This is a genomic window from Ruegeria sp. AWH4_226, from assembly GCF_056159225.1.
This window is the reverse complement of record NZ_JBSWUU010000001.1, coordinates 510,151-567,035: the sequence shown is the minus strand read 5'-3', so window position 1 is coordinate 567,035 and position 56,885 is coordinate 510,151. Positions and strand designations below refer to the sequence as shown.

General features: G+C 56.4%; 54 protein-coding genes and 2 tRNA genes (1 of these 56 running past the window's edge). 27 read left to right on the top strand and 29 right to left on the bottom strand.

Features of this window, described 5'->3' with window-relative positions:
- The 3 genes from ACXAET_RS02725 to ACXAET_RS02715 form a co-directional block, all read left to right on the top strand.
- Positions 1-287: the 3' end of a capsule biosynthesis protein gene (locus ACXAET_RS02725; RefSeq protein WP_475180732.1), read on the top strand. 1,012 nt of this gene lie to the left of the window's left edge; 287 of the gene's 1,299 nt are visible here — the last part of the coding sequence; its start codon lies beyond the left edge, outside the window; the stop codon is at positions 285-287.
- Positions 288-379: 92 nt separating this feature from the next.
- Positions 380-1,510, top strand: a complete 1,131-nt coding sequence (locus ACXAET_RS02720; RefSeq protein WP_475180729.1) for a polysaccharide biosynthesis/export family protein — start codon at positions 380-382, stop codon at positions 1,508-1,510.
- Complete coding sequence (locus ACXAET_RS02715; RefSeq protein WP_475180726.1) at positions 1,510-3,507, top strand: capsular polysaccharide biosynthesis protein; 1,998 nt, start codon at positions 1,510-1,512, stop codon at positions 3,505-3,507. The genes ACXAET_RS02720 and ACXAET_RS02715 overlap by 1 nt, the downstream gene beginning before the upstream one ends.
- Here ACXAET_RS02715 and ribD read toward each other — a convergent pair.
- From ribD to ACXAET_RS02695, 4 genes are all read right to left on the bottom strand, one after another.
- Positions 3,504-4,604: a bifunctional diaminohydroxyphosphoribosylaminopyrimidine deaminase/5-amino-6-(5-phosphoribosylamino)uracil reductase RibD gene (gene ribD, locus ACXAET_RS02710; protein WP_475180723.1), complete on the bottom strand. Its 1,101-nt coding sequence runs from the start codon at positions 4,602-4,604 to the stop codon at positions 3,504-3,506. The two genes, ACXAET_RS02715 and ribD, sit on opposite strands and share 4 nt — an antisense overlap.
- Complete coding sequence (nrdR, locus tag ACXAET_RS02705) at positions 4,601-5,071, bottom strand: transcriptional regulator NrdR (RefSeq protein WP_068334393.1); 471 nt, start codon at positions 5,069-5,071, stop codon at positions 4,601-4,603. Before nrdR ends, ribD begins: the two co-directional genes overlap by 4 nt.
- A gap of 119 nt (positions 5,072-5,190) precedes the next feature.
- Positions 5,191-5,604, bottom strand: a complete 414-nt coding sequence (locus tag ACXAET_RS02700; RefSeq protein ID WP_475187053.1) for a secondary thiamine-phosphate synthase enzyme YjbQ — start codon at positions 5,602-5,604, stop codon at positions 5,191-5,193.
- A gap of 17 nt (positions 5,605-5,621) precedes the next feature.
- Positions 5,622-6,023, bottom strand: coding sequence for a hypothetical protein (locus ACXAET_RS02695; protein ID WP_475180719.1), 402 nt, complete (start codon positions 6,021-6,023; stop codon positions 5,622-5,624).
- Positions 6,024-6,332: 309 nt separating this feature from the next.
- Between ACXAET_RS02695 and ACXAET_RS02690 the strand changes: the two genes are divergently transcribed.
- Positions 6,333-7,352, top strand: a complete 1,020-nt coding sequence (locus ACXAET_RS02690) for a helix-turn-helix domain-containing protein (RefSeq protein WP_475180716.1) — start codon at positions 6,333-6,335, stop codon at positions 7,350-7,352.
- Positions 7,353-7,534: 182 nt separating this feature from the next.
- Here ACXAET_RS02690 and rpoD read toward each other — a convergent pair whose 3' ends face one another.
- The 4 genes from rpoD to ACXAET_RS02670 all read right to left on the bottom strand — a co-directional run bounded on the left by rpoD (position 7,535) and on the right by ACXAET_RS02670 (position 13,482).
- On the bottom strand, positions 7,535-9,523 hold the full coding sequence (rpoD, locus tag ACXAET_RS02685) for an RNA polymerase sigma factor RpoD (protein WP_475180713.1): 1,989 nt from the start codon (positions 9,521-9,523) through the stop codon (positions 7,535-7,537).
- 113 nt (positions 9,524-9,636) lie between these two features.
- Positions 9,637-11,586, bottom strand: coding sequence for a DNA primase (gene dnaG, locus ACXAET_RS02680; RefSeq protein WP_475180710.1), 1,950 nt, complete (start codon positions 11,584-11,586; stop codon positions 9,637-9,639).
- Position 11,587: 1 nt separating this feature from the next.
- The gene (locus ACXAET_RS02675) at positions 11,588-11,923 is read right to left on the bottom strand and encodes a hypothetical protein (protein ID WP_475180707.1); all 336 of its coding nucleotides are present in this window, start codon (positions 11,921-11,923) and stop codon (positions 11,588-11,590) included.
- Positions 11,924-12,051: 128 nt separating this feature from the next.
- A complete protein-coding gene (locus ACXAET_RS02670; protein ID WP_475180705.1) occupies positions 12,052-13,482 on the bottom strand; it encodes a Glu/Leu/Phe/Val family dehydrogenase in 1,431 nt (476 codons plus the stop codon).
- Positions 13,483-13,809: 327 nt separating this feature from the next.
- On the opposite strand from ACXAET_RS02670, the gene ACXAET_RS02665 reads away from it, so the two are divergent.
- Genes ACXAET_RS02665 through ACXAET_RS02655 form a run of 3 tightly spaced genes read left to right on the top strand, consistent with a single transcriptional unit; the run spans position 13,810 to position 16,626 of the window.
- Positions 13,810-15,510 carry a TadE/TadG family type IV pilus assembly protein gene (locus tag ACXAET_RS02665; RefSeq protein ID WP_475180702.1) on the top strand — a complete coding sequence of 567 codons (1,701 nt, stop codon included), beginning with the start codon at positions 13,810-13,812 and terminating at the stop codon, positions 15,508-15,510.
- Positions 15,507-16,037 (top strand): TadE/TadG family type IV pilus assembly protein, encoded by a 531-nt coding sequence (locus ACXAET_RS02660; RefSeq protein ID WP_475180698.1) that lies wholly within the window; start codon positions 15,507-15,509, stop codon positions 16,035-16,037. Before ACXAET_RS02665 ends, ACXAET_RS02660 begins: the two co-directional genes overlap by 4 nt.
- A gap of 1 nt (position 16,038) precedes the next feature.
- Positions 16,039-16,626 carry a TadE/TadG family type IV pilus assembly protein gene (locus tag ACXAET_RS02655; RefSeq protein WP_475180695.1) on the top strand — a complete coding sequence of 196 codons (588 nt, stop codon included), beginning with the start codon at positions 16,039-16,041 and terminating at the stop codon, positions 16,624-16,626.
- On the opposite strand, the gene ACXAET_RS02650 is transcribed toward ACXAET_RS02655, so the two are convergent.
- Positions 16,586-17,080, bottom strand: a complete 495-nt coding sequence (locus tag ACXAET_RS02650; protein ID WP_475180692.1) for a hypothetical protein — start codon at positions 17,078-17,080, stop codon at positions 16,586-16,588. The two genes, ACXAET_RS02655 and ACXAET_RS02650, sit on opposite strands and share 41 nt — an antisense overlap.
- A gap of 147 nt (positions 17,081-17,227) precedes the next feature.
- Here ACXAET_RS02650 and ACXAET_RS02645 point away from each other — a divergent pair, with 147 nt between their 5' ends.
- Entirely contained in the window at positions 17,228-18,139 is a 912-nt protein-coding gene (locus ACXAET_RS02645) for a pirin family protein (RefSeq protein ID WP_475180689.1), read from the top strand.
- 5 nt (positions 18,140-18,144) lie between these two features.
- Here ACXAET_RS02645 and ACXAET_RS02640 read toward each other — a convergent pair whose 3' ends face one another.
- Positions 18,145-18,732 (bottom strand): TetR/AcrR family transcriptional regulator, encoded by a 588-nt coding sequence (locus ACXAET_RS02640; RefSeq protein ID WP_475180688.1) that lies wholly within the window; start codon positions 18,730-18,732, stop codon positions 18,145-18,147.
- A 99-nt stretch (positions 18,733-18,831) separates the two neighbouring features.
- Between ACXAET_RS02640 and ACXAET_RS02635 the strand changes: the two genes are divergently transcribed.
- The 6 genes from ACXAET_RS02635 to ACXAET_RS02610 all read left to right on the top strand — a co-directional run bounded on the left by ACXAET_RS02635 (position 18,832) and on the right by ACXAET_RS02610 (position 23,652).
- Positions 18,832-19,080, top strand: a complete 249-nt coding sequence (locus tag ACXAET_RS02635; RefSeq protein WP_475180685.1) for a hypothetical protein — start codon at positions 18,832-18,834, stop codon at positions 19,078-19,080.
- Positions 19,081-19,207: 127 nt separating this feature from the next.
- Positions 19,208-20,494 (top strand): homoserine dehydrogenase, encoded by a 1,287-nt coding sequence (locus ACXAET_RS02630; RefSeq protein WP_475180681.1) that lies wholly within the window; start codon positions 19,208-19,210, stop codon positions 20,492-20,494.
- A 70-nt stretch (positions 20,495-20,564) separates the two neighbouring features.
- Positions 20,565-21,548, top strand: coding sequence for a class II fructose-bisphosphatase (glpX, locus tag ACXAET_RS02625; RefSeq protein WP_224890313.1), 984 nt, complete (start codon positions 20,565-20,567; stop codon positions 21,546-21,548).
- Between the two features lie 91 nt (positions 21,549-21,639).
- Positions 21,640-23,382 carry a single-stranded-DNA-specific exonuclease RecJ gene (gene recJ / locus ACXAET_RS02620; protein ID WP_475180678.1) on the top strand — a complete coding sequence of 581 codons (1,743 nt, stop codon included), beginning with the start codon at positions 21,640-21,642 and terminating at the stop codon, positions 23,380-23,382.
- A gap of 98 nt (positions 23,383-23,480) precedes the next feature.
- A tRNA-Glu gene (locus ACXAET_RS02615) sits at positions 23,481-23,555 on the top strand.
- Between the two features lie 22 nt (positions 23,556-23,577).
- Positions 23,578-23,652 (top strand) — tRNA-Glu (locus ACXAET_RS02610).
- Between the two features lie 12 nt (positions 23,653-23,664).
- On the opposite strand, the gene ACXAET_RS02605 is transcribed toward ACXAET_RS02610, so the two are convergent.
- Genes ACXAET_RS02605 through ACXAET_RS02575 form a run of 7 tightly spaced genes read right to left on the bottom strand, consistent with a single transcriptional unit; the run spans position 23,665 to position 31,051 of the window.
- The gene (locus ACXAET_RS02605; protein WP_475180675.1) at positions 23,665-25,506 is read right to left on the bottom strand and encodes a V-type ATP synthase subunit A; all 1,842 of its coding nucleotides are present in this window, start codon (positions 25,504-25,506) and stop codon (positions 23,665-23,667) included.
- Entirely contained in the window at positions 25,503-26,195 is a 693-nt protein-coding gene (locus tag ACXAET_RS02600) for a hypothetical protein (protein ID WP_475180673.1), read from the bottom strand. Before ACXAET_RS02600 ends, ACXAET_RS02605 begins: the two co-directional genes overlap by 4 nt.
- A 1-nt stretch (position 26,196) precedes the next feature.
- The gene (locus ACXAET_RS02595) at positions 26,197-26,874 is read right to left on the bottom strand and encodes a hypothetical protein (RefSeq protein ID WP_475180671.1); all 678 of its coding nucleotides are present in this window, start codon (positions 26,872-26,874) and stop codon (positions 26,197-26,199) included.
- Positions 26,874-27,317, bottom strand: coding sequence for an ATP synthase subunit C (locus ACXAET_RS02590; protein ID WP_068334345.1), 444 nt, complete (start codon positions 27,315-27,317; stop codon positions 26,874-26,876). The genes ACXAET_RS02595 and ACXAET_RS02590 overlap by 1 nt, the downstream gene beginning before the upstream one ends.
- Positions 27,314-29,110: a V-type ATP synthase subunit I gene (locus tag ACXAET_RS02585; protein WP_475180666.1), complete on the bottom strand. Its 1,797-nt coding sequence runs from the start codon at positions 29,108-29,110 to the stop codon at positions 27,314-27,316. The genes ACXAET_RS02590 and ACXAET_RS02585 overlap by 4 nt, the downstream gene beginning before the upstream one ends.
- The gene (locus ACXAET_RS02580) at positions 29,107-29,712 is read right to left on the bottom strand and encodes a V-type ATP synthase subunit D (protein WP_068335272.1); all 606 of its coding nucleotides are present in this window, start codon (positions 29,710-29,712) and stop codon (positions 29,107-29,109) included. The genes ACXAET_RS02585 and ACXAET_RS02580 overlap by 4 nt, the downstream gene beginning before the upstream one ends.
- The gene (locus ACXAET_RS02575; protein ID WP_475180660.1) at positions 29,690-31,051 is read right to left on the bottom strand and encodes a V-type ATP synthase subunit B; all 1,362 of its coding nucleotides are present in this window, start codon (positions 31,049-31,051) and stop codon (positions 29,690-29,692) included. Before ACXAET_RS02575 ends, ACXAET_RS02580 begins: the two co-directional genes overlap by 23 nt.
- A gap of 243 nt (positions 31,052-31,294) precedes the next feature.
- Here ACXAET_RS02575 and ACXAET_RS02570 point away from each other — a divergent pair, with 243 nt between their 5' ends.
- From ACXAET_RS02570 to ACXAET_RS02535, 8 genes are all read left to right on the top strand, one after another.
- Entirely contained in the window at positions 31,295-33,034 is a 1,740-nt protein-coding gene (locus tag ACXAET_RS02570) for an ABC transporter substrate-binding protein (protein ID WP_475180656.1), read from the top strand.
- An 81-nt stretch (positions 33,035-33,115) separates the two neighbouring features.
- Entirely contained in the window at positions 33,116-34,165 is a 1,050-nt protein-coding gene (locus ACXAET_RS02565) for an ABC transporter ATP-binding protein (RefSeq protein WP_475180653.1), read from the top strand.
- Between the two features lies 1 nt (position 34,166).
- The gene (locus ACXAET_RS02560) at positions 34,167-35,243 is read left to right on the top strand and encodes an ABC transporter ATP-binding protein (protein ID WP_475180650.1); all 1,077 of its coding nucleotides are present in this window, start codon (positions 34,167-34,169) and stop codon (positions 35,241-35,243) included.
- The gene (locus tag ACXAET_RS02555; RefSeq protein ID WP_068334332.1) at positions 35,240-36,103 is read left to right on the top strand and encodes a carbohydrate ABC transporter permease; all 864 of its coding nucleotides are present in this window, start codon (positions 35,240-35,242) and stop codon (positions 36,101-36,103) included. Before ACXAET_RS02560 ends, ACXAET_RS02555 begins: the two co-directional genes overlap by 4 nt.
- Positions 36,100-36,897, top strand: coding sequence for a carbohydrate ABC transporter permease (locus ACXAET_RS02550; protein ID WP_058280831.1), 798 nt, complete (start codon positions 36,100-36,102; stop codon positions 36,895-36,897). Before ACXAET_RS02555 ends, ACXAET_RS02550 begins: the two co-directional genes overlap by 4 nt.
- Positions 36,898-36,905: 8 nt before the next feature.
- Entirely contained in the window at positions 36,906-37,307 is a 402-nt protein-coding gene (locus tag ACXAET_RS02545) for a DUF2160 domain-containing protein (protein ID WP_475180643.1), read from the top strand.
- A gap of 66 nt (positions 37,308-37,373) precedes the next feature.
- Positions 37,374-37,769, top strand: a complete 396-nt coding sequence (locus ACXAET_RS02540) for a BlaI/MecI/CopY family transcriptional regulator (RefSeq protein ID WP_475180640.1) — start codon at positions 37,374-37,376, stop codon at positions 37,767-37,769.
- A complete protein-coding gene (locus ACXAET_RS02535) occupies positions 37,756-38,853 on the top strand; it encodes a M56 family metallopeptidase (RefSeq protein ID WP_475180638.1) in 1,098 nt (365 codons plus the stop codon). The genes ACXAET_RS02540 and ACXAET_RS02535 overlap by 14 nt, the downstream gene beginning before the upstream one ends.
- A gap of 98 nt (positions 38,854-38,951) precedes the next feature.
- Here the strand turns inward: ACXAET_RS02535 and ACXAET_RS02530 are convergent, their stop codons facing one another.
- The 5 genes from ACXAET_RS02530 to ACXAET_RS02510 form a co-directional block, all read right to left on the bottom strand.
- Positions 38,952-39,389, bottom strand: a complete 438-nt coding sequence (locus ACXAET_RS02530; protein ID WP_475180636.1) for a hypothetical protein — start codon at positions 39,387-39,389, stop codon at positions 38,952-38,954.
- The gene (locus ACXAET_RS02525; RefSeq protein ID WP_475180632.1) at positions 39,386-41,449 is read right to left on the bottom strand and encodes a glycosyltransferase; all 2,064 of its coding nucleotides are present in this window, start codon (positions 41,447-41,449) and stop codon (positions 39,386-39,388) included. The genes ACXAET_RS02530 and ACXAET_RS02525 overlap by 4 nt, the downstream gene beginning before the upstream one ends.
- Positions 41,446-42,528: a glycosyltransferase gene (locus ACXAET_RS02520; RefSeq protein WP_475180629.1), complete on the bottom strand. Its 1,083-nt coding sequence runs from the start codon at positions 42,526-42,528 to the stop codon at positions 41,446-41,448. The genes ACXAET_RS02525 and ACXAET_RS02520 overlap by 4 nt, the downstream gene beginning before the upstream one ends.
- A gap of 5 nt (positions 42,529-42,533) precedes the next feature.
- On the bottom strand, positions 42,534-42,842 hold the full coding sequence (locus ACXAET_RS02515) for a hypothetical protein (protein WP_475180626.1): 309 nt from the start codon (positions 42,840-42,842) through the stop codon (positions 42,534-42,536).
- An 80-nt stretch (positions 42,843-42,922) separates the two neighbouring features.
- Entirely contained in the window at positions 42,923-44,812 is a 1,890-nt protein-coding gene (locus ACXAET_RS02510; RefSeq protein WP_475180622.1) for a hypothetical protein, read from the bottom strand.
- A gap of 332 nt (positions 44,813-45,144) precedes the next feature.
- On the opposite strand from ACXAET_RS02510, the gene ACXAET_RS02505 reads away from it, so the two are divergent.
- Positions 45,145-46,110, top strand: coding sequence for a radical SAM protein (locus ACXAET_RS02505; RefSeq protein ID WP_475180619.1), 966 nt, complete (start codon positions 45,145-45,147; stop codon positions 46,108-46,110).
- On the opposite strand, the gene ACXAET_RS02500 is transcribed toward ACXAET_RS02505, so the two are convergent.
- On the bottom strand, positions 46,107-47,519 hold the full coding sequence (locus ACXAET_RS02500) for a radical SAM/SPASM domain-containing protein (RefSeq protein WP_475180616.1): 1,413 nt from the start codon (positions 47,517-47,519) through the stop codon (positions 46,107-46,109). The two genes, ACXAET_RS02505 and ACXAET_RS02500, sit on opposite strands and share 4 nt — an antisense overlap.
- A 339-nt stretch (positions 47,520-47,858) precedes the next feature.
- Between ACXAET_RS02500 and pufB the strand changes: the two genes are divergently transcribed.
- The 4 genes from pufB (at position 47,859) to ACXAET_RS02480 (ending at position 50,578) form a co-directional block, all read left to right on the top strand.
- Positions 47,859-48,014: a light-harvesting antenna LH1, beta subunit gene (gene pufB, locus ACXAET_RS02495; RefSeq protein WP_152458403.1), complete on the top strand. Its 156-nt coding sequence runs from the start codon at positions 47,859-47,861 to the stop codon at positions 48,012-48,014.
- Positions 48,015-48,027: 13 nt separating this feature from the next.
- Positions 48,028-48,378, top strand: coding sequence for a light-harvesting protein (locus tag ACXAET_RS02490; RefSeq protein WP_475180614.1), 351 nt, complete (start codon positions 48,028-48,030; stop codon positions 48,376-48,378).
- Between the two features lie 97 nt (positions 48,379-48,475).
- Positions 48,476-49,885 carry a BCD family MFS transporter gene (locus tag ACXAET_RS02485; RefSeq protein WP_475187051.1) on the top strand — a complete coding sequence of 470 codons (1,410 nt, stop codon included), beginning with the start codon at positions 48,476-48,478 and terminating at the stop codon, positions 49,883-49,885.
- Between the two features lie 84 nt (positions 49,886-49,969).
- Positions 49,970-50,578, top strand: a complete 609-nt coding sequence (locus ACXAET_RS02480) for a hypothetical protein (protein ID WP_475180610.1) — start codon at positions 49,970-49,972, stop codon at positions 50,576-50,578.
- A 12-nt stretch (positions 50,579-50,590) separates the two neighbouring features.
- Here the strand turns inward: ACXAET_RS02480 and idi are convergent, their stop codons facing one another.
- From idi to ACXAET_RS02450, 6 genes are read right to left on the bottom strand one after another with little or no spacing between them, the layout of a single operon-like run.
- Entirely contained in the window at positions 50,591-51,133 is a 543-nt protein-coding gene (idi, locus tag ACXAET_RS02475; protein ID WP_475180607.1) for an isopentenyl-diphosphate Delta-isomerase, read from the bottom strand.
- Positions 51,130-52,308, bottom strand: coding sequence for a geranylgeranyl diphosphate reductase (locus ACXAET_RS02470; RefSeq protein ID WP_475180603.1), 1,179 nt, complete (start codon positions 52,306-52,308; stop codon positions 51,130-51,132). Before ACXAET_RS02470 ends, idi begins: the two co-directional genes overlap by 4 nt.
- A gap of 2 nt (positions 52,309-52,310) precedes the next feature.
- A complete protein-coding gene (locus ACXAET_RS02465) occupies positions 52,311-53,603 on the bottom strand; it encodes a BCD family MFS transporter (protein ID WP_475180599.1) in 1,293 nt (430 codons plus the stop codon).
- On the bottom strand, positions 53,600-54,508 hold the full coding sequence (gene chlG, locus ACXAET_RS02460) for a chlorophyll synthase ChlG (RefSeq protein WP_475180595.1): 909 nt from the start codon (positions 54,506-54,508) through the stop codon (positions 53,600-53,602). Before chlG ends, ACXAET_RS02465 begins: the two co-directional genes overlap by 4 nt.
- Before the next feature lie 46 nt (positions 54,509-54,554).
- Entirely contained in the window at positions 54,555-55,973 is a 1,419-nt protein-coding gene (ppsR, locus tag ACXAET_RS02455) for a transcriptional regulator PpsR (RefSeq protein WP_475180593.1), read from the bottom strand.
- Between the two features lies 1 nt (position 55,974).
- The gene (locus tag ACXAET_RS02450) at positions 55,975-56,757 is read right to left on the bottom strand and encodes a cobalamin B12-binding domain-containing protein (protein ID WP_475180590.1); all 783 of its coding nucleotides are present in this window, start codon (positions 56,755-56,757) and stop codon (positions 55,975-55,977) included.
- Positions 56,758-56,885 lie beyond the last annotated feature (128 nt).

The following is a 56,885-nucleotide window of genomic DNA, read 5'->3' as shown; positions in this document are numbered from 1 at the left end:
CACTGCGTATTTTTGGAAGATCGGTCTACGACAAACCCGAATTCGTATCGCGCCAACCGCTAGCTGCATTTTTTGCTAACCCGATGCCCCCGGATCAGGACGCCTACAAAGCCTATCGACAGTTTCTTCTTAAGACGAGCCAGATTCCGGGCGGATATTACTCGCGTCGCGGACGGCGGCAGCTTGCACGCAACGTGGCGGACATGATGTTAAACCCCAAGGACCCTTATCAATCCCTGCTCGCCGAGAAAGAGGCGCTGACGCCACAGTTACAGTTAGTTGAGTGAAACTGGACGGTTGGCGCTAGAAGTTAGTGCTCGAACCGGTTAGACTTTGCCAAACAAAAGAATACAACAAAAAATACTGAGGATAACCGGCAGTGAAGCGTTTTCCAATCCGATGGATACGGGGGGTATCCCTTGTGGTGGCTATTGGTCTGCTGTCCGCGTGCCAGCTTCCAAAAGCAGGCCCCAACAAGAATGAGATTCTGGCAGGATCAACCGAAAATGGCGGCAATGCTTTTGTGGTTGAGGTCGACGATCGCGTCGCAAGGGCTGCCGCGGCTATTCCCCAGTTCGGGTTCCCGAATACTTTCCGCAGCGCGCAAAGTCTGGCCGCTGACACCGTACGCGCAGGCGATGTAATAAGCCTGACGGTCTGGGAAAACGTAGATGATGGGTTGCTGTCAAGTGAGTTGAGCTCAGCCACCGTGCTAGAGCAGGTGCAGGTCGACAGCGAAGGCTTTATCTTCGTGCCCTATGCCGGACGCATTAGGGCCGCTGGCAATACCCCCGAGCAACTGCGCCAGCTGATCACCGACAAACTGCAAGATCAAACACCTGACCCACAAGTCGAGGTGCGCCGTTTTGCAGGTGATGGGGCAACGGTTTCACTGAGCGGAGAAATCGGAGCGCCTGGAATTTACCCAATTGAGCGACCCAGCCGCACCTTGTCGGGGATGCTGTCACGGGCTGGAGGTGTATCGCTGGGTGCGGATATCGCCCTTGTCACCCTGATCCGCGGCAACGAACGCGGAACAGTCTGGTACGACGATCTGGTTCGCGACCCCAATCTGGATGTCGCATTGCGTGGCGGGGATCGCGTTTTGGTCGAAGCAGACAGCCGAACATACATCGCACTTGGAGCAACCGGCCAATCGCGCGTGGCGTTTGACACACAAGACTTGTCTGCGCTTGAGGCCCTGGCGCAAGTCGGCGGTCTGCAATCCTTGTCCTCGGACCCCACGGGGATTTTTGTACTGCGCAAGGAAAGGCAAGACATTGCTCGCACCGTTATGGGGCGTCAGGAATTGCAGGGCGATCAGCGCATGATTTACCTGCTGAACCTCAACGCGCCGAATGGGCTGTTTGTCGCTAGGGATTTTGTTATCCGCGACGACGACACGATTTACGTGACCGAAGCCCCGTACGCACAATGGAGCAAGTCGATCTCATTGATTGCAGGGGGTTTGACGCCGGTTGCAAACGTTGCCACGCTGACGGGTGGCTGATGCAGGGTGAGCCAACAGCCGGGACACAGCGAACCCGGCTGTTTGTCTATAACGGCGGCTTTCTGACGAACCGCCGCATTCGTCGGATACTAAACCTCAAAGGCTATGACATTCGGTTGGGATTGCCCCGTGAAAACGATGTTGTTGGCATCTGGGGGAACAGTCCAACAGCCCACCGTGGCTTGAAAATAGCGGCGCGACGGAGGGTGCCCGTTCTAAAGGTCGAAGACGCCTTTTTGCGCTCATTACATCCGGGGCGGGAAGGAGAGCCCCCTCTGGGCTTGCTATTTGACCGAACCGGCGTGCATTTTGATCCGTCGCAGCCATCAGATCTTGAAACCCTGCTGGCAACTCATCCGCTGGACGATACCGCATTGTTAAACCGGGCGCGGTATGGGGCTGAAAGGATGCGCGACCTGCATCTTAGCAAATACTCTGCCGTTGATCCGACGTTACCGCCCCCCAAGCCTGGATATGTTCTGGTGGTCGATCAGGCACGGGATGACGCCTCGGTCATTGCCAGCGCAGGAGATGACGCGCGATTTCGTGAAATGTTGGTCATGGCGCAGGAGGAAAACCCCGGTGCCCGCGTTTTGATCAAGACGCACCCCGAAACCGTTGCAGGGCATCGCGGCGGATATTTCTCGGATCAAGACCTGTCTGATCGCGTTTCATTTGTCACGACGCCCATAAGCCCATGGGTTTTGCTTGAGGGCGCAGTCGGCGTCTACACCCTTTCCTCTCAACTCGGGTTCGAGGCCATCATGGCCGGACACAAGCCCCGCATATTTGGCCAACCCTTCTATGCAGGCTGGGGGCTGACGCAGGATGAGGCATACCCTCCACGCCGACAGCGCAACCTGACCAGGGCGCAATTGTTTGCTGCGGCGATGATCCTATACCCCACATGGTACGACCCCTATCGGGACAGGCTATGCGAGTTGGAAACCGTTCTGGATACGCTCGAAGCGCAGACGCGCGCATGGCGTCAGGATTACAAGGGCTGGACCGCGTCCGGCATGCGATTGTGGAAGCGCAAACACCTGCAAAAGATGTTCGGCCGCGAGAGAAAAGTTCAATTTACCGACGCCCCTCCCGATCGGTCTGACCGTCCCCACATGGTGTGGGCCAGCCACGCCCGCGACGCCGAAGGCGCGGTTCGGATCGAGGATGGGTTCCTGCGATCAAAAGGTTTGGGTGCCAGACTGGTGCCGCCTGTTTCGTTGGCGACAGATGATTTTGGTATTTATTACGACCCGACGCAACCGAGCCAGTTGGAAGAGTGGATAGCCGCACGTGAAACTTTGCGCCCGGATCAGGAATTGCGGGCTGAACGGTTGGTGGCACAGATCATCGCGGGCGGGATTAGCAAGTACAATACTGGGGGCGCTACCCCAAATCTGCCCCAAGGACACCGTATTCTGGTTCCGGGGCAGGTCGAAGACGATGCCTCGATCCTGCTTGGCAGCTCATCAGTACGCACAAATACCGACTTGCTGCGCACCGCGCGCGAAGCAAATCCAAAAGCCGTCCTGATTTACAAACCTCACCCGGATGTTGAGGCCGGACTGCGCGAAGGCAGGCCTGATGACCCAAGCCTTGCCGATGTGATTGCATCGAATACCGATCCGGCTGACTTGTTGTCTCATGTACAAGAGGTCTGGACAATCACATCTCTGCTTGGGTTCGAGGCGCTACTACGTGGGATCAGTGTGACGACACTTGGCGCGCCTTTCTATGCCGGCTGGGGGCTAACGAATGATTTGGGAACGGTGCCTGCACGACGGGGCGCACGGCCCTCTGTTCTTGGGTTGGCGCATGCCGCGCTGATTGACTACCCACGATATCTGGACCCGGCCACGGGACTACCCTGCCCTGCCGAGGTCGCCATGCAACGTCTGTCCGAGGGGTATGAGCGCAAAGGCGGCCTGTCCCTTCGTTTGCTGTCCAAGCTGCAAGGCTTGTTTGCTACGCATGCAGGTTTGTGGCGGCGCTAGCGCAGCGCGCGCGCCCAACGATGCAAAATGTCCGGCCCGATGGCGCGGGTGTCGATCAGCTTAAAACGAGGAGCCGACTCCAATCGCTCCAAACCAAGCGACCCAATGGCGGGCAAGCCCTCAGCCCCGATGGTCAGGCCCGCAGAGAAGCCGAACAGCTCATCCACCAGGTCATCGGCCAACAAGGAAGCTGCGAGCGCCGAGCCCCCTTCGCAAAATACCCGCGTCAGGCCAGCCTGCCCCAATTGCTGCAACAGATCGGTGGCGTCTATGTGGTGCTCTTCAAGCGCACAGGGGATCAGACGAGCGCCCAATCCCTCCCACGCTCGGGCACGTTCTGGGTCAGGGGACGGGCCATGACATAGCCAGACGGGCACGTCGGACGCTGTTCGCGCCAGTTGGCTCATCAGGGGAATGTCCAGATGGCGCGAGACAACAACCCTGACCGGCTGTGTCGAAATCCCCAGATCGCGAACCGTCAGCGACGGATCATCAGCCCTGGCGGTGCCCGCTCCGACCATCACAGCATCATGACGGGCCCGCATAGCATGAACGGCCCGCCGCGCCTTGGGTCCGGTAATCCACTGGCTGTGCCCGGTTGACGTGGCAATCCGGCCATCGAAACTGCTGGCCAGCTTGAGCGTCACAAACGGCCGCCCCTGTTCGGTTTTCAGAAAGAACCCTGCGTGATCCCGCGCTGCCTGCTCGGCCAGAACACCGGTGGTGACCTCGATCCCGGCTTCGCGCAACATCGCAAAGCCTTGGCCAGCCACGCGTGGATCGCTGTCCTCAATCGCGGAAACAACCCGCGCCACACCCGCCTTGATCAGCGCCTCGGCGCAGGGCGGTGTTTTTCCGTAATGAGAACAAGGCTCCAGCGAGACATAAGCCGTTGCCCCGCGCGCGGCCTCTCCGGCCTGTGCCAAAGCTTGCGGTTCGGCATGCGGGCGACCACCGGGTTGCGTCCAGCCACGCCCGACGATCTGGCCATCACGCACAATAACGCAACCTACGGCCGGGTTCGGCCAGCACGTTCCTTGACCGCGCTGACCCAATGACAAGGCCAGCGCCATATATCGCTTATCTGTTTCGCTCACTCGTCCGTCGATGGCTGCGGCGGGCGCAGTTCGTGGACGAACTCCTCGAAGTCATCGGCCGCCTGGAAATTCTTGTATACACTCGCAAAGCGAACATAGGCCACGGTGTCAATCCGCGCCAGAGCTTCCATCACAATCTCACCGATCTTTCTGGACGGGATATCCGTATCTCCCATGCTTTCCAGACGACGCACGATCCCGGAAATCATCTGGTCGATGCGCTCCGGGTCGATAGGACGTTTTTGCATAGAAATCCGGATCGAGCGTTCCAGCTTGTCCCTGTCAAAATCTTCGCGCTTACCGTTGGTCTTGATAACCACCAAATCCCGCAATTGTACGCGTTCATACGTGGTAAAGCGCCCCCCGCAAGCGGGACAAAACCGACGTCTGCGGATCGCGACGTGATCCTCTGCCGGGCGTGAATCTTTGACTTGAGTGTCGATATTTCCGCAAAACGGGCAGCGCATCCGCCGTCTCCTCGTCCCTTGTTCCGCCTCTTTTGTAAGCGCTTCGGCTTACTTATCCACAACTATAGGACACCCGCTAGGATTTGGGTAGTCGGAATTTTTCACCGCTATATAAGGGGTCATGTAAAATGTGCTGCGACGTTTCGAACGTGCGGGGCGCTACGGTGTTCAAACAAGTAAATCCCCTGCCACGTTCCAAGAACAGGCCGCCCTGACGTCACGGGAATCGCAAGCGAAACAGGCAACAGCGCGGCCTTGATATGGGCTGGCATATCGTCCGGGCCTTCATACGTGTGGCGCAGGTAAGCCATGGATGGATGGTTGGACGGTGGCACCAGCCGCTCGAAAAAAGCCCGCATATCTGTTTGTACGTCGGGGTCGGCGTTTTCCTGCACAAGCAGTGAACAGGACGTATGGCGGACAAACAGCGTCAGAAGCCCATCGCGCGCGAAGGGCTTGAGCCAGTGACGCACGTCCGAGGTGAATTCATACAACCCCGGACCCTGCGTCGGTATTTCGAACTCGGCCTGCATTTCTTGTTCGAACTTTGTCAATTGATGAAGGGGCGGCCTCTGCATCGGCCATTGGCGGCCTGAACAGACATACTGTAACCCGGCTGAAACCCAGCAGAGAACACGCCACTTGACTGCTGCGGAGCGCCTTCTGGCGCGTCCAGTGTAAACTGTACCGCCGTTCTTCGGCCGGTAGCCTCGCTAGGACCATAGCCGCGCTTTACATAAATGCGCTGCTGCCAGCCTGCCCCCAACGTTCTTCGGGCAAAGTCTGCGGCCGCGCACCAATACCCATCCGTATCCGTCCGACCGCGCGGGATCACTTCGAAAACCGAGTTATTCACCGCTACCGTCTGAAAACCCAAACGGCCGTTAAATGCTGTAGCCGGAGTGCCGAGCACGACAGCCGCAAAAACCACATAAGTCATAAGCTTTTTCATAATCATACTCTTTTTCTGTTTCGAGGTATGTAACGACGTAGCTTGCTTTGAAACCCAACAAAGCCTCATCACAAGGAATTCAGCCGGGGCCTGACGAAGGGGCGAAATCTGCATCTGCATGCCCCAAAAAACACTCAAACACGGAACAGATTTTTTGCCAAAGGCAATGAAAATCTGAATGCGTACTTTTTTTCTTGTTTTTAACTGCCAGAACCATTCGAATTTCAGCCAATTAATCTAGACTTATTGTTACACCGCGTTTTCCGCCAAATTTGCGGGAAGCCGATTGAAAGCACTGGAAAGAAGGTCATGGAAGTTGACATCGCTCGCCTTAACACTTTGACCCGCGTGCTTGATCAACAGACCAACGGAACTGAAGCGTCAGATCGCATTCTCGAACGATGCAAGCTGAGCCGCGGCGCACTCTCTGACTCTACGTCCATGTGCAGTGCTCACCAAGAGGCCCTGTTTGCGCGATATGCGTGCGATGTAATGGGCGACATCACATTTGCGGCGCAAGCGGGATTGCAGTTTTCGGCATCGTCCAGCCTGACGGCCTATATAAGCAAGTATTCACGTGACTTGCGGCAAGTCATCGAGAACACGTCGCGATTTCACCAAATCATCGACCCCGCTATTGCCTTTACCCTGCGATTGGCCGGGAACTTCGCCACCATCGAAGCCGATTGGAAAGATGCGAGTTTTGCCCGCTACCACCGGCGGACCGAATTCCTGATCTTCGCAGGGTTGGCCCGTATGCGGACCCTCACGCAATCAAATTTCTATCCGATCGAGATCAGATTCCAGCACGAGGTTGGAAAAAACAGTGAAAGGTTTCAGAAACTTGCAGGATTTCCAATCGTTTTTGGCGCAGAAAAGCTGGAAATCGTGGTGGCCATGTCCACGCTAGACTTACCCATTCCCACCTACGATTCAAACCTGCGCGCGCATCTTCTGCAATATGCCGAGCATGTTCTGGCCGAGCGAAAATCGCCCAAGCAACCGCTCCGCGCTCAGGTCGAAGGGCTGATCACCCGGTCCATGCCCGGCACGATCATCAATGCGGATGAGGCCGCTGCCAATCTGGGGATGAGCGCCCGCACATTTGCGCGTCGGCTTAAGCACGAGGGCACCAGCTATCGCGGAATCGTCGATGACCTGAAATGCGATCTGGCACAAACATTCATCACGAATGGCATGCCCTTGTCCGAGATCGCTTATTCGCTTGGCTATGCCGACCAGCCGGCCTTTTCAACGGCCTTCAAACGCTGGACTGGTCAGGTTCCCAGTGCGTTCCGCAGTCGATTGAACCTAACAGAAAGGCCCTGAAGCGAGCGACCGGGGGTCATGGGCAACTCAGCCTCGCCCCGGCCTGTCCCGTGAGTGGACATCAGGCATATAAAGGGGCGTATTGACTTCGCCTTGTGAGTTGCCGCCAATTTTACTGGAAAAGCGGTCAACGTGACCTTCCGTGAACGAAAAAAGGCGCCTCTAACTAGGCGCCTTTGACCTTACTGATCCAGGAAGGACCGCAGCTTACGCGACCGGCTGGGGTGTTTCAGCTTGCGCAGCGCTTTCGCTTCAATCTGGCGAATACGTTCGCGGGTCACGCTGAATTGTTGGCCGACCTCCTCAAGCGTGTGATCGGTATTCATACCAATGCCAAATCGCATCCGCAGGACACGTTCCTCACGCGGAGTAAGTGAAGCCAAAACCCGTGTGGTCGTTTCCTTGAGGTTTTCCTGAATGGCGCTGTCCAGAGGCAGAACCGCATTTTTGTCCTCGATGAAATCGCCCAGTTGGCTGTCTTCCTCGTCGCCAATCGGTGTTTCAAGACTAATGGGTTCTTTGGCGATCTTCATCACCTTGCGCACTTTCTCAAGCGGCATCTGCAGCTTTTCTGCCAACTCCTCCGGCGTCGGCTCGCGACCGATCTCGTGCAGCATTTGACGACCGGTTCGGACCAGTTTGTTGATGGTTTCGATCATGTGGACCGGAATACGGATTGTGCGGGCCTGATCAGCGATAGATCGCGTGATCGCCTGACGAATCCACCAAGTCGCATAGGTCGAGAATTTATAGCCACGGCGGTATTCGAACTTGTCCACCGCCTTCATCAGGCCGATGTTACCTTCCTGAATAAGATCAAGGAATTGCAGGCCGCGGTTCGTGTACTTTTTGGCAATCGAGATCACCAGGCGCAGGTTGGCTTCGACCATTTCTTTCTTGGCTTGCCGAGCTTCTTTCTCACCCTTTTGAACCTGCTGCACGATCCGACGGAATTCAGGAATGTCCAAACCAACGTATTGACCGACCTGAGCCATGTCGTTGCGCAACTCTTCGACCTTGTCGGTCGAGCGTTCGATGAACATCTGCCAGCCCCGGCCCGACTTTTCACCCATCTCAGCCAGCCAATTCGGGTCCAGTTCGCGTCCGCGGTAGGCGTCTATGAACTCCCGACGATTGATGCGCGCCTGGTCAGCAAGTTTTACCATCGAACTGTCCAGCGACATGACGCGGCGGTTGATGCCGTACAGCTGGTCGATCAACGCCTCGATCCGGTTATTGTGCAGATGCAGACCGTTCACCAGTTCGACAATCTCTGCACGCAGCTTCTGGTAGGTTGCTTCGTCCTTTTCGCTAAACGAACCATCTTCGTTCAACGTCGCTGAAATCCGGCTGTCCTGCATCTCGCTGAGTTGCGCAAAGTCGGTTGAAATCCGTTCCAACGTGGTCAGAACCTGATCCTTCAGTGCAGCTTCCATCGCCGCCAAGGACATATTGGCCTGATCGTCTTCGTCCTCATCATCGTCATTTGCGATCGGATTGCCGTCTGCGTCCAGCTCGGGACCTTCGTCCTTCGCCGGCTTTGCCGCCTGAACGGCAGACGTATCAACTACGGGCTCAGAGACATCGCCGTCTTCATCCATCTGGTTCCCAAATGTGGTTTCCAGATCAATGACATCGCGCAGCAGAATGTCCTCGGACAACAATTCATCATGCCAAATCGTGATCGCCTGGAAGGTCAGCGGGCTTTCGCACAGCCCGGCGATCATCGTGTTCCTGCCCGCTTCGATGCGTTTGGCGATGGCAATCTCGCCCTCACGGCTCAGCAGTTCGACACTGCCCATCTCACGCAGATACATGCGGACGGGGTCATCGGTGCGATCCAGCTTTTCGGTGGCAGCACCAGCCAACGCAACCTCACGGTTGCTTTCGGTCGTGGTAAGTTCGGTCGAGCCTTTGTTTTCTTCTTCTTCGGCTTCTTCATCTTCGATGATGTTGATGCCCATTTCGGACAGCATCGACATGACGTCTTCGATCTGTTCCGAGCTGACCTGATCCGGCGGCAGAACCTGGTTGAGCTGGTCGTAGGTGATATACCCCCTCTCGCGAGCCTCAGCGATCATCTTTTTGACCTGGGCCTGGCTCATATCCAGCGAGATTTCCTGTTCCTGCTCGTCGGATTTGCGGTCTTCGTTCGTATCCTTGGCGGCCATTCAATGCTCCTGCAGGGATGGGTGATTCGTTTGACCGAATCATTAGCGCGTAGAAATGATTCGGCTACCCGTTTACCTGTTTTTCTTTTCCAGTGCCTTACGAAAACATCACATTAGCGACGTTTCCGAGTGAAATTGATTCCCGACATAATCGCCTCAAACGCGTCTTTCTCATCGCGATTAATGCGCGCACCATTGTCCGCGACGTCAAAAACGGCCCTGTCCTCATTCTGGCTCCGGCTTGCGCGGTTACGCTCTTCGGCGGCTTGCGCCAGACGATATGTCAACGCCTCATCTGCCAGATCAGACAGCTCCTCTTCGGCTTCGGCAATCTCTGCATCCAACCCCCGGAGCGCTTTGATCTTTGCGAGTTCTTCGGCCAGCGTCATCTCGGCCTTTTCAACGTCGCCCGGTTTATACACACAGGGGATCACTGCGACATGGCGAAGGGCCAGCAGGTTTTCAAGGGCTTCGGACCCCAAAGATGCAGCAATGTGGTCTTTCAGGTTATCTGGATCATCTATCGCGTGACGTAGGATCGCATTTCGCAGCGCCGCATGATCAGGATCACGGCATTCCATATCTTCCAACTGATGTTCGAATTGCACCACAACCTGCGGGTTCAGCAGAGAAATTGCCAGAATGGCAGCTTCCCGCAATTGGATTTCCGCATTTTCGGACGATGCAAGGAGTGAGGCCCGCGCACCGGGTGTTGCGGGTTGTTTCTGTGGTTGCCATTTACTGCGCGGCTGCCATTGCCGGCCCTGAGTTTGGCGCTGCGGGCGGAAAAGCTGCCAGCGAAGGTCCTTGATCTCTTGGCCATAGTGAGACCGGATCGACGGGTCGCGGATCAGCTTTATCTTGTCGCGCAGTACCTTATCCAGTGCCGCCTTACGCTCGGGGCTATCAAACACCTTGCCTTCGGTTTCGCGCTGCCACAGCAATTTGACCATCGGAATTGCCCCATCCAACACGGCCTGCACCGCCCCTGCCCCTTCCGCACGCAGCAGGTCATCAGGGTCTTTTCCTTCCGGCATCAGAGCAAAGCGCAGAGATTTGCCGGCCTCCAAAAGCGGTAGCGCCAGATCAACAGCACGCATCGCGGCGCGTAGACCTGCGGTATCACCGTCAAGGGCGATGATCGGCTCATCCGCAATGCGCCACAGCAGTTGCAACTGATGCTCGGTGATCGCTGTGCCCAAAGGCGCCACCGAGGCACCAAACCCAGCCTCGGACAGCGCAATCACGTCCATGTAACCTTCGGCGACGATCAATGGCTGCCCTTTGCCAGCCGATTGTCGTGCGGGACCATGATTGTAAAGACTGCGGCCCTTGTCGAACAACTCGGTCTCAGGCGAATTCAGGTACTTGGCATTATCGCTGGGGTCCATCGCCCGACCGCCAAAAGCGATGCAACGCCCACGCGGATCGCGGATCGGGAACATGATCCTGTTGCGGAAAGTATCGTACGGTTTCTTGCCCTTGTTCGACGGCTTCGCCAGCCCTGCGGCAAGGATTAGATCTTCCTTGATGCTCTTGCCGCGAAGATGATCCCATAGCGCCTGCCACCCATCAGGCGCAAACCCAATCTCCCAACGCTCCAAAGCCTGCGTATCCAAGCCACGATGGGTCAGATAATCGCGGGCAGCGCCCCCCGCTCCGGTTTTCAGCTGAAGGCGAAAGAACTGAACCGCCTGCTCCATCACGTCAGCAAGTTGCGAGCGGCGATCCTGCTTTTCCTGCGCCTTCGGGTCGCGGGCGGGCATGGGCATTCCTGCCTCGCGCGCCAGAATCTCAACCGCTTCGATGAATGAGACATTCTCGGTCTCTTTCACAAAACTGATGGCATCGCCTTTGGCGTGGCACCCGAAGCAGTAGTAAAACCCCTTTTGGTCATCCACATGGAAAGACGCGGTCTTTTCATGGTGGAACGGGCACGGCGCCCACATATCCCCTTTGCCCTGATTGGACTTGCGCTGATCCCACATGACCTTGCGCCCAACAACCTGAGACAGGCTGAGCCGGGTGCGCAGTTCATCAAGAAATCCGGGGGGCAGTGACATCCTAGTTGGTGATGTTGTTTTTTAAGGCCTGTATCTCATCCCAATTGTCCACACATTGTTGGTAGAGGATTTCACCAAGGTCCTGCTTGCGTAAGTCTCGTTTTTTCAACTCGTAAACCCATGGTGCTAACCCGGGGATCGCGGAATTGTAGTTGGATGGCCATGGCGGATTGCTTGACACAATAGTCTCAGCAACATCAGCTTCTTTCACCCGATCCAGTCGGGCCTGCTGAATTGCTCGAACGACGTCAGCTTGATAGCCACAGCTTTCTTCCTTGGTTTCCTGAGCCAGTGCAGGTGACGACAAAAAGAAAAAGGCAAGTAAGGGACGAAACATTGTGCGGCTCCGGAATCAGTTAAGATCCGTCGAGTCTAACCCTCAAAAGCGGCACCTGCTATCACCCTTTTAGACGAAGGTGCCAAATTTGATCGGCGGGGCGTCGCGACACCCCACCGACGAAAGCTTTAAAGCCCCTTGGCGCGATAGCTTTTAGAAACGCGGTCAATGGCCACGATATACGCCGCCGTGCGCAAATCCGCCACATCATCGCGGTCGTGCCAAACCTCACGCATCGACTGATAGGCAATGCGCATCGTGTCATCGAGGCCTGACCGCACCAATTCCAGCTCATCCGCGCCCTTGAGATACTTCGCCTTGAAATTCGGAGACATCGACCACGCATCGCCAAGGTAACGGTCCAGCCGTTCCAATTCGCTGACAATCAACTCGTGCCGCGCCTCTTCCTGACGACGTTGCATGCGGCCAAAGCGAATATGACTGAGGTTCTTGACCCACTCGAAATAAGACACCGTCACGCCACCGGCATTCGCATACATGTCGGGGATAATGACCGTACCCTTGTCACGCAGAATCTCATCTGCGCCGGCTGTCACGGGACCATTTGCCGCCTCAATGATCAAAGGTGCCTTGATCCGATCGGCGTTGGTCAGGTTGATGACACCCTCAAGCGCAGCCGGAATGAGAATATCGCATTCCGCCTCAAGAACCGTGGTTCCATCGGCCGAATGTGTCGCATCGGGATAGTCCTTCACACCGCCGTGTTTCACAATCCACTGGCGGACAGCTTCGACATCGATCCCTTCGGGGTTATAAAGCGCCCCATCCCATTCGATAATGCCGACAACTCGTGATCCGTCCTCTTCACTCAGGAACTTGGCGGCATGGTAGCCCACGTTACCCAAGCCCTGAACGATCACGCGCTTGCCGTCCAGTTTCCCCGACAGACCCGCCTTCTGCACATCTTCAGGATGGCGGAAAAACTCGCGCAGCGCGTATTGAATACCGCGCCCGGTCGCCTCAACCCGGCCCGAGATACCACCCGCGTTCAACGGCTTGCCCGTCACACAGGCCCGTGCGTTGATATCTGTGGTGTTCATTCGCGTATATTGGTCGGCCATCCATGCCATCTCACGCTCGCTTGTGCCCATATCGGGCGCAGGTACGTTCTGGGACGGATTAATCAGGTCACGTTTGGCCAGCTCATAGGCAAACCGCCGCGTGATCTGCTCCAACTCGTGCTCTTCGTATTGCCTGGGGTCAATGCGCAACCCCCCTTTCGACCCACCAAAAGGCGCTTCAACCAAAGCACATTTATAGGTCATAAGGGCTGCCAGCGCCTCAACCTCGTCTTGGTTCACGGCCATCGCGTACCGGATTCCACCCTTAACCGGCTCCATATGCTCGGAATGAACTGAGCGATAACCGGTGAACGTGTGAATCTGTCCTCGAAGACGCACACCGAACCGAACTGTATACGTGGCGTTGCAGACGCGGATTTTTTCTTCCAACCCCGGAGGTAAGTCCATCAGGGACGCCGCCCTGTTGAACATAAGATCTACACTCTCGCGAAAACTGGGTTCTTTAACGGCCGTCATTGAGTCCTCCGTGCCAGCGAACGACATGCGTTCTGACGTCTTGTCGCACCCAAAGCGCCAACGATCAATAATTAAGCAGAAATAAAACCCGAAAATCCGGAAAGAAACGCCCACTCGGCCCTGAGTCGCTGCCCCCACGCTTCAAAGCCAGAATTGTCGCCCATTCGAAAACAGATCCGCAAGATGGTCGTAAATTATCCCGCATTTTCAAGCAAACCGACCGAGTCAGTGGCTTTTTCGCCCAAATCCCGCCACGTTTCGACGCTAATTTTCTGAAAGTTATTTTTTCCTAAGCAGTATGGATGTCTGCTCAGCGAGGTCGTCAATATGAAAAAGCGCATATTTCAAAGTGGCGCACATAAATTTGAGAATACAATCTCAAAGGCGCGTCGGTTCGCCAGTTTGTTTGCCAAGCGAGAGGATGGTGCCGTATTCACGTTATTCGTGATCCTCGGTCTGATCATCATGTTCGCGACAACGGGCATCGGTGTCGACATCATGCATTTTGAGCGCGACAGAGCAAACCTGCAAGCCACTCTGGACCGTGCAGTTCTTGCATCAGCAAACCTGAAGCAGCAAAAACCGCCTGCGACAGTGGTTCAGGCCTACATGGAAAAGTCAGGGCTGAAAGACAAGCTAACGGGAGATCCGGTGGTGGTCGAAGGGATTGGCTCCAGGAAGGTAAGTGCTACAGCTTCTACGGTAGTCCAAACGGACTTCATGCGGTTTTCCGGCATTGAAACCTTGACGGCAAATGTAGCGAGCACTGCAGAGGAATCCGTCGGTTCCGTCGAAATTTCGTTGGTTCTGGACATGTCCGGCTCAATGAACAGCGCCTCGGCCACAGAAGGGAAATCCAAGATCGAAGTTCTGCGCGAGGCGGCCAAGACCTTCGTGACCGAGATGTATTCGAAAGAAAACCCGGATAAGATTTCTATCTCGATCATTCCTTACGCCACGCAGGTGAACGCTGGTGAAAACATCTTGGGCAAGTTTACGAACGTAACGTCGGAACACAGTTACTCGCATTGCCTGAACTTCAGCGGATCAGATTTCCAACAGGCTCTCTTGGATCCGACGTTGTCATACGAAAGAACAGCTCATTTCGATCGCTACACAAAGAAAAATGGGAAGGAGTATGAGGCAAACCTGCAACCCACTTGCCCGACACGTCCCGGCAGTGAAATCACCGCGCATACTAACGTTGTCGCCGATCTGCATGCGCGTATCGACGACCTGACTGCTTTCGGCAATACCTCGATTGATATCGGCGTAAAATGGGGCACGGCGTTATTGGATCCTGAATTCCAAGGCATCATAAACCAGTTGTCGAAAGAGCGTGTAAGCCCGTCTTCAACGAAAACAATTGTTCCAGCAACCTTCAAGGATCGCCCCAAAGACTACGAGGACGATGTTCAGAAGGTTTTGATTGTCTTCACCGATGGCAAGAACACGTCACAGTACAGGCTCAAGAGCTCTCTGCGCGACGGAAATTCGGATGTCTGGTTCAACGCTGACTATGTTCACAGCGATGGTAAAAAGGGTGAATACAGTGTTCGGATATCTGATTCAGGTGACCCGCCGCGCTACCGTTGGACACGACAGAAGAAAGAAAGAGATCACCCCTATGGTGAGAAGGATTCAGAGGCTGGAAATGCCATTCGGCTGACATACCCCCAATTGTACAACCGCGTGTCATTGTATTGGAATGCGAAACACAACTATGGTTGGGAAAATAAATGGAAAAAGAACCACTATAACAAGGCGTATAATTCTATCGGTTCGTCGACCAAGAACACGCGCACATCCGAAATATGCGGCGCTGCTAAGAAGAAAGGCGTGATCGTTTACGGAATCGCGTTCGAGGCGCCCGAGATCGGGGTGACGACGATCGAAGACTGCGCCAGCAAACCCAGCACAGTTTACAAGGTCAACAGCGATGGAACCCTTGGCTCTAACAACCTGACACTTGAAGAAGTGTTCGAATCGATTGCCGCATCGATCAAGCGTCTGAAGTTGACCCAATGAAACGTCGGCCTTGGGATAACGTACTTCGCTTCCGTCGCTCGGAAGAGGGCAGCCTTATGGTTGAATTCGTTATCCTGTTCCCACTGTACGTCTTCTTCATTTTAAGCGCGATGGAGTACGCCTTGGTGACGGTCAAGCAGTCAATGCTTGAGCGATCCGTAGACCTGGTGGTCCGGGATATCCGGCTTGGAACCGGGTCGGGACCGACCCATGACCAAATCAAAGAGGCAATCTGTGAACAGACGCAAGTTATTGATGATTGCAGTAACAACTTGCAGCTTGAGATGATCCTTCAGAGCGCATTTACCGGCATAACGCTGCCGGTGGAAGCAGACTGCACAGATCGGTCGGAAGAGGCTAAACCGGTCCGTGAATTCACAAATGGCCCGCCGAATGAACTAATGATCCTGCGCGCCTGCGCTATCGTCGATCCGGTCTTCCCGACGTCGTCGATGGGTCGTGCATTGGCAGATGATGACGGTCTGATCGCGCTTACGGCGACCACTGCTTTTGTTCAGGAGCCTTGATATGTTGCGTGTTTCCTCGAAAATTCGTGAGCACCTGAGCACATGGCTAAGGCGCGAAAACGGTGGGCTTACAGTGGAAGCTTTGTTGATTCTTCCAATGTTCGTATTGACCGTAACGCTTACCTACACTTTCTATGACGCCTTCCGCCAAAGCACTGCAAATCTGAAGGCGGCTTACACGGTAAGCGATCTGATTTCGCGTGAAAAAGATGGAATAAACGACGCATACGTATCTTCTATGCACCTTTTGATGCAGCGAATGGTGAATAACGAATCCGAATTGAGAATTCGTCTGTCTTTCATCAGGTACAAAGAAGATGATGACCGTCTTGTCGTCGACTGGTCGACAAGCTGCGGGTTCGCGGACATTTGGACCAACGACAATATTGAAACTTTGCGGGACCGCCTTCCGCCTCTGTCAGATCTGGAGCCTTTGATTATTGTGGAGACGGTGAACGAGTATGCCTGGAAGGTAAAGCCACCTTGGTTGGAAACCGACTACCGATTTGAGAATTTTATTTTCACCCGACCGCGTGTCGCCGACCAGATTAGCGCAGATGATCTTTCTGAGCAGGGCTGTACTGCGTAATCAGGGCTGTCAGCACCTCGGATAAAAACTTGGTTTCGGCGGCCGTTGTCATACCGCCGACGCCAACACGGCGCCCCAAACGCCACCACAGGCCAGGATCCCAACTGTTTTCTGCGCTATTTCGTGTTTTCAGCAGAAACCCGTTTGACGGTTTGAACGCGAAAACGCCCCTGTCTACGGCCTCAATATCCTCTACCTTTGCAATAAGACGCCCTGCCCCGGTTCTGAGTTCGGTCTCTGTCAATTCAATAGAATCGGAGGTCGCTTGCCACATGCGGTACGCCAGCCAGAACGTTCCCCCCCCTACTGCAATCAGGAAAATCAGCCACACCGGCTCAGGCGGTCGTGTAAGGGCCACGAAAAGAACCAATCCACCGACAATGCTTAACATACCAACGCCCAGCCAGCGTCTTGCGGTTGAAGGTCGAATAGTGGCCAGTACGTCTTGTTGCATGTGAACCCTTGATGTTTTTCCGAGGGTTTAGCCGCTTTGATCCGGAAATGACAGAGGGGCAGATTCCCGCACAGTGACCGTTTATTTCTGCTGATTGACCCACATCAGGCTTATCTTACATGCATGCCAAAGCTATTGGAGGCCACAATGTCCCTACGACCAGTTTTGGAAACCCGCAAAGCCACCCCCACGCTTGAGGGCGCAGGCGTCAAGCTGCACCGCGCATTTGGGTTTCAAGACCCGTCAGAGCTTGACCCGTTCTTACTGTTTGACGACTTTCGGAACGAGCGGCCACGCGACTATCAGGCAGGTTTCCCATGGCACCCGCATCGTGGGATCGAGACGATCACATATGTGCTTGCAGGTGAGGTTGAACATTCGGATTCTCTGGGAAACAGTGGGACACTCGGCGCGGGCGACGTTCAGTGGATGACCGCCGGGTCCGGAATCCTGCACCAAGAGATGCCATCCGGGAACGCCACCGGTCAGATGCACGGGTTCCAACTGTGGGGCAACTTGCCTTCCGCGCAAAAAATGACCGCACCGCGCTATCAGGATGTGCAAAGCAAGGAAATCCCCGAAGTTACTGATGATGACGGTACAACGGTTCGCGTGATTGTGGGCGAATTCTGGGGCAAGACCGGCCCGGTCGACGGGATTGCCGCCGATCCGCAATATCTGGACGTTCGCATTCCGGCGGGGGTAAAGAAAACCTTTCGCATCGACACCTATCGTCGCGCTTTTGCCTATATCTTTGAAGGTCAGGCTGCTTTCGCAGACGCCTCGCAACCCACTGGTGTGCTTCTGGAAAAAGAAGTTGCGGGGCAAGAGGTGAATATCCGTGACATGTCTGGCGACAGAACGCTTGTCCGGTTTGGCACCGGGGATGAGATAACCGTGCAGGCCGGGCCTGAAGGCGTGCGGTTCCTGCTGATCTCAGGCGCGCCAATTGCCGAACCTGTCGCCTGGCACGGTCCGATCGTCATGAACACGCGGGCAGAGCTTGAGAAAGCCTTCCGCGAGTTGCGGAACGGAACCTTCATCCAGCCGGCTCACTAGGACCGTCAGGCCGAGACCGAGCGGCGGACCATATCCCAGTAATTCTGCTCAACCTCGTCCAGAGACAAACGACCACCTGCGCGATACCAGGTCATCACCCCGTTCAACATGGCGATAACGGCAAGGGTGGCGACTTTGGTATCCGCAATATCGAAAAGCGCAGCCCCCTGCCCTTTGCGCAGGATGGCTTCCAACGCGTCTTCGTATTTACGGCGCAAGGCTTCGATTTCCGAAAAGTTCTCGGGCGTCAGGTTGCGCAGTTCCATATAGGCAATGAATACTTCATCCGGGCGCTCAAGATGGAACCGGATGTGAAACCTTACGAACTGGTGCAACGCCTCAAAGGCATTCTCAGGCTGCGCAAGTTCGCCGTAAGCTGACAAAAGCTCTTGCATGTGCTCATGCATCAGGTGGAACAGAAGGCTCTGCTTATCCGGCGTGTAGTTGTACAGCGCCCCGGCCTGCACCCCGACCTCGGCCGCGATCTGGCGCATGGATACCGCCGCGTAACCGTGGCGGGCGAACAATCCCAACGCCGCTTTTCGGATACGCGGGCCGGTAATATCGGAATGTGAACCTTGAGTGCGTGCCATCACCTCACAGTATCTGAACGCATGTTCAAATAGAAGCCCGCTTGAACCAGCGCGACAAAAGGTGCATCACGGTTGGGATCGACCTTGAAAGGGTTCCGAATGAAGCGTCTGCCGTTGCTGATCTTGGTGCTGATTTGCGCTGGCTGCGCAGATTTCCCCGAGTTGGAAGGAAGCGAACTGCCCGAGCTCAAATCGGCCCGCTATCCCAAGCTTATTCCCCTGCAAGAGGCACTTGGACCCCCGGTTGAACCAGCGAACGAAGCGGCTGATGTCGAAGAAGATTTGAAGGCGCGGCGCGAAGCGCTTGAGAAAAAGTCGCAAGACCTCCAAAACACTGAAATCAACTGACCCCTTGGGATTCACCCCAGTTCGGACCGCGACGCATTGCACCCTAGCGCCGAACCCGATAAGGCAGCGCTGAACGGGCGACAGGCCCGGTGCAACGGAAATTTTCGAGCGGAAAGGAACCCACGGGATGACACAGGCGCTGCGGCTGGGAATTGCGGGCTTGGGAACAGTTGGCGTGGGTGTCGTGAAGATCATCCGCCGCCATGCGGACCTGCTGCAGGCGCGTACCGGTCGGCCGATCGAAATCACTGCCGTTTCCGCACGTGATGCGAATAAGGACCGCGGTGTAAACCTGTCAGACTATGCGTGGGAGGCTGACCCTGTAGCGCTTGCCAAACGCGATGATATCGACGTGTTTGTGGAATTGATTGGTGGCGAGAATGGCCCGGCCAAAGCCTCGGTCGAGGCAGCACTGGCCAGCGGCAAGGACGTGGTCACCGCGAACAAGGCGTTGCTGGCGATTCACGGTCAGGAATTGGCCGAAAAGGCCGAGGCCGCAGGCCGCGTGATCCGGTTCGAAGCCGCCGTTGCAGGTGGTATCCCGGTCATCAAATCCCTGACCGAAGGGCTGGCCGGAAACGAGATCAAACGCGTCATGGGCGTGATGAACGGAACCTGCAACTACATCCTGACCCGAATGCAGTCGCAGGAGCTGGGCTATAACGCTCTGTTCGAAGAATGCGCCGAGTTGGGATATCTTGAAGCTGACCCAAACCTTGACGTTGGCGGCATTGATGCGGCGCATAAGCTGGCACTGCTGTCGTCGATCGCGTTTGGGACTAAACCGAACTTTGACGGCATTCAGATCGAAGGCATTCAGCAGATCAGCCTGGAAGACATCCACCAGGCAGACGATATGGGGTATCGCATCAAGCTGCTGGGTGTCGCCCAGCGCTCGGCCCGTGGTCTGGAACAACGAATGCAACCCTGTCTGGTGCCCAGCAGCTCGGCTTTGGGGCAACTGGAAGGCGGCACAAACATGGTCGTTATCGAAGGCGATTCCGTCGAACAGGTCGTTCTGCGCGGCCCCGGCGCCGGTGAAGGACCCACCGCTAGTGCTGTCATGGGCGATGTATGCGATCTGGCGCGCGGATTGCAGATTCCGACCTTTGGCCGCCCCGCAACCTCGTTGCAGGATGCGCAGGCCGCAGTGACCGGACTGCCCGCCCCCTATTATGTACGCCTTGCATTGTTCGACAAACCCGGCGCGCTGGCCAAAGTGGCGGCTATTCTGGGGGATGCAGGTGTCTCAATCGACCGGATGCGCCAGTATGGTCATTCCGAAAGCACAGCCCCGGTCCTGATCGTCACCCACAAAACCACACGGGCGACGTTGGATATCGCGTTGGAAGGCTTCCGCAATGCCGATGTGGTGGCAGCCGAACCCGTCGCCTTGCGCATCGAAGAGGTTTGACACTTGCGGTAAACCTGAAACGCGGGCTATGCCGAGATAAAAACCGACAGTGACCTGAGGATAGTGAAAAATGAGTGCTGCCAAGATCGATTTCAACGACCGCCTATTGTCTTTGGGCCTGGCGCGGGTCGCAGAGCAGGCCGCGCTTGCATCGGCCTCGCTGGTTGGACGCGGCGATGAAAAAGCGGCGGATCAGGCCGCTGTGAACGCCATGCGTGAACAGTTGAACCTGTTGGACATCGCGGGTGTCGTGGTCATTGGTGAAGGCGAGCGTGACGAGGCACCGATGCTGTATATCGGCGAAGAGGTTGGCACAGGCAATGGCCCCGGTGTGGACATCGCACTGGACCCGCTTGAGGGCACAACCCTGACCGCCAAGGATATGCCCAACGCGCTGACCGTCATCGCCATGGGCCCGCGCGGATCGATGCTGCACGCCCCGGACGTGTACATGGACAAGCTGGCGATTGGCCCGGGCTTTCCCGAAGGGGTCGTGACTCTCGACATGACCCCGCGTGAACGTGTTGAGGCTCTGGCCAAGGCCAAAGGGTGTAAACCGTCTGACATTACCGTCTGCATCCTGGAACGCCCACGTCATGACGCGATGATCGCCGAGGTGCGCGAAACCGGGGCATCAATACGTCTGATCACCGACGGAGACGTCGCCGGAGTGATGCACTGTGCTGAAAGCGAAGTGACCGGGATCGACATGTATATGGGCCAAGGCGGCGCGCCCGAGGGTGTGCTGGCTGCAGCCGCGCTGAAATGCATGGGCGGTCAAATTTTTGGACGCCTGCTGTTCCGCAATGATGACGAACGCAGCCGCGCCGCCAAGGCTGGCATCACCGATCTGGACCGCGTGTATGCCCGCGATGAGATGGTTACCGCTGACGTAATCTTTGCCGCAACCGGCGTGACCGGTGGTTCGCTGCTGCCGCGCATCAAGCGCGAGCCCGGCTGGGTTGAAACCACCACTCTGCTGATGCGGTCGAAAACCGGCTCGGTCCGTCGCATGTCGTACCGCACACCGATGTGGTCGCACGACAACGCCTAATCGCTTGCGCCTGAACCGCGCGCAAGGGTATCCATACACACAACGAGGCCGGGTCCGAGAGGGTCCGGCCTTGGCACATGAAAGGCAGGGCATGAGCTTTTTAGGGGTTGAGCAGTCATTGACCGGACGGCGTTGGGTTGGACCGTCGGCGGAAACCGAGCGGGCCACTGAAATGCTGATCCAACAGGCGGGCTTACCCCGCGCGGTCTGTCAGGTGCTGGCGCGACGCGGCGTTCCCGCAATGGAGGCACCGGGGTTTCTCGAGCCTAAGTTGAAAGAATTGCTGCCCGACCCGCGATCCATGAAGGACATGGAAAAAGCAGCGACCCGCTTCCTCGCGGCGGTCAGGGCCAAACAGCGGATCGCAGTGTTTGCAGATTATGACGTGGATGGCGGTAGTTCCGCGGCTTTACTTCTGGTCTGGCTGCGACAGATGGGCCAGCAAGCGACCCTGTACGTGCCCGACAGAATTGATGAGGGATATGGCCCCAACGTTCCTGCGATGCAGGAATTGGCCGCGGCGCATGACCTCATAATCTGCGTCGATTGCGGCACCTTGAGCCACGAACCGATTGCAGCCGCCAAAGGCGCTGACGTGATCGTTCTGGACCACCATCTGGGCGGTGAGACCTTGCCGGACTGTGTCGCCGTGGTGAACCCGAACCGGCAAGATGAAAGCGGCGATTTGAGCTATCTCTGCGCCGCGAGTGTCGTCTTTCTGATGCTGGTTGAGGCGGGGCGCCAGCTGCGCGAGGCAGGCACGAAAGGGCCGGACCTGCTTGGGCTGTTAGATCTTGTAGCACTTGCAACCGTGGCAGATGTGGCCCCTTTGATCGGGGCGAACCGGGCACTGGTACGGCAGGGGCTGAAGGTCATGGCGCAAAGGCAGAGGCCGGGTTTGGTGGCGCTGTCGGATGTGGCCCGCATGGATTCGGCGCCCAACAGCTATCACCTTGGGTTCCTGCTTGGCCCTCGTGTCAACGCAGGCGGGCGGATTGGGCAGGCTGATCTGGGCGCGCGGTTGCTCAGTACCGACTCGATACACGAGGCCGAGGCTCTCTCGCAGCGCTTGGATCAATTGAACACCGAACGCCGCGACATCGAAAACGCCGTGCGTGCGGCAGCTACGGAGCAAGCCGAAGAACGGGGTCTGGATGCGCCACTGGTATGGGCGGCAGGCGATGGCTGGCATCCCGGGGTGGTCGGCATCGTGGCATCGCGCCTCAAGGAAAACGCGAACCGCCCTGCGATTGTCATCGGTTTTGACGGGGATGAGGGCAAAGGCTCGGGCCGATCCGTATCCGGCGTTGATCTGGGTGCTTCAATCCAGCGTCTGGCGGCCGAGGGGTTACTGGTCAAAGGCGGCGGTCACAAGATGGCAGCGGGCCTAACGGTGATGCGCGATCAATTGGAACCTGCAATGGCACGGCTAAGCGAACTGCTGGCCAAACAGGGCGCGGGCGAAGGTGGCCCCACCGACCTGAAACTGGACGGTACGTTGATGCCGGGCGCAGCCACAATCGACCTGATCGAACAGATTGAAAAGGCCGGGCCGTTTGGGGCCAGCGCCCCTGCCCCACGGTACGCGCTGCCCGATCTGCAAATTCGCTTTGCCAAGCGTGTCGGCGAATCTCATCTGAAACTGTCGTTGTCCGATGGTGTCGGCGGCGGTCTGGACGCTATTGCCTTTGGTGCATTTGATGGCCCGATGGGTGAGAAGTTGTCAAATCATGGCGGCGCGCGGTTCCATTTCGCCGGACGGCTCGAAGTCAACAGCTGGGGCGGGCGGCAGACGGTTCAACTCCGGCTTGAAGACGCGGCACAGGCGCATTGATCAAGTTGTTCGGCGCGGCAAAAAACTTTCACAACCTTGCGCTTTTCGGCTTGCGGGGGTCACAGTGAAACCGTAAAAGGCGCTCCACAAGCCAGCGTGGCCCGTTCGTCTATCGGTTAGGACGCCAGGTTTTCAACCTGGAAAGAGGGGTTCGATTCCCCTACGGGCTGCCACTTGTGCTTGTTTGGACCAAGTGGCCCGTTCGTCTATCGGTTAGGACGCCAGGTTTTCAACCTGGAAAGAGGGGTTCGATTCCCCTACGGGCTGCCATTTGATTTTCTCCTAAATGCCGAATTTGTCGCCACACAGACCCTGAATCTGTTGCCAAACTGATTTGAATTCGGGCGTGTTTTCTGCGGCATAGTGGAAATTCTTCATCAACCCGGTGAGCTGCGTGAATACCTGCCGCACCTCGGTCTTGTCGGCAAAGGTGGCTGTGGATTGCGTCACGTCATACACCAGCTTGAATGTCATCTTCTGACGCTCAAGCGGGACAGTTGCGTCCACCTTGTCGAAGGCGTCCTGCTGCAGGTAGACCATATCCACGAACAGTGCCTTTTGCTGGGTTACGAAATCTTCGGTGGTGACGCCTTCTTCGCCGGTGACCTGCATCATCTGGTCAACCTGCTCGCCCTTTTCGATCAGGTCCAGCAGATCACGGACCTTTCCGGTCCAGCCCGGTTCGGCGTTTTTATCGTACCAATCAGACAACTGATCCGTATAGCGCGACCAACTCAGCATCGGATCGACCGCCGGATAGAACCGTTTGTAAGCCCGTTCCGAGGACAGGCCGAGGAAACATTTGACTGTGGACAATGTCGACTGTGTGACCGGTTCGTCAAAGTTGCCGCCAGCGGGCGAAACCGTGCCGATCAACGTCAGGCTCCCCAGATCGCCGTCATTGGTTTTCACCGCGCCAGCGCGTTCGTAAAGACCTTTGATCGAGCTTTCCAGATAGGCCGGAAACCCCTCTTCACCCGGTATCTCTTCTAACTTGCCCGAGGTTTCGCGCATCGCTTGCGCCCATCGGCTTGTGCTGTCCGCGATCAGCAGTACGTCATAGCCCATCTGACGGTAGTATTCGCCCAGCGTGATGCCAGTGAAGATCGACGCCTCACGCGCGGCGACAGGCATCGATGACGTGTTGCAGATGATGATCGTCCGGTCCATGAGGCTACCGCCTGTGGTGGGATCGGTCATCTTGGGAAATTCCGATATCGTTTCAACAACTTCCCCTGCCCTTTCGCCGCAGGCCACGACAATCACGATATCCACCTTGGCATTCCGCGCGATCAGATTTTGCAGAACCGTCTTTCCCGCGCCGAACGGCCCCGGAATACAGGCCGTTCCCCCGCGTGCGATCGGAAAGAACGTATCAATCAAACGCTGAGAGGTCAGGACCGGTTCAGTCGGATACAACCGTTCTGACAGCGAGCGTTTCAGGATGCTTTCCGGCAGAGGCCGCCGCACCGGCCATTTCTGCGAGAGGGTCAACGTGTGCTCTCCGCCCTGCTCATCTTCGAGCCGGGCAACGATATCGTGAATCGTGGCGGCACCCTTCTGAACCCAAACCACTTTGTAGTCGCCAACCCAGTTGAAGGGCAGCATGATCTTGTGGTTGAAATGACCTTCGGGCACCGTGCCGATACTGTCGCCAGCGGTCACCATGTCACCCACCTTTACTGAAGGTGTAAACGACCACTTTGCCTGATCGTCCAGCGGTGCCACATCAGCCCCACGCGGCAGGAATGTACCAAACTCTGCGGCCACTTTGGGCAGTGGCGACTGCAGCCCGTCGAACACCTGCCCAAGAAGGCCCGGACCCAGTTCCACTGAAAGCAATTGCCCTGACTGTTCCACGGGGTCGCCCACGGCCACTCCGTCCGTGCTCTCATACACCTGAACATCCGCCGTATCACCGCGCACGCGCAGGACCTCGGCTTTCAACCTCTCTTGCCGGTTGCCGGGGCCAGGGCGCGTGGGCAGGATGTAGACGACTTCGTTTTTGACCAGCTGCCCCGGCTGCCCTGACGCGTCTTGATTGGCCTGTATCTCTACCAACCCCTCCTGAACCGAGACGACGCGGGCGGTGGCGGTCTGCGTGGATTTCGTTGGGGCTGTCATGCGGTTGCTCCATCAAAGTCGATCTCGGCTGCGCCGGCCATGGCCTGCTGCGCCAGATGTTCAAATCTCTTGGCCGCGTCCTGTGCGTTGCTTTGCGCCCAGCGGTCAAAAATGTTCCAGATCAGCACGTAAATCGCCACTGCTTCGAAATCGAAATAATGGCGGGCGGCATGCCGCTTTAGCTGCTTGTGGCTCACGGACAAAAGCAACCGCTCAAGCCCCAAAGGATCTTTGGCATCCAGCAATTGCTTGGCTTCCTTCATCCACGGCATCGGTCCGTCCAGCTTGAAAGTCGGATCGCTCCAATTGGCGGGAATGTGGCGGCTCCAACGTCCGAGACCAAATGACCCGGATGGCGGGCTTCCACCCTGATGACGCCGGCGCAAAGCTGCAACCGCTGTGCGCAGATCCATGCGCTCAGTGAATACGTCGCGCAATGTCGGTTGCGGGATATCACGCATCGCATCTTTGCAGCGTTCAATTGCCTGCGCATCCGTGACGTCCATATCATAGTCGCTCCAGTTCAGAGCGTGTTCCAGCACCTTTAAAACGCGCGCATCCTCTGGCGTCAGCGCCGTCAGGCGCCGCTCTAACCGCAGCCGCGACAGGGGCGGCTGTTTGGCAATGAACAACCGCTCCGAGCCCGGCAAACTGCTGATCAGCGCGATATAGGCGTCGCGGTCGGACATCTCAGCGGATTACGCCTTCTAACACGGCGCGAAAGCGGGGTTGCAGATGCTCCATCAACAGCGCCGCAACCGCCTTATCGGTCAGATCGAGAACAACGCCTTGATCATCAGCGCGTACCCTTATTCCATCCTGCACATCGTCTGACGCATGCAACTCGACCTGTTCGCGCAGCATATCCGCGGTCAATCCCAAGACAAACTTCGTCAGCTTACCGGACTGAATGTCATCGGCATTCTGCTTGATGTCCTGCTGCGTGGCGACTTTGGCTGGCAATATGACGTGAAGCTCTCCGTCCAGATTAGCCCCATCTGCGGCCCGCCCCACGACTTCTAGGATCATCTGTTTCAACAGGTCCGGGTCCGCCATTTCCTTGGTGACCAGACGCTCAACATCTTCACGAAACCGGTCCGTCAGACCCGCCTTCATCGTTAGTACAGCGTCGCGCATCGCAGTGTTCAGCGCCTCTTCGCCGGCCGAGCGGTAATTGTCGGACTCGCTGCGCGCTTTCTTCTGATAGGCGTCCCCCTCGCGTTTGGCTTCGGCCAGTATCTTCGCAGCTTCAGCCCGGGCATCGGCGCGTAGCTTTTCGGCATCCGCCTGCCCCGCAGCCACACCATCGTTGCGCAGTTTGTCGATCAGCGCGTCGACACCGTGAGAGATCATTCCATCCTGTGCCATCAGCTAATCCCCGCGCTAATGACCAAGGCAAAGACAAAGGCAAAAACGCCGAACCCTTCGATAATCGCGGCAGGCGCCAGCGATAGGCCAAATATCTCGGGCTTTTCCTTGGTCGCATTGATCGCCGCCGCACACGCCCTGCCCTGCCAGATACCACAGTACATGAGCGCGATGCCGGACAGGATACCGATCCCGAACAACCCCCCCGCGTTTTCCGGCGTCACATCGCGATTCAACGTGAACATGATAACGATGCCATAAATCACCATTGTCGAAGGAAAGGCCGAAACGCCGACAAACCGACCATAGCCGCCCTCAGTCTCGGTCATGGCGCCGATACTGGCTTGGCCCGCAATAGCACAGCCAACGGCACTTGCTGCCGCACCCAGCGCCATTGGCGCATAAATCCCCAGCCAACCCAATGTCAGAACAAGCTCATTCATTCCTGAACCTCCTTGCGGGCAAACGGCCGAAAGACGATACCTTCGTCCGGCAGACCCCATTTAAAGAATTCGATGTAATTTAGACGCAACCCGTGGACGACGCCGCTCATCATCGCGAGGGCGAAGTTCAGAACGTGACCGATGATCAGGATCAGCAGCGCAAACAGGATACCTGGCCCCTTCATTGCCTGCATCACCGAAACAGCCAAATCATTGAATGTAATCGCCAGGGATGCCGAAGCCAAACCAAGCGCGAACAACCGCATGTAACTGAGCACATCACCAAACGCACCCATCGCGCCGGCCAGCCCTTTCAGGCCGTCGATCAGACGCCATAGCCAGTCGATTGGCTGTTTCATTTCCCGTTCGCTGGAGAACAACAGAATAGCCAGAATGCCCGCGCCCAGAAGTATCGAGCCCGGTGTCGCAGCGCCCCCTTTCATATAGCTCAGCCACAACACAAAGCCGCCGATCAGCGCCGCGATCCAGCCCAGATTGGCAATGGCCCTGCGCTGCCCCCATGCCGCGCGCGCAGCCAACGCATTTGCCAGCACCAAATGCAGAACACCCACGACGATCGACACCATCATCATGGCCGCAAAGTTGTTCAGATCGAGCAGTTTGAGCCCGGCTAGTATCGACCCTTCACGCGGTGCAACCCCGAAATAGCTTCCGACCAGAACGCCGTACAGAATGGTAACGCCCGCGATGATCAACCCGTACCGGCGCCACGATTGCAGCGCAGGAGTTCCGTCCATGCGCTTCCAGAACAAAAGCAAGCCCAACAGAATAACGGCCCCGTATCCTGCATCAGCCACGATCATCGCAAAGAAAAAGGCAAACGAGGCAGCTACAATGATGCTTGGGTCCCAGTCCCTGTAGCCTGGCACTTGATAAAACAGCGCCAAGTCTACGGCAGCGCTTCGTTTTTCCGGCTGCTCAAGCAGCGTGGGAGGGGTGTCATCAGGACCAGGATCTTCGATCAGCACAGCCGCGTTTTTTGATTCAGCCATGTCCAGAAGCGCATCAATGCGATCCTCGGGCACCCAACCTTGAAGTGCAAACATAGCCTCTTCGTCGCGTACTTTCTGGGTCGCATGGGCCAGTTCTGCTGCACTTTCTGCGACGGAAAGATTGCGCCGCATCAGTGTCAGGTACCGGGTTTGCGCAACACGCTCAGCCTCAAGGGCTTCAATGGCGATCTCGGCTTCTTCCAGCTGCGCCTCCAACTCATGGATCGGCAACGAGCCGGTATGGGTGCGCGGTACGGGTAGAATATCGTCGTCAGGCTCATCAGGGGCAATCAGTACCGCGTAGATGAACCGGTGATCCTGCTCTAAGATCGCCCAAGGCAGCGTCAATGCCTCTAACGCGCCGCGGTGCTTTAGCGGCAGTTGATAAAACCACAGCCGGTTGCCTGCCAGCACATCATCGGGTGGAAAGTCCAAATCCCCCCAGGGTCGCACCTGCGAAATCCGATGGGCCAGAAAGTCGCGCCGGTCAGTCACCTCGCGCGACCGCTGCATCAAGTCCAGGACATCCTTGACGAACTTGTTCATATCAAAGTCCCGGTCGCGCTGAATTTGACGACGGGGTTTTGGAACATCTGTTAGGAATCTCAGAGCCTTATACGCGTTTCTTGCACCGCGCTCACTAACCTTTTCTGGCTCGGCGGGCAGAGGGACCAAGGGTAAGACATGCATGCATCCCAACTCTTGCAACGCCTCAAGCGTCTCAGTTTTCTGGGCCGCCCGACCGACCAGCGACAGTTTTTTCAGGCGTGCGACACTCATGACAGAGCCTCACGCGCATGTTTGCGCTTCGAGATTTTCGAGCGTACAACCGCCTGCATCTGCTCATCGCTCAGGTAGATACGGATTTTCTTGATGTTGGCCTTGGCGCGCGGGATCAGGACCTTTTCAAACAGGTTCACGCGTTGCGTGATCGTAGCGACCGCCTTGTCGAAGATTTTTACGCGTTCTTCGGCCACTTTTACCCGCAGACGGGCCTCGATCATGTCATGCAGCAATTGCGCGGCCGCATCGACCCAATGCGGTTTGGCCAGCAGGGAATAGGGCCGCACTGCAACTTCAATCCGGTCCAAAGCGGGCATTTTGACACCGACGACGTTCACCTCTTTGACCCGGTAGTCCTTCAGCTCGACCAACCCGTCCAAATCGACGCCCTGTTGCGCCAGCATGGGCAGTTTCGCCCCAACCTGTTGAGCCAATGCGCTTACTTCTTCTTCAAGGCGCGCAACCTCATCGCGCGCCTTGGCGCGTTCCGCCATCAATTGCTGGCGCTTCAAATCCAGCGACGGCAGGAAGCGTTCATAGCTTTTCAGCTGCGTTTGCTGGCGCGCCAGCGACGATTTATTCAGCTGCAACCGCGCCATCTGCATCCTTCGGGAAATACTTATCGACCAAGGCTTGCTTCATCAGCAACTGTTCAGGCGCAAAACACTCGGCCAGCGTTTTCCAACCCAAATCCAGCGCCTCTTCCAAGGGGATCGAGACGTTGATGTCCATAAAACGCGACCGAAACAGAGCGCCAAATTTTAGCAACTGGTGATCGTAATCCGACAGATCAAACGCCATCGCCTGCTTTTGCGCTGCATCGCGGCTTTCCGAATAGAACCGGATCATGGTGTTCATGATCTGCCCGTGATCCTCGCGCGTTGTCTTGCCGATCACGTTCTGCTTGAGGCGCGACAGGCTTCCGAATGGATCAATCACCCCGGAATGCAGATAGAACTGCCCTTCGGTGATATAGCCCGTGTTGTCCGGCACCGGGTGGGTCACGTCATTGCCTGGCATCGTTGTCACAGTCAGGACCGTCACTGATCCACCCTTGGCGTAATCACACGCCTTCTCGTATCGGCGGGCCAACTGCGAATAGAGATCACCCATATACCCGCGCTGCGATGGGACACGTTCCTGGCTGATGCCGACCTCTTTCATCGCGTCAGCAAAAGCAGTCATGTCCGTCAGCAGGACCAGCACGCGCTTGCCTTCTTCCACAGCGAACTTTTCCGCCACGGCCAGCGCCATATCCGGCACCAGAAGGCGTTCCACCAATGGGTCCATCGCCTGATTGACAAACATCACTGTTCGCGAGAACACGCCCGCATCTTCGAAAGACGTGCGGAAGGTGTGATAGTCGTCAAAGATCAGGCCCAAGCCGCCGAATACAACGATATCGGCATCTGCTTGGATTCCAATCCGGCTGAGAAACGCGTTGAACGGCTCGCCCGAGACCGAGAAGATCGGGATTTTCTGACTTTCAACCAGCGTATTAAAGACGTCGATCATCGGAACGTCAGTGCGAATCATCCTGTTGGGAACCGCGCGTTCTGCCGGGTTTACGGTAGGGCCGCCAATGTCGATTCTGGGCTCGGCGGACAAGTCAGGCCCGCCGTCAATCGCCACCCCGGCACCGTCAAAAACGCGGCCCAGAATGTTTGCTGAATAAGGCGTCTGCATTGGGTGGCCAAGAAAGGTCGCCGTTGCCTCGGTCGAAATCCCCTTGGTGCCCGAGAACACCTGCAGCGTCACCACATCCCGGTCGATGAAGATCGCCTGCGCAAGGGTTTTACGCCCATCGACCGTCTCAATCACCGCCAGATCATTGAATCGAACTGCTGCGTCCGCTGAACCATCCGGAGGCACCCTAACCTTGATCGTGTCCCCTACGATTTCCAGTACGCGCGTGTATTTCAACAGACTCCGGGACATGGCCTATCCTCATGCGTCCAAATGTTTTTCACCAATCCGTATTGCGGGCGGCAGCGGTCTTTTTTGCAATCGTACTTGCACCTTACAACGAATTCACGAATTAGCAACTGACGACGAAACCCCGAGCCAAAACCAGCGAATTTTGCACTTACTAAAAATTTAGTTTGACACTTGCGCAGAAAATCGCTGATGCTGTCCGGCATCCGGTTTCGACCGGAAGCTATAACCTTTGGGAGGAGACAGATGCGGAGACATCTACTTTCCGCAGTGGCGGCGGCTGCCGTCATTGCGGGGCACGGTCCTGCTTGGGCCGACGAAGCCGCAGCACAACGTTGGATTGACGACGAATTCCAGCCATCGACCTTGTCGAAAGACGAACAGATGGCCGAGATGCAGTGGTTCATCGAAGCTGCACAACCCTACGCCGGCATGGAAATCAACGTCCTGTCCGAAGGCATCCCGACCCACTCTTATGAATCCGAGGTTCTGACCAAGGCGTTCGAGGAAATCACGGGTATCAAGGTCAACCACCAGATTCTTGGCGAAGGCGAAGTGGTTCAGGCCGTACAAACCCAGATGCAGACCGGCCGGCACCTGTATGACGGCTACGTCAACGACAGTGACCTGATCGGCACCCACTCGCGCTTGCAACTGGCGTATAACCTGACCGAGCAGATGGGCGGTGACTGGGCGGCAACAACCTCGCCGACGCTGGATCTGGATGACTTCATGGGCATTCAGTTCACCACTGGCCCGGACGGCAACCTGTATCAGCTGCCCGACCAGCAGTTTGCGAACCTCTATTGGTTCCGCAAAGACTGGTTCGATGATGAGGCCAACAAAGCCGCGTTCAAAGAGAAATACGGCTATGATCTGGGTGTGCCGGTCAACTGGTCCGCTTACGAAGACATTGCCGAATTCTTCACCAACGACGTGAAGGAAATCGACGGTGTCGCGATCTATGGCCACATGGATTACGGCAAGCGCGCGCCTGACCTTGGTTGGCGTATGACCGACGCCTGGCTTTCGATGGCTGGTGCCGGTGACGTTGGTGAACCGAACGGCGTTCCGGTTGACGAATGGGGCATCCGCATGGAAGCGGGCACCTGTAACCCTGTTGGTGCGTCCGTTTCGCGCGGTGGTGCTGCAAACGGTCCGGCTGCGGTCTACGCGATCCGCAAGTGGGATGAGTGGCTGCGGAACTATGCGCCTCCGGGTGCGGCGTCTTACGACTTCTACCAGTCGCTGCCGGCGCTCAGCCAAGGCAACGTGGCCCAACAGATCTTCTGGTACACCGCGTTTACCGCCGACATGGTCAAGCCGAAGTCCGAAGGCAACAACACCGTGGATGACGAAGGCACGCCGCTGTGGCGTATGGCGCCCAGCCCGCACGGCCCCTATTGGGAAGAAGGCCAGAAGGTTGGCTATCAGGACGTGGGGTCATGGACCTTCCTGAAATCGACCCCTGCGGATCGTGCTCAGGCAGCCTGGCTCTATGCCCAGTTCGTGACGTCCAAGACCGTGGATGTGAAGAAGTCCCATGTGGGCCTGACCTTTATCCGCGACAGCTCGGTCAATCACGAGTCGTTCACCGAACGCGCACCTAAGCTGGGTGGTCTGGTCGAGTTCTACCGCTCGCCTGACCGTGTGGCATGGTCGCCCACCGGCATCAACGTACCGGACTATCCGAAGCTGGCCCAGATCTGGTGGCAGCAGATCGGTGACGTGAACTCGGGCGCCTTCACCCCGCAAGAGGCGATGGATCGTCTGGCTGAAGAGATGGACATCACCATGTCCCGGATGCAGGCCGCTGACGAAAGCGCCGGCATCTACGGTGGCTGTGGTCCCCGTCTGAACGAGCCACAGGATCCAACCTTCTGGCTGGAACAGCCGGGTTCGCCTAAGGCCAAGCTGGAAAACGAAAAGCCGCAAGGCCAGACCGTCAACTATGACGAACTGGTAGCGCGCTGGCAGGCCCAGTAAACCCACGAGAACCGGGGATGCCGTTCAGGCATCCCCATCCCAATACCAGTGCGGCGCACTGAAGGACCGGAACCCACGGACATGATCGAACTTCAAGACGCGACCAAACGGGTCGGTAACGTCATCCATATCAAACCTACTTCGCTGACCTTGCGGACTGGTCACTTTAATGTGCTGCTTGGGGCCACCGGATCGGGCAAGACCTCTCTGATCAAGATTATGGCGGGGCTGGACCCGATTGCCCAAGGCAAGGTCTTGATGGATGGGCAGGACGTGACGCGGCTGAACACGCAAAAGCGGCAGATCAGCCTCGTGCACCAGTTTTTCGTGAACTATCCGCACATGACCGTCTTTGACAATATCGCCTCACCCCTGCGCGTGGCAGGCATGGCGAAATCCGAGATCGAAGGCCGCGTAGAAGAAGCTGCCGATCTGCTGCAGCTTCGCCCAATGCTGCACCGCCGCCCCCACGAACTGTCTGGCGGGCAGCAACAACGTACCGCGCTGGCCCGCGCCATCGCCAAAGAAAGCCGCGCTGTGTTCCTTGATGAACCGCTGGCGAATCTTGACTATAAACTGCGCGAGGAACTGCGTGAGCAACTGCCCGACCTGTTCGCAGGGCGCGGTGCCGTTGTGGTCTATGCTACTTCGGAACCCGAAGAGGCCCTATTGCTGGGCGGCTACACCGCATTGATGGAGGACGGACGCGTCACGCAATTCGGACCCACCGCAGATATCTATCGCAACCCCGAAAACATCGCCGCCGCACGGGTTTTCTCCGACCCGCCGATCAACGTTGCGCGTATCACCGTGTCTGGTGCGCAGGCGCAACTGGCCGGTGGTGGCGGCTGGACTGTTACGGATATGAAGGATGGCGAATACATGGTTGCTGTCCGCCCTCATCGCGTGACGCCTTACCGGACATCAGACGCGGATGTGGAACTGACAGGTCGGGTGCTTGTGACCGAACTGTCGGGCTCTGACTCCAGCGCGCATTTCCGTCACGGGGCGGATGATTGGGTATCCCTGGCAGCCGGTGTCCATCCCTATGAGGTTGGCGAGGATCACAGTTTCTACATGAACCCGGCCCATTGCCGGTATTTCGGCCAAGACGGCCAAAGGGTAGCCTGACATGGCACAGATCAAGCTTTCAAACCTACGACACAGCTATATGCCCGCGCCGCAAGGCCCCGAGGACTATGCGCTGAAGGAAATCGACGTGACCTGGCGCGATGGCGGGGCTTATGCGCTGCTTGGGCCGTCCGGTTGCGGCAAGTCCACGCTGTTGAACATCATTTCAGGCTTGCTGACACCGTCCGAGGGTCAGATTCTGTTCGATGACCGCGACGTCACCACCCTGCCCCCCGACCAGCGCAACATCGCGCAGGTGTTCCAGTTTCCGGTGATCTACGACACGATGACCGTGGGCGAAAACCTTGCCTTCCCGCTAAAAAACCGCGGCGTTGACCCAGCGACAATCAAGCGCCGCGTCGATGAGATCGCCGAGATGCTGGACGTCACGGATATGCTGAACACCCGCGCCTCGGGTCTGAGCCCGGACAACAAGCAAAAGATCTCGATGGGTCGTGGTCTGGTCCGCGACGATGTGAATGCGGTGATGTTTGATGAACCGCTGACGGTGATCGACCCGCATCTTAAATGGAAGCTGCGGTCGAAGCTGAAAGAGCTGCACCAGCGCGTCAAAGCCACGATGATCTACGTAACCCACGACCAGACCGAGGCGCTGACCTTCGCGGATGAGGTTGTGGTCATGCAGGAAGGCGAAGTTGTGCAGATCGGCACGCCAGTTGAGCTGTTCGAACGTCCCCAACACACATTTGTCGGCCACTTCATCGGCTCGCCCGGTATGAATGTTCTGCCCTGTGAAACAAAAGGCGACCGGGCGGTGTTCGAAGGGCATGAAGTCGTGCTGGAAGGCCCGACCCATGGCGACGGAGGCCGCACCGATCTGGGTATTCGCCCCGAATATGTGGGCTTCGGCGACACCGGCATTCCGGCGCATGTGACCAAAGTGTCGGACATTGGCCGCCACTATGTGGTCAGCGCGATGGTCGGCAACACGGCGCTGAAGGCGGTGACAGAACACACCGTACCCGAACCCGGCTCGCAGGTCTTTCTGCAATTTAAACCTGAACAATCCCGCGTCTATCGCGACGGCTGGATCGCAACTGAGGAGCGGTCACAATGAGAACAGAAAACCAAAAAGCATGGTTCTTTGTCCTGCCGGTTCTTGCCCTGGTTGCGTTCAACGCACTTGTGCCGATGATGACCGTGGTCAACTACTCGGTGCAGGAAACCTTTGGCAACAACCAGTTCTTCTGGGAAGGGCTTGGATGGTTTGAGCAAATCCTGCGCTCTGATCGGTTCCAGGCCGCGCTGGGACGTCAATTCTTGTTTACTTTCATGATCTTGCTGATCGAAGTTCCCTTGGGCATCATCGTGGCCCTTTCGATGCCACGCAAAGGGTTCTGGGTACCAGTTTGCCTTGTGCTGATGGCCCTGCCGATGCTGATCCCGTGGAATGTGGTCGGGTCGATGTGGAACATCTTTACCCTGCCCAAGATCGGCCTGATGGGATACTTCCTGAATGACGTTCTGGGTATCAACTATGACATGACGCAACAGCCCTTGTCGGCCTGGATCACCGTCATTGTCATGGATGTGTGGCACTGGACTTCACTGGTTGTCCTGCTGTGCTATGCGGGCCTCGTTTCGATCCCGGATGCCTATTATCAGGCGGCCAAGATCGACGGTGCCAGCCCATGGTCAGTCTTCCGATACATCCAGCTACCCAAGATGAAGACCGTTCTGACCATCGCTGTTCTGCTGCGCTTTATGGACAGTTTCAATATCTATACCGAGCCCTTCGTTCTGACTGGCGGCGGCCCCGGCAACTCAACCACCTTGCTGTCGATCGACCTTGTGAAGATCGCGCTGGGACAGTTCGACCTTGGCCCCGCGGCCGCGATGAGCCTGATCTACTTCGCCATCACGCTGCTGGTCAGCTGGGTCTTCTACACACTGATGACAAAGGATGACGCGCAATGAAGAAGCGGTCCCTTATCCCAATCCTTTATATCGCGTTCCTTATGCTGCCGATCTATTGGCTGGTGGCGATGTCTTTCAAGACCACGAATGAGATCCTGTCAGGCTTTTCCCTGTTCCCCCAGACCTTTACGCTGGAGAACTATATCACCATCTTCACCGATCCGACGTGGTACTGGGGCTACATCAACTCGATCATCTACGTGACGATCAACACGGTGCTTTCGGTTTGTGTTGCCCTGCCAGCGGCCTATGCGTTCTCACGCTATCGGTTCCTTGGTGACAAGCAGCTGTTCTTCTGGCTGCTGACCAACCGGATGGCTCCGGCGGCGGTGTTCGCGTTGCCTTTCTTCCAGCTCTATTCGTCGATCCACCTGTTCGACACATATCTGGCCGTAGCGCTGGCACACACGCTGTTCAACGTGCCGCTAGCGGTGTGGATTTTGGAAGGCTTCATGCGCGGCATTCCGAAGGAACTGGATGAGACGGCCTATGTTGACGGCTACTCCTTCCCCCGCTTTTTCGTGACGATCTTTTTGCCGAACATCAAAGCGGGTGTCGGCGTCGCAGCCTTCTTCTGCTTCATGTTCTCGTGGGTTGAGATGCTGCTGGCCAAAACCCTGACTGCGGTCGAGGCGAAACCCATCGCCGCCGTGATGACCCGGACCGCCTCCAGCGCGGGGTATGAACTGGGCCTTCTGGCCGCCGCTGGAACCCTGACTATCATCCCCGGCGCCATCGTCATCTGGTTTGTCCGCAACTACATCGCGCGCGGTTTCGCGATGGGACGCGTGTGAGGTTCGATATGCGTAAACTTCTTCTCACCCTTCCCTTCTTGCCCACCATGGCTTTCGCCCAGCAAACCGGCTGGGGCAATGTCGGCCAGCAAGAGGAAAAAGGCTTCTCGTGGACCGATCCGCTGTGGCCCGATTTCTGGATGGCCTGGACCCCGGCAACGTTGGCGTTGTTCGTGGGCATCTTTTCCGCCATCGCCCTGATCGGTGTGCTCGAAGGGTTCAAATACCGCGACGGGATCGAGCGGCGCGGTGTGCTGGGTCTGACGACCACGCTTGGCGACCGGTTGTTTATCACCCTTCTGGGCTCGGCCTATATCTTTCTGGCCTGGCTTGGTCTGGTGGGGCAGCCCGTCTGGGCACCTCTTTTCCTTTCCATCGGCTGGGGTTTCTTTGTCTTCTGGAAAGTTTGAGCTTTGCGAAACAGCGAAAGGATGCTTGTCTGTCAGGCATACTAAAAAATGCGACATGAACGACCGATGCGAAAGAAAAAGACGACGAACCTGCTGACCGAAGTTGAACTTGAGTTCATGAATGAACTTTGGGCGCTGGGTCAGGGTTCGGTCCGGGACGTGCTTGATCGCCTGCCACCAGAACGCAATCTGGCGTATACTTCCGGCGCAACCATTCTGCGGATTCTTGATGAAAAAGGGTTTGTAGAAAGCCGCAAGGATGGAAAAACGCTGATTTACAAGCCGCTTCTGGAAAAAGACAGGTATCAGTCGCGGTCGTTGCAGAACCTGTCGCGGACACTGTTTGACGACACGCCGGCAAGGTTGGTAGCAAGGCTGGTCGACGACGCAGGTCTCAGCGAAGCTGATCTAGAGGAAATTCGGGCACTGGTAGAGAGGAGACTGCAAAATGACAGCGGTTAAACCGGTTCTCGACGCATATCTGGAATGGAACCTGATCCTTGGCCTGGCTGCGCTTATCTGGCTTGCCGCACGGGTTGTTCTTTCCAAAACTACCCTCAGCCGCGGATTCGTGGCGCAACTGCGGACGCTCAAGGTGTTGTGCCTTTGCGTGAGCCTCAGCCCTCTTTTGGCACTGGGCGTATCTGCACTGGCGTCGCACACTCCGGCCAAGGGTACTGTGGCCATTGGTGATATAGCAGTGGCAGCGTATCTGCGTGGTGACATTGCCATGCCAGCCACCCAGTTCGAAACGCTATTGAACACGCGCCAACGCTGGGTAGAGCTGTTGTTAAGCGGCGATCATCCGGTCCTGGATGTTGTCCTTGCGCTACTCGCAATGGTCTCTGTGGTATACGCTGTTCGCCTCGTTCGTGACGGGTTGTCGATCCGCGAAACGGTGAAGGACAGTTTCCTTTGGCGCCGCTCTGCCAAGGTCGACATTCGACTGTCTGACCGTATCGCAGTACCCTTCGCGGTCCGCGGTCTGCGACGGCGCCATGTTGTGCTGCCTTCTCATCTGCTGGACTCACCCCGACGGTTGCGCTTTGCCCTCGCACATGAGCTTGAACATATTCGCGCCGGAGATGTTGAGTGGGAGTTGGGGTTTGAGATACTTCGCCCGCTGTTGTTCTGGAACCCTGCATATATTTTGCTGAAGTACCAGTTCGATCGCCTGCGTGAATTGGCCTGCGATCAGTCGGTTGTGGTCCGCAGGGGTATCAATGCCCAAGACTATACCGCCTGTCTGCTCGACTATTGCGCCCGTACCGTCGTGCGTGGAAACCCGCGTGTTTTGAACGTTGCCTTGGTGACCGGCGGCAAGGCCAAAAAAGTGCTGCGCCAACGTGTGATTGCATTGAGCGACGCGCCATCGATGCATCGCCAGTTGCCGTTCACATTACTCGGCCAAACGGCTCTGTTTGCGCTTATCCTGGGGTTGGCGGCCGCATCAGTGCAGCAGACCGAGGATTGGAGCCATGACCGCCTGATGTTGTCCACTGTCGTGAACCTGGAAAGGTTAGAAGCCAGAAATCAGGGCAATTGATACGGCGCAGCGCGGAGACTACGGCAAGCAGAAACAGCTAATCAGCCTTGAAACGTGCGTGGTTTCTTGCCCCGGTACGGCCCAAGCGCCTAACCTGACTAGCTGGACCAAAGCGCGATTTCGTCCCCATCTATGATGATGGCCAAATCCCAGAATTTCCTGATTTCCTCTTCGGCAGCCTGCGCTGCAGCAGGGTCATCCGGGATGCGCTCAACGCGGAACCCAAATTGTTCAAGCCCGCTATAATCAACACGGCACAAAACGACAGGAAGCACTTCGCGTTCCATTGCCGCGGCGGCAAGAACCCGCGCTATTTTATGGGCGGATTTTGGAGGCTTTAGAATCCGAACGCCGATATATGTCGGGTCGCTGGCATCTCGTTCCCAAAGGGACGCTGACGGCGTTAGATCCATCTCAGGGAATATAACCTTTCCGGATGGTTGGGGATTTTGACCATCGGTGATCAAGCTGTCGAGTTGCACCGGACGCTTCGGTGTTGTTCTGCTGAGGATTTCGAACCACGAGATATCTGTCATTTTTCGTCTTTGACCTGTGCTATTATCCCGGCTGCTTCGGCCGCGCCGGTTTCGGGCAGTTCGATCTTTTCCAACGCAGAGCGATAGAGTTCCAAATCACCTTGATCCAAACAATCCGATATTGTTCTTTCAAGCTTCATGAATTCTTTTTCCGTGATGATTGCGCACAGGTCGCGATCCGCCAAAGCTCGGGCGCGGCGTTCCTGATTGTCCAGATAGGGCGCGGATTGAGGGATCAGGATAGCCGGGATTTTGTTGTACAGAACCTCAAGCACCGAGTTGTAGCCGGCCGCCGAGATGACCAGATCCGCGGCCAGGCAAAGTCTCGTCGCTTCGAAAGTCTGGACTACGCGCGTGTTCGTCCACCCAAACGTTGCGGGCTGAACCTTGCTTCCGGGCCAAGTCACAACAAGGTGCAAACAGTCGTCGCGGTCTTCCAGCATACCGGATATTGCCTGAAGCTGCGCTGACCGGTCAGACGCTACGCCGCCGCCCAACATGCTGATGACCAATTGCTTGAACTCGCGTCCGAACCGCTCGGCCAATCTGGACCTAAGCTGATTGCGTTCGTCTTCGGTTTGCGTCACTTGACGAAAGATCGGGCCGACATTGTGAACATGGCTACCGTGGCTATAGGTATCATTCAGTTCATCGAAAGCCTCGGACGGCACTATGACGCGATCAAACACCTTCTCGCGCTGCACCATTCTGTGCCTGGATCGACCGTCAGGGAACAATCCCCGCCTTACCCAAACTGCCGACAGGTTCCGTTCCAGAATGACGCGATAGACAGAGTCAAAGACGTGACCGCCATCAAACACCAACGTATCGCCTGCTTGCAGGGCGGCACCTAGTCGTCGGTATGTCAGAACGTCGTTTCCATTGGCATTGTCCGTCATGTCAGTGCGCTGAACCAGTGGAATGCAGTCGATGCCTTCTCGACGGACAAGGGGGACGCAACTGGGAAAGGCCGCAAAGATCGGGGAAATGTCGTCGGGCAACGCTTTGGCAATCACGGTGCAACGCTGCGCATGGCCAAGGCCCACACCGTTTGTCGGGTAAAACAGGGTTCGTTGCGGTCTGTCTTTGGGTTGGCGCGTTTTGGGCTGTAGACCAGCCGCTGTTTCCAATCGGGATATGTCAACGGAATGCAACCACTGCGATCTTGTCGCTTGCTCAGAGATCTGAGAAGTATTTCCAAGCACTTTTCCAGTCAGATACCCGGCCAGCGCCAACGGAGTTTTGGGCCCAAGCAAGGCAGGCACCCCGGACGACACAATAGCCTCATCATCCGTGCAGTCGATCGCAACACCACCGCTAGCGATCAATTCGATCGTGAAGTCCGCCATACGCACTCCTGCGATTCCGCTACCGAACATCACAAGAACATCAGTAGATCTTGCCAGAGTATGCGGGGAAAGATCCGTATAAAGGTTGGCTGGCAGATCATGGAAAGGCGAGGACCGGATCACCTCTTTTTGCGCCCCGCTCACGATCAGTCGCAGATTGTAAACCAGTTGATTGCTCATCCGCGAAAAGCAGGACAAGATTTCCGGGTTGTCCAATTCCATCGAACCCAACACGATTGTTACGTTCGGCACCTTGCGCACTGCCCTGGGCGCTGGTTGAATTTCAGTCATCAAAGGGCTGGCGGCCGCAGGCAGCAAAGAGCGTGGCTGAAGTTCCGTCAGGTCGATCACGTTGGCTTCGCGGCCAAGCGCATAGGCCAAACGCGACTTTGCCCCGACATAGCTTTGCTGGGTTGCAAAGCGGCCCGTGGCAATCACCGGAACATCCGCGCCAAGCTGTTTGTGCCTGAGGGAGGCAAGAAGCCGATCGCCGATGTCCTCGGCACCAAGAACGAATAAGGTTTCAACCTCGTACTCATCTGGATCGACAAGAAACTTAGAAGCCTCATAGACGCGTCCCCGCCCTGCGTTTTCCGGCAGGTATTCTGCATCGATGCACGCGCCGTAACCGCGTGCGGAGAGCTGTTCGGCAAAGATCAGTTGCGCATCGAAAGATCGTAATGAGCGCGTGCCTGCTTCGACAAAGATCATCCCAGAACCTCGCTCTGTACCGTCAGAACATTTGCCAACATCGTCCTGAAGCTTGCAGCGGAATACTGCGCCAGTGATGTCTTCGACCTTGTTGCCTGCTCATGATACCGGTCCGGTCTCGCGATAAAATCGGAAATGATCTGGTCAACGTCACCTGGATGACAGCTAACGACGGCATCGCCAAACGTGGCCGCGGTTTCCGGGTTCGAAAGAACGACTTTGCCGGCGGCAAGGGCTTCGGCAATGGCGCGGCCAAAACTCTCTTGCCAGGTTGGTGCTGTGAAATAGACGTAAAAGTCGATCATGGAGAAAAACTCATCCACGCTGATCCCGTCAAACGGCAGCATTTTCCAATGCGCACGCAGAAGCTTGGCGTTCAGCAAGGCATCCGCACCCAGGATAACATTGCTTTTGGCGTGTTTGGAAAAGCAACGATCAAGATCATCGATAGACGGAAACTTTTCAAATCCAGGGCGAGAGTGCCGCCCCCGCCGATCCTGTGGCAGTTCGCAAGGGGATTGAACTTCGGTCTGGCAAATATTGAACCAGTCAGCATCCAACACCGCCCATTGCCGCGCTACGCGTGACATCGCCAACCACTCCTTTACCGTTTTGCGGTTATACGGCGATATCGGAGCAAGACATTTTTTAAGTGCCAGCGTCGCTTCCTCAATACGGTTCAGGCAGGCCAAGACGTCGAACCCCTCTGCTCCGCCGGGGCGCAGAAAGTTCTCATGCGTGACCACGATCAGTGACCGGGCGAATATCTTGGTGTTCAGATCGTCTTGAAACTTTAGGAATGCAGGGTTGTGCAGGATTACGAAATCAGCACTTATACGGGGCGCATCCCAAACCAGGGGAATTCGCAATTCGTCCAGAACGCGCCGCAAGACAGGTGCCACATTTTGGTTTTCACCAAAGGTTTTGGACGTGACTGCATGCACCTCTACAGTTCCGAACTCTACGGCCACCCGAAGTTCGGCCGCGACGGCGGCAGACGTACCCCCTGAGAACCGGGGCTCAATGACGTAGGCAATTTTCGGTAAGGCCGAGCGAGTAATGGCGTCGAACACGGACATCAGGACTAGTGTGTCAGTTCGTTATCAGCCGCCGCATCGCTTGCATTGACCGCTGGGCTGGCCGTGTAGCCAAAGTTCAGATTCCCCGCGGACGCGGCATCATAGAAATTTCGCAACTCGACCGACAGCTCATCCTCACCAGCAAGCAATTCCGGGTTTCGTTCAAGGTAGGACCGCAGCGCCTGAGTGTCGTTGGCGGACAAGAGCTGATCAATGACAAGCAGTTGCTCAAGCGTGATTTCAGCACGCGCACCGTGTGTCGTCGCCAGAAACAGCAGAGCAGTTACAACGCCCATGAGCCTGCTATTAGTCATTTACAAAAACCCTATCGATACTTGTTAACAATACTTACAGTTTACGTCGGTACTTCACGTTCAAAAATAGAATAGCGTAATTAGTTGGCCGTTGTCCTGAGTTTTTTAAGAACTTCGCTCCTGAGCCGGCTGACTGACGCGTTTGTTGGCGCGCTTCGTCTGGGGGTTGAGGCCGTGCGTTTAACCGGTGCAGCACCTGCCCCTTCGCCAGCCAGATACAACTCAACCACCCCGCTTGGTGTCTTCGAGTTTGAGCCGGTGAAATCCCTGAGCAACGCGCCCGCATCTTCTGCAAGCGCCGCAGCCTGAGCCGCATCCTGTTGGTGGTAAAAGCGCACATTGGATTGCGAGACCCTGTAGCCAACGCGCGCCGTGCCACTCAATTCATGGCCCGTGTTTTTTAAGTCTGCCACAACGGCGTTAACCGCGTTTTCTGACAGTTGGTTTGGCGCGTACAATCTGAATGCAGCGCTAGTTCCGACAGGCGCATTATCAAGCGGTTCAACGATTTCAATGGATAGGGCCACAGGTTCTGTCGGCGTCTCTTCCTGCTCCAACGGGTTTGGTCGCAGGGTAAGCGCGCGCGGTTGAAAGACCGGCGGGCTGAGCGCCACGTCGTCAAGCAAGACCGAAGGATCAGATGCCGCCGCTATCAATTCACCAGTCGCAGCTTCAAAGGACACAGGCGGGTCCGACAATAAGGCCTGACCCTGCAGCGGTACAAACGCGTCATCACTCAATCGGGCGGGAGGCTGCGGGAAAGCAAGCGCTGCAAGCACACTCGGCGCACGCTGTTTGGGAACAGTTGGGGCGATTGATACTGTAATTGGTTCAAAATCGTCAGAATTTTCAAATGTCGGCGCAAGTGCTGAAACGAAAAACTCCGGCGTGTACTCATATGGAAGGAAGCTGGGATTTGCTTCTCGTCTGGGCAGATAGCCGGGGCCGCCCAAGGGCATCAGCGGTTGTTCCAACGCCGGGACGTAAGACAGAACAGTTGGCGCGGAGTCGGCGGGGCTGGTTGGCAAAACAGCCTCGGTTCCCCCTGCCAAGCCCGATAAAGGCGGCGCCAAAGCCGCAACGCTGTCCAGTTCATCAGGCTCAGTCAATGCGCCTTCACTATCTGGCGGCGACGTATCGAACAAATCCGCAGAAACGACCTGGTCGTCGTCACCGGTAAACAGATCAGACTGCAATCCCTCGGTTTGCAGATCGTCTTGCACCGCAGGCGGGTTTGCAAATTCCGAGCCTATAGGCCCCGTCCCTGCCAATTCCGGCGCGTCTGACGAGCCCCCTCCGGTCATCATGAGGACTACTGAAGAAGAAACGGCCGCGCCGATGACACACCCCAGTGCGATCAAACCCATTTTGACCTTGCGGCGCGCGCGGTGCTGGTCTTCCAAACGCTGAGTCAACTTCTTGGAAAGCCGGTGGTCTACTTCCTCTGGGGACAGCCTCAGACTGTACTCGGATGGCTGCTGCTCGCTTTCTTCTGTGTTGAAGTCATTGTTGGGCGCTGGATATTCATCGGGATGAGGTGACCTTGTCGCGCGCTCGTCGGATTCTGCAGTGTTTTGCGGCGTCGCCGATGCACTTTCCGAAGCTTTGCCACTCGCACCACCCGCAGATTCAGCGTTTTGGCCAGGGTTTACCGACTCACCCCTTCTCCGAATGAATTCGGCATTTCGCTGTTGCCGCGCCTTTTCCAGGCTTTCTGACCATGGCTTTTGTGCAGCTTGAGCCTGCGCACCTGTGGTTGAGTGTGAAGCCTTGCCTTGATCCGGTTTCGCCTTTTGAGGCTCTGCGCCCTTGGAGGCATCTGTCGATTGCTTTATCTCTTGCTCTAACCGAGCCTTTTCAAGTACTTTCTGCCATTCGGGAGACTGAACAAAATCATAGATATCCGACGTTTTGCCGGCGTTTTTCTTAGCAACTTCAGGTCGAGCTTTTGGGCCACTAGCCTTCGTCATAAATTTCCCCCGACTGTCCGCCTTAACAAGCTTTGAGCCGTTGTAAACTAGGCAAACTGAATACGCCTAAGTGTCATAAATTCAAAAATTTTATGCATAGATTATAAAAAGAGGTGCATACGAAAACAAGTCAACGACGCTGGCTTAGCATTCTGATCACGCCGGTATACCTCTCTGGGCGGCCTTGTTACACCATGCATCCCCTTACAACGGTGACGCAGGAACCACGCGGTAAACACTTTGTCCGGGAACGAATTCAAGCTAGGCTAGACCCATTGAAGAGTCCCGCTTGGGCCTGCGTCTGCGACGTCATGAATAGTGACTGGATTTAAATGAATATTATTCAAAACGAAAACGACGTTTTTACTCTGATTGAACACTCCGATCCTGCGTATGGAAAGATCGTGGTGGTAGACTGGATGTTGGGCAACTCCTGCAGTTATGCGTGCAGCTATTGCCCAAAGTCTTTGCATGACGGATCAATAAAGTGGCAGAAAACCAACGATATTCTGCACCTCTACCATCAGATGAGAGAACACTACGTAACTGAAAGGGACAAGATCGTCTGGCTTCAGTTCACGGGTGGAGAACCAACGATGCATCCCCGCATTATCGAGTTGCTGCGCCACGCGTCCGGGATGGATTTCAAGGTCAGCCTGATCAGCAATGCATCGCGTACGCTTCGGTTCTGGGAAAAGATAAGTGACTGTTTAAACAGCGTTATCCTCACCTATCACGCTGAGTTTGCGGAACTGGATCACTTTATCAAAGTGGCTGGTATGATGGCAGATCGGATAAGCGTTCATATCAACGTGACGATGCACCCGGATCGTTTTGACCAAATCCTGCAGGATGCGCAGGAATTGCGTGCTTCGCTGCCAGCCGCGTCGATATCGTTGAAGCCGTTGCGGCAGGAATTTGGATCAAAACTCTATGATTACACCGAAGATCAGTTGCGGGTGCTGTCCAAGGGCTTGCCCTCAAAACAAGCTCCGGTTGGTGAAAAGCCAAGGTCATTAATGCGCGCAACTACGCGGTCCGGACATAGTGAAACGCTGCCACCAAATGAATTCATCATCAGGGGCATGAATCGCTGGCGGGGATACCAGTGTAATGTCGGGCTGGAATCTCTGCGAGTCAGAGGCAATGGCGAGGTTATGCGGGGGGTCTGTGGCGTCGGCGGCGTGATCGGGTATCTGGGAGAAGACATTGATCTTCCCAGCGATCCAATTCAGTGCACCAAAGACTATTGTTCGTGCTTGGCAGACATTCTGATTCGCAAAGAGCTATATAACTAGATCGAGTTTAGGCTGCCAAGGTCCACACCGCTCCAAGCCAAGCGCTCGTCTGAAAGAACAGCTAACAGGTCTTCATGCTCAGGATGATCGGATGAGCACACATCCTGATTTTTGAACTCCTGCGGTGTGACATGCCCCCAATTGCGCAGTCTTAGAAAGTAAATTCCATCTGCATTCATTTCTTGGGCCAGATCAGCAAAGCCGGGCATCTCTTTGTAGTTTGCCGCCTGAACTACGAAGTCAAAGCGCAGTGTGTCGATATCCCCACGCGCGTTCAGGTCCCCGAGGAAGCGCAAATTCTTTCTCAGCGTGGTTAAGTCACCGCCCCGGCGGAGCACGCTGTAGGTGTCAGGTTCCGCCGCGTCGATGGACACCCAAACCGACGACACTTGGTTCCAAAGGCCAAGATCGTTCCATGCCCTTTCATTTGCCAGCAACCCGTTTGTGTGCAGCTGAATACGCCGACCGGGCTGACCTGCTGCGGTCAGTTGCGCCAGGACATGACGGAAATGCCTGCTGCCGAACGGATCACCGGAACCGGTCACTTTGACTTTCTTCGCCTTGCTGACCAGCGGCAGAAGGTGGTCTTCGAAGACTTTGTTCAGACGTTCCGTGTTTTTATGCGGCAGGTTGATCAGCTTGGTGCGACAACTGGGGCAAGAGATATTGCACGACCGGTCATGAGAAAGGATGACCCGCTCTGGACCTTTCTCCAACTCCAGTTTTGCTTCTTGTGTTTCCGGGGTGCGTGCCGGCAATCTTCGCCCGGCAATCTGCGGGCAATGCCATCGGCTGCAATGCGAAAAATCACCGTCACGGACCGATCGCCTGATTTCACGCGCACGGTCGGAGTTCCAGAACCCACCCTCGTCCGCAGTTTCCAGCCGCCCGATTGGAACGGGTTGCCATGCCGAGCAACAAAAATGCACCTCACCATTGACCCGCGTTTCCATCTCGCGAAACGGTGCTGGGCATGTGCGCGTCTGAAGCCAGCGATCAGTTTCCGTTTCCAGTTCCCTCGATTTCTCGCGGGCAGCATCAATAAGCCGCTGCGCCATCAGATCGTGATGATCGCGGCTGACAACCTCTCGTCCAAGCGTTTCGGTTGCCTGCCACTGCCCCCGCTGCAGTTCTAGCCAACCGGCCACAAGCAGAGTGAAAATCATCTGCTCCGCTGTGTTTTCAGATACTTCCGCCAACAGCAAATCTACAAGTGCTTGGCTGTTATTTTGCCGTATGTCTTCTGCGCATTCGACCACCAAATCCTTGGCGTGCGCATCGGGCCCATCCAAAAGCCTGCGCCGCCGAAGATATGTTGCGTTCTTGTCCGACAAGGATTGGATGATCTCGGAACAGTCCGCACAATTCGTGTCGTGAAGAAACCCGGTGTCGTTTCGAATATAAGTCATGGCGACTGCCATAGTGACACAGCCCGGCATCAAATCAAGCCTGCGCCTCTGACCCATTCCTTGGTCAAACTCAGGCCCAAGCCATCTGGTTTGAACAACTCTGCCCCGCCGGGATTGAAGCAACCGCAGTGATCTATTTTGCCTGCCAGCATTTATTTTGTTCTCGTAATTCGAAACTGTACATTTGACCTGACAGTATATCTGTCATATTTTGATGACACTCCGACAAATTCGAATGCGCTCGATATCGGCTGTGCGCTTAGTCGGAGGAGTTGCCGTACAGGATCTGTTCCACGCCCTTGGCACATCTTTCCAACAGCCGATCAACGGGAGGCAAATATGTCTGACGACCCAGAAAAAGTATGGCCAACCGGTCTCAATCTTCGTGAGGCTGAAGAGGTCCACAGCTACCTTATCGACGGGACCCGCGTGTTCGGCGTAATTGCCCTGCTCGCGCATATCCTTGTCGCGGTGGCCACACCTTGGCTCGGATGAAAGGATCGATCAGATGAACAACTCGAAAATCTGGCTTGTCGTTAAGCCCACGGTGGGCATTCCTCTGTTCCTATCAGCAGTCGCAGTAGGGTCCTTTGCGGTTCATGTCGCCGTGCTTACCAACACTGGCTGGGTGTCAGATTTCCTATCCGGGCAGCCTTTGGGCAGCGGGGCGGAAACCGCAATGCGCCAGCAGCAAGAAGATGAGTCGACCGCGAAGGTGTCGCTGGTTTCGGCCAATACCGCGATTAGTGGCGACCGAATACTTATCGAGATGCCCGACGGGTCCCTTGCGATTGCGACAATCGAGGCACCGGCTGTGCTTGCGTCAGCTTCCGAGGCGATTCCGGTCCCGGATCACTAAGGCCATTTGAACCGTATGGAACGGGTCCGGCGTCCTTCGGTGCCGGACATTCCAGCCGTTTTTGGTATTTCGGCTGGATTTGGCAAGTGTGGATTGGATGCAAGCGATGCTGAACTACCGGTCATTCGCATTGAATAAGCTAACGCGACTCAGCTCGCGCTATTTGCCCTTTGCGGATGTGGCCAGCGAGGATGTTCCGATGGGGCGCCTGCTGCGATTGTCCTTGTTTCAGGTAACTGTCGGTATGGCCTTGGTGCTGCTGGTCGGCACGTTGAACCGGGTGATGATCGTTGAACTCGGTGTCTCGGCAGCACTTGTTTCAGTGATGATCGCGCTTCCCATCCTGTTTGCCCCTTTGCGGGCGCTCGTGGGCTTCAAATCCGACACGCACAGATCAGCCCTCGGTCTGCGGCGCTTTCCCTATATTTATCGCGGCACGTTGATGCAATTCGGCGGATTCGCCATCATGCCGTTTGCGTTGTTGGTGCTGTCGGGATACGGCGAGGCGATAGATGCCCCGCGTTGGATCGGCCTGTCATCCGCAGCACTCTCGTTTCTGCTGGTCGGGGCGGGTGTTCATATGGTCCAAACCGTCGGTTTGGCGTTGGCCACTGATCTGGTCCCGCAGGAGGACCAACCGAAGGTCGTGGGCCTGATGTATGTGATGTTGCTGGTCGGCATGATCGGATCGGCCTTCATCTTTGGCGCGTTGCTTGAGAATTACAGCCCGGGTCGTCTGATCCAGGTCATTCAGGGCGCTGCTGTTGTAACCGTGCTTTTGAACGGTGTTTCTGTCTGGAAACAAGAAGCCCGAGCACGCCATACACACCCTGTCACTGGGCCGACATTCTCAGAAGCATGGGCCAGTTTTGCTGGTCGTTCCGGGGCCAAGCGCCTGTTGGCCGTAATCGCGTTGGGGACCTTCGCCTTTGGAATCGCGGACGTAGTTCTAGAACCCTATGGCGGTCAGGTGCTGCGCATGTCGGTTGCAGCAACGACGAAACTGACTGCGACGCTGGCACTTGGAACACTCTTTGGTCTGGCCATCGCCTCTCGCATTCTGGGGCGGGGTGGATCACCTACACGCATGTGCTGGATAGGCGCGCTTGTTGGCATTCCCGGTTATGTTGCGATCATACTGGCCTCGCCTCTGGGCTGGCTCATGTTGTTTGTGGCCGGGACTTTTGCCACCGGTGTCGGTGCCGGACTGTTCGGGCACGGCACGCTGACAGCCACCATGCGTTCCGCACCTAAATCGCAAACCGGTCTGGCACTTGGAGCCTGGGGCGCCGTGCAGGCAACCGCCGCCGGAGCAGGAGTCGCACTTGGCGGGATCATTCGGGATTTAATGTTAACGCTGCAAGGGGATTACAAACTTGCACCCGAAATCGCCTATCTGCCGGTCTTCTCAATCCAGATCCTTTTCCTTGCTTTTGCGCTTCTTGTGGTGCTGCCGCTTTTGCGATTGCCGTCTACCCAGCCTGATCATTCGGCCTATGTTCCCTGAATAAGAACGGAGGTCGTCACGACCACAAACTTAACCCGCGCGCCGTAAGAGAATACGCTTTGGACCCGAAAAACAGGAGCGATCATGACGACTGTAATTTCAAGAGTATACGCAGACAAAGCCACAGCCGACGGCGTGTTGACCGCGCTGCGCGATGCTGGCCACCCCGAAGCAAATTTTGACGTTTTCACAGGCGATTCCGAAGGGTTGACGGACGAAATCACGGCAGCGCGCGTCGCGGAAGACGCGGCGGCGGTTTATGCCGAGATGCTCAAGAAAGAAGGGGCGACACTTGTTGTAATGCGCGCACCTTTCGCGCCCTTCGGGGCCGCGCGAAACGCCCAAAAGATCATGGACAGCGTTGAGCATCTACCTGCGAAAGTGGAAACCGAAACCCAATACATCCGTGATCAGCCGAATATGGACCTGTTTATGGACCAGAAGATACTGCGAAGCCATCCGAGGTTTCTGACGCCCGACATGAACCCATATGCCAATGCAAATCGCGGGCTGATCTCACGCGGGCTATATTGGCCATTGCTGACAAAGCACCGCACAAAACGCTCAGCCCTGTCCGGGACACGCTTTATGTCTCAACGCATTTTGCCGTTTAAACTGCTGTCGGACAAACCTCGTAAAAACTCGGTCATCTCGGGCGGGCGTCGGATGCTGTACAACCCAAAATCCGAATAACCAAAGATTGCGTCACGGAGACAAGCCATCCATCAGTGCCGGCCCAAGAATTGCCGACGCGTGTTGGTCCAGATAGATCCGCAACCACGGAGTGAACTTCTCCGGTTCGTGCGAAATCTCTGCGCTCAAGTCGTTTAAGTGAACCCAGCGATGGGCTGAGACCTCCTCTGGGTTTGGGCAGATTGTTGTGTCCACAGCGGCCTCAGCGCGGAAAACATCAACAACCTCATGTTCGATCAGCCCCTGCCCCACGTCGGCACGGTATTCAAGCGCTGTCGAATACTCAGCCGCAAGGCCCGTGATCCCCATCTCTTCGCTCAGACGCCGGATCGCGCAGGTTTCGGGGTCTTCCCCCCATTGCGGATGCGTACAACAGGTATTCGCCCACAATCCCGGCGTGTGATATTTGCCTGCGGCTCGCTGCTGCAGCAACAGATTTGGGCCGCGCAAAACAAAGACGGATACTGCTTTGTGGCGTAGGCCAAGTTGATGCACCCTCAGCTTCTCGACGGGTTTTAACGTGCCGTCGACCCAGGCAGGGATCATCATGGTCATACGTATTCCGCTCTGACCAGACCGGTCAGATGTGCCAGATTTTTCAATCCGATACGCAGATGCGCCATCGGCCGCGCCTTGACAAGTTTCTTGTTCATATAAGCCTCGAACGTCAGACGCTGCACATCAATGTCATGGCATAGCGAGACAAACCTCTCACGTCGATCGTCCGAGCGGTAATAGGCATTCTGCATCGATGCCAGCACGCGGAAGACCGTTTTATGCTCTCTCAGGAACAACCGCCGCGCAAGTTTCAGGTCAGCAGCCTTACCTGAGGCCAAACAGGCCTGTGCTGCCGTGGCCGCGACCGTACCGCCGACCATTGCATAGTAAATTCCTTCGCCCGAGCTTGGGGCGACAACGCCTGCCGCGTCCCCGGCCAGAACAACATCACGCCCATTGTCCCACCGCTCTAGCGGCTTAAGCGGGATCGGCGCGCCTTCGTGGCGGATCGTACGACACTCTCCCAAACCGGACGCGGTGCGCAAATCTTTGGTGGCCTTTTTCAAATCGAACCCGTTGATCCCGGTGCCCATACCAACGCTGGCGGTCCGACCGTGCGGAAACACCCAGCCGTAAAAATCAGGCGAGATCGCACCGTCATAGACCACATCGCACCGGGTTGGATCATAGGCATTCACCGCCCCTGGCGCTTCGATGATCTCATGATAGGCGATCACATAGGGGATGGTGTCGCCGCCGGGCACCTCGGCCCGTGCAACATCTGATCGCGCGCCGTCAGCTCCGATGATCAAACGCGTGGGCAGTGTGCGTTCTTCGCGTGTTTGCTTGTCCCGGTAGATGACCTTGGGTCCGGCCTCATCCCGTTCGATCCTAAGGAATGTTCCCGTGCAACGGTCTGCTCCGGCTGATTGCGCACGGCCCCGCAGATACTCGTCAAAATGCTCCCGGTCCACCATGCCGACAAAGCCGTTTTCGATGGCAATATCCACCTGCCGGCCGGTCGGGGAAATCATGCGTGCCGTGTTGATCTTGGCCACCAGCTGCGCGTCAGGGATGTCGTAATCCTCGATCAGGCGCGGCGGGATAGCGCCGCCGCAGGGTTTGATCCGCCCGTCCCGATCCAGCATACAGACCTTGTGGCCCGCTTTTGCCAGATCTTCAGCGGCTGTTGCCCCAGCGGGGCCTCCTCCGACAACGACGACATCATACATGGCTATTCTCCCGCAACGACGCGCGTTTCGCGCCGTGTTTCGTGAATGACTTGTGCAGCCAGAATGGCAGCGGCTACGAACAGCGCGGCTTCGGTCAGAAATACAGCGCCGAATGCAGTTGCATCCGGCATCACCGACCGGAACAGGTCAGCGGCTGCTGCGCCGACCAAGCCTCCGACCCCGGCGGCAATGGCTTGCGCTGCGCCCCACAAACCCATGCGCGTCCCCTCCTGTCCGTGGGCCTTTTCACCGGCCAGCTCCATCATTGCGCCGATCGCCGCGACGGCAAACATGCCGTTGAAAAACCCAAGCACCACCACCGCAAGTACAAGCGGAGCATCCGGCCCTACCTGGCCCATTGCACTGATCGCGCCCAAGCTAGCCGCAGAGCCTAGGCACCCTGCCACGACCCATCCACGCAGCGATCCGATTTTCAGGCCGGTAACCGCAATGCCAACTGACAACATGCCCAGGAAAACTCCGCCATTCTGCGCGCCGGACAGCGACGTCGACTCACCCGGCGTGAACCCGAAGACCAAACCGGCATAGGGTTCGAGGATCAATTCCTGCATGAAGAAAGCAGTCATCGACAGAAACACAAACACAGTGAACCGCCGCGCCGCGTCGTCTGCCCAGACCTCGCGCAACGCTGCGCGGAAACGGGGTTTTGCAGCCGATGGCTGGGCGGAGACTCCGACCTCAACGCGCCAGACGGCAAGAGAGGTCAGCACCACGGCACCTGCCCCGATTAGAGCCACGATAATCAACAGCCGCCTTGGGCTATACGGATCCAGCATCGCACCGACCGAAGCGGCGGTGATCGCGATACCGGCGATCATCATCAGCCATGTGATCGTTGCTGCCGCTGCCCGGCGACGCGGTTCTGTTGTTGTGGCCAATAAGGCCAGCAGCGACGTGCCGGATGCACCTACACCCAGCCCAATAGCCGTGTAGGACAAGATGGACAGTGTCAATGCCAACCAAAAACTCTGATCAAACAGCGGGATAGCAAATGCAGCGCCCAAAGCGCCGACCGCGAGAATTGCCATTCCCCTGACAATCCAAGGGGTCCGCCGACCAGTTGCATCCGACAAGACGCCCCAATGAGGGCGAGAGATCTGGATGCCGTAGTGCAGCCCCACCAACAAGCCCGGTAGAATTGCAGGCAACGCAAGTTCCACCACCATCAACCGGTTCAGCGTCGAGGTGGTCAGAACAACGATACTGCCCAAACACATCTGAACCAGACCCAGACGCACAATTCCAATCCACGAGAGGTTTTTGGCACGGGTCATAAAGCGACCTCCAGTCCACGCAGACCAAAGGCCGCGATCATCATACCACTGACATAAAGGGAAACGCCCGTCCCGTTATACCATGGGGCACGCGCCTTTGGGTCCCGCAAGAGAACCCGCATGGCCAAGACCTGCCCAATCAACGCCGCGAAAATGGCCACAGCAAAGGCTGGTTTGCCCCAAAAGAACAGCAAGGTAATGACCACAATCTGCGGGACAATCATCACCACACAGGCTAAACGCGCAGCGCGATCTGGGCCCAACGTGACCGGGAGCGAATTAATTCCCAGCTGACGATCCCCTTCCAACGCCTTGAAATCATTCAAGGTCATGATCCCATGTGCCCCAAGCGCGTACAGAGCAGCGATACCGACAACCTGAAGCGACGGTGCCCCGGCGGACAGGATGGCCGCGCCTGTAAACCAAGGCAAACCCTCATAGCACAACGCTACAAGTCCTGGGCCCCACCAGCCTGACCGTTTCAATCGCACAGGCTCGGCCGAATAGGCCCAAGCCGCCAAGACCCCAAAGACGGTGGCGCCAAATCCCCACGGACCCAACTGCCAGCCAACGGCCAAGGCCAGAACGCTCATTGCGATGGCAATCCACGCACCCCACATTCCGGGGATGCGGCCCGATGGAATTGGGCGATGCGGTTCGTTTATCTTGTCGACATGCCGGTCGCACCAGTCGTTCGCGGCCTGACTCATTCCACAGACAATTGGTCCCGCGAGGATCAATCCCAAGGCAATCAGCTCCACGTTTCCGGTCAGCGCACCGCCAGAGGATATCACTCCGCACAGGAACGCCCACATCGGCGGAAACCATGTAATTGGCTTGATCAACTCAAGGGCAGCCAGAGGTTGCGGCCACGAGGACATTTGTAAATTTGGATTTGCGCTCATCTGTCAATCTTGATTGACAACTTGAGTCGATGCAAGAAAAACGCGGCTAATGACCGTCTTGTTTTTCCTGAATACCAAGCTTGTGTAGCTTGACGTAAAGACTTTGACGTGAAAGTCCCAGCATCTCGGCTGCGGCGGCACGGTTATTGCCCGTTAACTCAATCGCCGTTTCAATGCAGATACGTTCAATAACATCCGTTGTCTGGGATACGATGTCCTTCAGATGGGCCGATCCAACCAGATCAACAACATCCCCGCCCGCCACATTCGAATTCCCCTGTGCAGGTGTACGCATTGCTTCCGACCGCGTTGCGTCGCGGATCACAAAGGCCACCGTCGGAGTGGAGCGTTTATTCAGATAGGACACCGAAACTTCGGCAGCCGTCCACACCCCAACATCATTGCAGAACTTGGTCGAATAAGCGGACATTCGACCCGTCTTAATGGCATTGTCCAGCATCACATTCAGGTCGATCTGGCCGCGCGACATATACTCGGCCAAGCTTGTCCCGCGCACGTCAACATGATGCGCAAAGTCCACCAGCCTCATAAACGCATCATTCGCCGACTGGACGACCCCGTTACTGTCGGTGAACACAATCGCCTCGGGTCCATGGCGGAATAAGCGCACCAAGTTATCCGAAAGCTTGTCGCTGGCATGTTCTTCGGACGTGCCGGCCTCTAACCGACAGATCAGCATACGCGCCCCGCCAGCGCGAAAGCTGATTGGTGTGATCGTGACCTCGTTGCGGGTACGTTTGGTTTGTATGGTGACCTCGGCATCCACCTCGGACAAGGCGAGGGCCAGAATGTTCTGAACAAACTCGGCGCGCCCGCGATCCTTGAACTCATTTGCAAAGGGCTGTCCCTGCAATTGGTCCTTTGCCGCACCCAAAATATGCGCGGCCGCATCGTTCAAGTCCCGAATTCGACCATCCGCGACAGACACCAGAACAAAAGCCTCGCGCGCGACTGACATCAACATGCGGTAACGCGCGTCATACTCGCGCCGCTCTTCATACCCTTGCTCAAGCGCGAATTGGGCCTGAACCAATTGTTGTTGAGTTTCAGCGACTTGCCGCAGATCGCGCCCCAACATCAAAATGGCCCGCTCGCTGTGTCCGACCGGATGGATCGAATACCGAACAGGGTATTGCCAGACCATTTTGTCGCGATGGTTCAGCTCGACACGCTGAACTTTTTCATCCCGAGAGCTTCGTTCAAGTATGCGGTCCAACTTAGGGACACATTCTTCGGTCAGAAAATTTTTGAGCTTTTTGCCGATCCAATGATCCAAGCTGCCGTAAGGGGACCCAGTGTCATTGACCAGAGCAGCCATGACCACACCTTCCGGATCAACAATCAACGCGATGTCAGATGCCTCGGACAGAACGCCGGACAAAAACTCTGGCTCGATCATCGGCAATGCCGCGATCTGCCAGGGGTTTGGCTTACCGGAAGTCATTTTATTGAGCCGCCAGCGGTTCCGTAGAACTCCTGGCATTTGTCAGACCAGCGAGAGCGACCTCAAAATTGGATGTTACTAAATCCGCCCCTGTACTTACTGAAGTCAACTTCACTTGCTTTTCTATCGCCCCGCCGATGACCAGTCGTGGCGGCTGGTCTATTTCTGATCGAATACGTGTTATGAAATGTACAGCATTGTCAAGAGCCTGACTTCCCGCGCAAGAAATTAGGACCGCATCGAACGCGCCCCGCTTGATGCACGCGATGCCCTCTTTCGGTGTTGTACCTCCCAGCAGTTGAACTGAACAGCCCATCCGCCGCAGTTGCGATGCAGCGACAACGGACCCGATCATGTGCTGCTCACCCGGTGCGATTGCAACCAGAACCGTGGGTTGCCCAGTGCGGCGCGGGCGCATCTCCCACGTTTCCGAAAGAGCCTTGCAAATTGCATATAATCTCGAAGACGCCAACGTAACATTGGCAAAGCTTGCTTCGTCATCCACCCATGCTTGGCCCGCGCGACTGGCGGCTTCGGGGATGCAAACATCGATAATTTCAGAAGAAGAGACACCGGTCTCCTCCAGAAAACAAAGTGTTTCTTCAAACGAGAACGGAACCGGAGAAATGACGTGCGCATAGAGCCAATCCGTTATCGAACATAAGTTCAGAGAGGACGGATTCTGCGGATGAGAGTCCAAGGATTTCAGCACTCGCTTTGCAAATGCTTCGAGTTGATTTTGATCCAGCGGTCGACGGCCTTCAAACGGATCGACAGGGGGCATTGGATTATCCAATCCTTGCTAAAGAAAAGCCGCTGGAATCGGTATAGACACATTCAAACGGCTTGATGTCAGTCTGGGTCAAGCCGTGCGATTTGTCAAATAAACTAGACATAATGTGGATATCTTAG

Bases quoted from the DNA above. Each gene is read 5' to 3' on its own strand.
- ACXAET_RS02715 (WP_475180726.1), top strand. From the start codon at position 1,510: ATGCAGGGTGAGCCAACAGCCGGGACACAGCGAACCCGGCTGTTTGTC.
- nrdR (WP_068334393.1), bottom strand. From the start codon at position 5,071: ATGCGCTGCCCGTTTTGCGGAAATATCGACACTCAAGTCAAAGATTCA.
- ACXAET_RS02700 (WP_475187053.1), bottom strand. From the start codon at position 5,604: ATGCAGGCCGAGTTCGAAATACCGACGCAGGGTCCGGGGTTGTATGAA.
- ACXAET_RS02695 (WP_475180719.1), bottom strand. From the start codon at position 6,023: ATGAAAAAGCTTATGACTTATGTGGTTTTTGCGGCTGTCGTGCTCGGC.
- ACXAET_RS02690 (WP_475180716.1), top strand. From the start codon at position 6,333: ATGGAAGTTGACATCGCTCGCCTTAACACTTTGACCCGCGTGCTTGAT.
- rpoD (WP_475180713.1), bottom strand. From the start codon at position 9,523: ATGGCCGCCAAGGATACGAACGAAGACCGCAAATCCGACGAGCAGGAA.
- dnaG (WP_475180710.1), bottom strand. From the start codon at position 11,586: ATGTCACTGCCCCCCGGATTTCTTGATGAACTGCGCACCCGGCTCAGC.
- ACXAET_RS02675 (WP_475180707.1), bottom strand. From the start codon at position 11,923: ATGTTTCGTCCCTTACTTGCCTTTTTCTTTTTGTCGTCACCTGCACTG.
- ACXAET_RS02670 (WP_475180705.1), bottom strand. From the start codon at position 13,482: ATGACGGCCGTTAAAGAACCCAGTTTTCGCGAGAGTGTAGATCTTATG.
- ACXAET_RS02665 (WP_475180702.1), top strand. From the start codon at position 13,810: ATGAAAAAGCGCATATTTCAAAGTGGCGCACATAAATTTGAGAATACA.
- ACXAET_RS02660 (WP_475180698.1), top strand. From the start codon at position 15,507: ATGAAACGTCGGCCTTGGGATAACGTACTTCGCTTCCGTCGCTCGGAA.
- ACXAET_RS02655 (WP_475180695.1), top strand. From the start codon at position 16,039: ATGTTGCGTGTTTCCTCGAAAATTCGTGAGCACCTGAGCACATGGCTA.
- ACXAET_RS02650 (WP_475180692.1), bottom strand. From the start codon at position 17,080: ATGCAACAAGACGTACTGGCCACTATTCGACCTTCAACCGCAAGACGC.
- ACXAET_RS02645 (WP_475180689.1), top strand. From the start codon at position 17,228: ATGTCCCTACGACCAGTTTTGGAAACCCGCAAAGCCACCCCCACGCTT.
- ACXAET_RS02640 (WP_475180688.1), bottom strand. From the start codon at position 18,732: ATGGCACGCACTCAAGGTTCACATTCCGATATTACCGGCCCGCGTATC.
- ACXAET_RS02635 (WP_475180685.1), top strand. From the start codon at position 18,832: ATGAAGCGTCTGCCGTTGCTGATCTTGGTGCTGATTTGCGCTGGCTGC.
- ACXAET_RS02630 (WP_475180681.1), top strand. From the start codon at position 19,208: ATGACACAGGCGCTGCGGCTGGGAATTGCGGGCTTGGGAACAGTTGGC.
- glpX (WP_224890313.1), top strand. From the start codon at position 20,565: ATGAGTGCTGCCAAGATCGATTTCAACGACCGCCTATTGTCTTTGGGC.
- recJ (WP_475180678.1), top strand. From the start codon at position 21,640: ATGAGCTTTTTAGGGGTTGAGCAGTCATTGACCGGACGGCGTTGGGTT.
- ACXAET_RS02605 (WP_475180675.1), bottom strand. From the start codon at position 25,506: ATGACAGCCCCAACGAAATCCACGCAGACCGCCACCGCCCGCGTCGTC.
- ACXAET_RS02600 (WP_475180673.1), bottom strand. From the start codon at position 26,195: ATGTCCGACCGCGACGCCTATATCGCGCTGATCAGCAGTTTGCCGGGC.
- ACXAET_RS02595 (WP_475180671.1), bottom strand. From the start codon at position 26,874: ATGGCACAGGATGGAATGATCTCTCACGGTGTCGACGCGCTGATCGAC.
- ACXAET_RS02590 (WP_068334345.1), bottom strand. From the start codon at position 27,317: ATGAATGAGCTTGTTCTGACATTGGGTTGGCTGGGGATTTATGCGCCA.
- ACXAET_RS02585 (WP_475180666.1), bottom strand. From the start codon at position 29,110: ATGAGTGTCGCACGCCTGAAAAAACTGTCGCTGGTCGGTCGGGCGGCC.
- ACXAET_RS02580 (WP_068335272.1), bottom strand. From the start codon at position 29,712: ATGGCGCGGTTGCAGCTGAATAAATCGTCGCTGGCGCGCCAGCAAACG.
- ACXAET_RS02575 (WP_475180660.1), bottom strand. From the start codon at position 31,051: ATGTCCCGGAGTCTGTTGAAATACACGCGCGTACTGGAAATCGTAGGG.
- ACXAET_RS02570 (WP_475180656.1), top strand. From the start codon at position 31,295: ATGCGGAGACATCTACTTTCCGCAGTGGCGGCGGCTGCCGTCATTGCG.
- ACXAET_RS02565 (WP_475180653.1), top strand. From the start codon at position 33,116: ATGATCGAACTTCAAGACGCGACCAAACGGGTCGGTAACGTCATCCAT.
- ACXAET_RS02560 (WP_475180650.1), top strand. From the start codon at position 34,167: ATGGCACAGATCAAGCTTTCAAACCTACGACACAGCTATATGCCCGCG.
- ACXAET_RS02555 (WP_068334332.1), top strand. From the start codon at position 35,240: ATGAGAACAGAAAACCAAAAAGCATGGTTCTTTGTCCTGCCGGTTCTT.
- ACXAET_RS02550 (WP_058280831.1), top strand. From the start codon at position 36,100: ATGAAGAAGCGGTCCCTTATCCCAATCCTTTATATCGCGTTCCTTATG.
- ACXAET_RS02545 (WP_475180643.1), top strand. From the start codon at position 36,906: ATGCGTAAACTTCTTCTCACCCTTCCCTTCTTGCCCACCATGGCTTTC.
- ACXAET_RS02540 (WP_475180640.1), top strand. From the start codon at position 37,374: ATGCGAAAGAAAAAGACGACGAACCTGCTGACCGAAGTTGAACTTGAG.
- ACXAET_RS02535 (WP_475180638.1), top strand. From the start codon at position 37,756: ATGACAGCGGTTAAACCGGTTCTCGACGCATATCTGGAATGGAACCTG.
- ACXAET_RS02530 (WP_475180636.1), bottom strand. From the start codon at position 39,389: ATGACAGATATCTCGTGGTTCGAAATCCTCAGCAGAACAACACCGAAG.
- ACXAET_RS02525 (WP_475180632.1), bottom strand. From the start codon at position 41,449: ATGATCTTTGTCGAAGCAGGCACGCGCTCATTACGATCTTTCGATGCG.
- ACXAET_RS02520 (WP_475180629.1), bottom strand. From the start codon at position 42,528: ATGTCCGTGTTCGACGCCATTACTCGCTCGGCCTTACCGAAAATTGCC.
- ACXAET_RS02515 (WP_475180626.1), bottom strand. From the start codon at position 42,842: ATGACTAATAGCAGGCTCATGGGCGTTGTAACTGCTCTGCTGTTTCTG.
- ACXAET_RS02510 (WP_475180622.1), bottom strand. From the start codon at position 44,812: ATGACGAAGGCTAGTGGCCCAAAAGCTCGACCTGAAGTTGCTAAGAAA.
- ACXAET_RS02505 (WP_475180619.1), top strand. From the start codon at position 45,145: ATGAATATTATTCAAAACGAAAACGACGTTTTTACTCTGATTGAACAC.
- ACXAET_RS02500 (WP_475180616.1), bottom strand. From the start codon at position 47,519: ATGACTTATATTCGAAACGACACCGGGTTTCTTCACGACACGAATTGT.
- pufB (WP_152458403.1), top strand. From the start codon at position 47,859: ATGTCTGACGACCCAGAAAAAGTATGGCCAACCGGTCTCAATCTTCGT.
- ACXAET_RS02490 (WP_475180614.1), top strand. From the start codon at position 48,028: ATGAACAACTCGAAAATCTGGCTTGTCGTTAAGCCCACGGTGGGCATT.
- ACXAET_RS02485 (WP_475187051.1), top strand. From the start codon at position 48,476: ATGCAAGCGATGCTGAACTACCGGTCATTCGCATTGAATAAGCTAACG.
- ACXAET_RS02480 (WP_475180610.1), top strand. From the start codon at position 49,970: ATGACGACTGTAATTTCAAGAGTATACGCAGACAAAGCCACAGCCGAC.
- idi (WP_475180607.1), bottom strand. From the start codon at position 51,133: ATGACCATGATGATCCCTGCCTGGGTCGACGGCACGTTAAAACCCGTC.
- ACXAET_RS02470 (WP_475180603.1), bottom strand. From the start codon at position 52,308: ATGTATGATGTCGTCGTTGTCGGAGGAGGCCCCGCTGGGGCAACAGCC.
- ACXAET_RS02465 (WP_475180599.1), bottom strand. From the start codon at position 53,603: ATGACCCGTGCCAAAAACCTCTCGTGGATTGGAATTGTGCGTCTGGGT.
- chlG (WP_475180595.1), bottom strand. From the start codon at position 54,508: ATGAGCGCAAATCCAAATTTACAAATGTCCTCGTGGCCGCAACCTCTG.
- ppsR (WP_475180593.1), bottom strand. From the start codon at position 55,973: ATGACTTCCGGTAAGCCAAACCCCTGGCAGATCGCGGCATTGCCGATG.
- ACXAET_RS02450 (WP_475180590.1), bottom strand. From the start codon at position 56,757: ATGCCCCCTGTCGATCCGTTTGAAGGCCGTCGACCGCTGGATCAAAAT.